53 protein-coding genes and 3 pseudogenes (1 of these 56 cut by a window edge) are annotated in these 56,824 nt (G+C 60.8%); 34 read left to right on the forward strand and 22 right to left on the reverse strand.

The genetic code is table 11. The features are described 5' to 3' along the window. The first annotated feature begins 84 nt into the window (after positions 1 to 84). The gene (gene speB, locus CVV68_RS16790) at positions 85 to 921 is read left to right on the forward strand and encodes an agmatinase (RefSeq protein ID WP_245933610.1); all 837 of its coding nucleotides are present in this window, start codon (positions 85 to 87) and stop codon (positions 919 to 921) included. Between the two features lie 838 nt (positions 922 to 1,759). Here speB and pdxR read toward each other — a convergent pair. Continuing rightward, a complete protein-coding gene (pdxR, locus tag CVV68_RS16795; RefSeq protein ID WP_110502159.1) occupies positions 1,760 to 3,241 on the reverse strand; it encodes a MocR-like pyridoxine biosynthesis transcription factor PdxR in 1,482 nt (493 codons plus the stop codon). Between the two features lie 120 nt (positions 3,242 to 3,361). On the opposite strand from pdxR, the gene CVV68_RS16800 reads away from it, so the two are divergent. From CVV68_RS16800 to CVV68_RS16810, 3 genes are read left to right on the forward strand one after another with little or no spacing between them, the layout of a single operon-like run. Then, positions 3,362 to 3,607, forward strand: a complete 246-nt coding sequence (locus tag CVV68_RS16800) for a DUF3311 domain-containing protein (protein ID WP_110502160.1) — start codon at positions 3,362 to 3,364, stop codon at positions 3,605 to 3,607. Next, complete coding sequence (locus tag CVV68_RS16805) at positions 3,604 to 5,085, forward strand: sodium:solute symporter family protein (protein WP_110502161.1); 1,482 nt, start codon at positions 3,604 to 3,606, stop codon at positions 5,083 to 5,085. The genes CVV68_RS16800 and CVV68_RS16805 overlap by 4 nt, the downstream gene beginning before the upstream one ends. Then, positions 5,086 to 6,702: an amidohydrolase gene (locus CVV68_RS16810; RefSeq protein WP_110502162.1), complete on the forward strand. Its 1,617-nt coding sequence runs from the start codon at positions 5,086 to 5,088 to the stop codon at positions 6,700 to 6,702. Positions 6,703 to 7,136: 434 nt separating this feature from the next. On the opposite strand, the gene CVV68_RS16815 is transcribed toward CVV68_RS16810, so the two are convergent. Together CVV68_RS16815 and CVV68_RS16820 are read right to left on the reverse strand one after the other, a co-directional pair. Beyond that, complete coding sequence (locus tag CVV68_RS16815; RefSeq protein WP_146238939.1) at positions 7,137 to 7,559, reverse strand: hypothetical protein; 423 nt, start codon at positions 7,557 to 7,559, stop codon at positions 7,137 to 7,139. Between the two features lie 216 nt (positions 7,560 to 7,775). Continuing rightward, complete coding sequence (locus tag CVV68_RS16820; RefSeq protein WP_110502164.1) at positions 7,776 to 7,979, reverse strand: cold-shock protein; 204 nt, start codon at positions 7,977 to 7,979, stop codon at positions 7,776 to 7,778. A 488-nt stretch (positions 7,980 to 8,467) separates the two neighbouring features. On the opposite strand from CVV68_RS16820, the pseudogene CVV68_RS16825 reads away from it, so the two are divergent. The 9 genes and pseudogenes from CVV68_RS16825 (at position 8,468) to CVV68_RS16865 (ending at position 13,930) form a co-directional block, all read left to right on the forward strand. Then, positions 8,468 to 8,890 (forward strand): annotated as a pseudogene (locus CVV68_RS16825) (YdhK family protein). A gap of 119 nt (positions 8,891 to 9,009) precedes the next feature. Continuing rightward, positions 9,010 to 9,534, forward strand: coding sequence for a DUF4396 domain-containing protein (locus CVV68_RS16830; protein ID WP_211320885.1), 525 nt, complete (start codon positions 9,010 to 9,012; stop codon positions 9,532 to 9,534). A gap of 531 nt (positions 9,535 to 10,065) precedes the next feature. Then, complete coding sequence (locus tag CVV68_RS16835; RefSeq protein WP_438502653.1) at positions 10,066 to 10,569, forward strand: Asp23/Gls24 family envelope stress response protein; 504 nt, start codon at positions 10,066 to 10,068, stop codon at positions 10,567 to 10,569. 70 nt (positions 10,570 to 10,639) lie between these two features. After that, positions 10,640 to 10,819 carry a hypothetical protein gene (locus CVV68_RS16840; RefSeq protein ID WP_110502236.1) on the forward strand — a complete coding sequence of 60 codons (180 nt, stop codon included), beginning with the start codon at positions 10,640 to 10,642 and terminating at the stop codon, positions 10,817 to 10,819. Next, on the forward strand, positions 10,816 to 11,238 hold the full coding sequence (locus CVV68_RS16845) for an Asp23/Gls24 family envelope stress response protein (protein WP_110502165.1): 423 nt from the start codon (positions 10,816 to 10,818) through the stop codon (positions 11,236 to 11,238). The genes CVV68_RS16840 and CVV68_RS16845 overlap by 4 nt, the downstream gene beginning before the upstream one ends. After that, complete coding sequence (locus tag CVV68_RS16850) at positions 11,235 to 11,822, forward strand: DUF6286 domain-containing protein (protein WP_110502166.1); 588 nt, start codon at positions 11,235 to 11,237, stop codon at positions 11,820 to 11,822. Before CVV68_RS16845 ends, CVV68_RS16850 begins: the two co-directional genes overlap by 4 nt. 48 nt (positions 11,823 to 11,870) lie before the next feature. Beyond that, positions 11,871 to 12,488: an Asp23/Gls24 family envelope stress response protein gene (locus CVV68_RS16855; protein WP_146238940.1), complete on the forward strand. Its 618-nt coding sequence runs from the start codon at positions 11,871 to 11,873 to the stop codon at positions 12,486 to 12,488. Between the two features lie 93 nt (positions 12,489 to 12,581). Next, positions 12,582 to 12,827 carry a hypothetical protein gene (locus CVV68_RS16860; protein ID WP_110502168.1) on the forward strand — a complete coding sequence of 82 codons (246 nt, stop codon included), beginning with the start codon at positions 12,582 to 12,584 and terminating at the stop codon, positions 12,825 to 12,827. 199 nt (positions 12,828 to 13,026) lie between these two features. Continuing rightward, a pseudogene (locus CVV68_RS16865) lies at positions 13,027 to 13,930 on the forward strand (IS5 family transposase). Here CVV68_RS16865 and CVV68_RS16870 read toward each other — a convergent pair. From CVV68_RS16870 to CVV68_RS24960, 10 genes and pseudogenes are all read right to left on the reverse strand, one after another. Beyond that, positions 13,927 to 15,000 (reverse strand): CAP domain-containing protein, encoded by a 1,074-nt coding sequence (locus CVV68_RS16870; protein WP_146238941.1) that lies wholly within the window; start codon positions 14,998 to 15,000, stop codon positions 13,927 to 13,929. The pseudogene CVV68_RS16865 and the gene CVV68_RS16870 overlap by 4 nt on opposite strands. Positions 15,001 to 15,807: 807 nt before the next feature. Further along, positions 15,808 to 15,972 (reverse strand): annotated as a pseudogene (locus CVV68_RS24330) (transposase); the annotation flags it as partial. A gap of 146 nt (positions 15,973 to 16,118) precedes the next feature. Further along, on the reverse strand, positions 16,119 to 16,442 hold the full coding sequence (locus CVV68_RS16885; RefSeq protein WP_110502171.1) for an ArsR/SmtB family transcription factor: 324 nt from the start codon (positions 16,440 to 16,442) through the stop codon (positions 16,119 to 16,121). A 4-nt stretch (positions 16,443 to 16,446) separates the two neighbouring features. Next, positions 16,447 to 17,586 carry a tyrosine-type recombinase/integrase gene (locus CVV68_RS16890; RefSeq protein WP_170133219.1) on the reverse strand — a complete coding sequence of 380 codons (1,140 nt, stop codon included), beginning with the start codon at positions 17,584 to 17,586 and terminating at the stop codon, positions 16,447 to 16,449. 100 nt (positions 17,587 to 17,686) lie between these two features. Beyond that, the gene (locus CVV68_RS16895; RefSeq protein WP_110502173.1) at positions 17,687 to 17,914 is read right to left on the reverse strand and encodes a helix-turn-helix domain-containing protein; all 228 of its coding nucleotides are present in this window, start codon (positions 17,912 to 17,914) and stop codon (positions 17,687 to 17,689) included. 84 nt (positions 17,915 to 17,998) lie between these two features. Further along, on the reverse strand, positions 17,999 to 19,057 hold the full coding sequence (locus CVV68_RS16900; protein WP_170133220.1) for a DUF4192 domain-containing protein: 1,059 nt from the start codon (positions 19,055 to 19,057) through the stop codon (positions 17,999 to 18,001). A 216-nt stretch (positions 19,058 to 19,273) separates the two neighbouring features. Further along, on the reverse strand, positions 19,274 to 20,275 hold the full coding sequence (locus CVV68_RS16905; protein WP_110502175.1) for an MAB_1171c family putative transporter: 1,002 nt from the start codon (positions 20,273 to 20,275) through the stop codon (positions 19,274 to 19,276). After that, positions 20,275 to 20,595: a hypothetical protein gene (locus tag CVV68_RS16910; protein WP_110502176.1), complete on the reverse strand. Its 321-nt coding sequence runs from the start codon at positions 20,593 to 20,595 to the stop codon at positions 20,275 to 20,277. The genes CVV68_RS16905 and CVV68_RS16910 overlap by 1 nt, the downstream gene beginning before the upstream one ends. A 164-nt stretch (positions 20,596 to 20,759) precedes the next feature. After that, a complete protein-coding gene (locus CVV68_RS16915) occupies positions 20,760 to 21,557 on the reverse strand; it encodes a DUF2236 domain-containing protein (protein WP_245933605.1) in 798 nt (265 codons plus the stop codon). 278 nt (positions 21,558 to 21,835) lie between these two features. After that, the gene (locus tag CVV68_RS24960; RefSeq protein WP_110502178.1) at positions 21,836 to 22,132 is read right to left on the reverse strand and encodes an ArsR family transcriptional regulator; all 297 of its coding nucleotides are present in this window, start codon (positions 22,130 to 22,132) and stop codon (positions 21,836 to 21,838) included. A gap of 149 nt (positions 22,133 to 22,281) precedes the next feature. On the opposite strand from CVV68_RS24960, the gene CVV68_RS16925 reads away from it, so the two are divergent. After that, the gene (locus tag CVV68_RS16925) at positions 22,282 to 22,599 is read left to right on the forward strand and encodes a hypothetical protein (protein WP_110502179.1); all 318 of its coding nucleotides are present in this window, start codon (positions 22,282 to 22,284) and stop codon (positions 22,597 to 22,599) included. A gap of 58 nt (positions 22,600 to 22,657) precedes the next feature. Beyond that, positions 22,658 to 23,164 (forward strand): helix-turn-helix domain-containing protein, encoded by a 507-nt coding sequence (locus CVV68_RS16930; protein WP_110502180.1) that lies wholly within the window; start codon positions 22,658 to 22,660, stop codon positions 23,162 to 23,164. On the opposite strand, the gene CVV68_RS16935 is transcribed toward CVV68_RS16930, so the two are convergent. Continuing rightward, entirely contained in the window at positions 23,118 to 23,441 is a 324-nt protein-coding gene (locus CVV68_RS16935) for an ArsR/SmtB family transcription factor (RefSeq protein ID WP_170133222.1), read from the reverse strand. The two genes, CVV68_RS16930 and CVV68_RS16935, sit on opposite strands and share 47 nt — an antisense overlap. Before the next feature lie 327 nt (positions 23,442 to 23,768). Here CVV68_RS16935 and CVV68_RS16940 point away from each other — a divergent pair, with 327 nt between their 5' ends. The 3 genes from CVV68_RS16940 to CVV68_RS24335 all read left to right on the forward strand — a co-directional run bounded on the left by CVV68_RS16940 (position 23,769) and on the right by CVV68_RS24335 (position 26,498). Further along, positions 23,769 to 24,617 (forward strand): RNA polymerase sigma factor, encoded by an 849-nt coding sequence (locus CVV68_RS16940; RefSeq protein ID WP_170133223.1) that lies wholly within the window; start codon positions 23,769 to 23,771, stop codon positions 24,615 to 24,617. Between the two features lie 190 nt (positions 24,618 to 24,807). After that, positions 24,808 to 25,371 carry a hypothetical protein gene (locus tag CVV68_RS23240; RefSeq protein ID WP_211320887.1) on the forward strand — a complete coding sequence of 188 codons (564 nt, stop codon included), beginning with the start codon at positions 24,808 to 24,810 and terminating at the stop codon, positions 25,369 to 25,371. A gap of 95 nt (positions 25,372 to 25,466) precedes the next feature. Then, complete coding sequence (locus CVV68_RS24335; protein WP_245933612.1) at positions 25,467 to 26,498, forward strand: C40 family peptidase; 1,032 nt, start codon at positions 25,467 to 25,469, stop codon at positions 26,496 to 26,498. 198 nt (positions 26,499 to 26,696) lie between these two features. On the opposite strand, the gene CVV68_RS23245 is transcribed toward CVV68_RS24335, so the two are convergent. Both CVV68_RS23245 and CVV68_RS16955 read right to left on the reverse strand, forming a co-directional pair. Then, positions 26,697 to 27,101 (reverse strand): hypothetical protein, encoded by a 405-nt coding sequence (locus CVV68_RS23245; protein WP_146238943.1) that lies wholly within the window; start codon positions 27,099 to 27,101, stop codon positions 26,697 to 26,699. Positions 27,102 to 27,425: 324 nt separating this feature from the next. Next, positions 27,426 to 27,845: a hypothetical protein gene (locus tag CVV68_RS16955; RefSeq protein ID WP_110502185.1), complete on the reverse strand. Its 420-nt coding sequence runs from the start codon at positions 27,843 to 27,845 to the stop codon at positions 27,426 to 27,428. Between the two features lie 290 nt (positions 27,846 to 28,135). Between CVV68_RS16955 and CVV68_RS16960 the strand changes: the two genes are divergently transcribed. After that, positions 28,136 to 28,426: a hypothetical protein gene (locus CVV68_RS16960; protein ID WP_110502186.1), complete on the forward strand. Its 291-nt coding sequence runs from the start codon at positions 28,136 to 28,138 to the stop codon at positions 28,424 to 28,426. Here the strand turns inward: CVV68_RS16960 and CVV68_RS23585 are convergent. Next, entirely contained in the window at positions 28,423 to 28,692 is a 270-nt protein-coding gene (locus CVV68_RS23585) for a hypothetical protein (RefSeq protein WP_170133225.1), read from the reverse strand. The two genes, CVV68_RS16960 and CVV68_RS23585, sit on opposite strands and share 4 nt — an antisense overlap. Here CVV68_RS23585 and CVV68_RS16965 point away from each other — a divergent pair. The 10 genes from CVV68_RS16965 to CVV68_RS17010 all read left to right on the forward strand — a co-directional run bounded on the left by CVV68_RS16965 (position 28,667) and on the right by CVV68_RS17010 (position 40,581). Further along, positions 28,667 to 29,905, forward strand: coding sequence for a type IV secretion system protein (locus CVV68_RS16965; protein WP_170133226.1), 1,239 nt, complete (start codon positions 28,667 to 28,669; stop codon positions 29,903 to 29,905). The two genes, CVV68_RS23585 and CVV68_RS16965, sit on opposite strands and share 26 nt — an antisense overlap. Continuing rightward, on the forward strand, positions 29,898 to 31,367 hold the full coding sequence (locus CVV68_RS16970; RefSeq protein WP_110502188.1) for an SCO6880 family protein: 1,470 nt from the start codon (positions 29,898 to 29,900) through the stop codon (positions 31,365 to 31,367). The genes CVV68_RS16965 and CVV68_RS16970 overlap by 8 nt, the downstream gene beginning before the upstream one ends. Before the next feature lie 239 nt (positions 31,368 to 31,606). Beyond that, positions 31,607 to 32,821: a putative type IV secretion/conjugal transfer ATPase gene (locus CVV68_RS16975; protein WP_110502189.1), complete on the forward strand. Its 1,215-nt coding sequence runs from the start codon at positions 31,607 to 31,609 to the stop codon at positions 32,819 to 32,821. Then, positions 32,821 to 34,629, forward strand: coding sequence for a TraM recognition domain-containing protein (locus CVV68_RS16980; protein WP_110502190.1), 1,809 nt, complete (start codon positions 32,821 to 32,823; stop codon positions 34,627 to 34,629). The genes CVV68_RS16975 and CVV68_RS16980 overlap by 1 nt, the downstream gene beginning before the upstream one ends. A gap of 12 nt (positions 34,630 to 34,641) precedes the next feature. After that, positions 34,642 to 35,133, forward strand: coding sequence for a hypothetical protein (locus tag CVV68_RS16985; RefSeq protein ID WP_110502191.1), 492 nt, complete (start codon positions 34,642 to 34,644; stop codon positions 35,131 to 35,133). Positions 35,134 to 35,221: 88 nt separating this feature from the next. After that, the gene (locus CVV68_RS16990; RefSeq protein ID WP_110502192.1) at positions 35,222 to 36,385 is read left to right on the forward strand and encodes an ArdC-like ssDNA-binding domain-containing protein; all 1,164 of its coding nucleotides are present in this window, start codon (positions 35,222 to 35,224) and stop codon (positions 36,383 to 36,385) included. 164 nt (positions 36,386 to 36,549) lie between these two features. Further along, positions 36,550 to 37,320, forward strand: coding sequence for an IclR family transcriptional regulator (locus CVV68_RS16995; RefSeq protein WP_146238944.1), 771 nt, complete (start codon positions 36,550 to 36,552; stop codon positions 37,318 to 37,320). Then, the gene (hutG, locus tag CVV68_RS17000; RefSeq protein WP_245933606.1) at positions 37,320 to 38,345 is read left to right on the forward strand and encodes a formimidoylglutamase; all 1,026 of its coding nucleotides are present in this window, start codon (positions 37,320 to 37,322) and stop codon (positions 38,343 to 38,345) included. Before CVV68_RS16995 ends, hutG begins: the two co-directional genes overlap by 1 nt. Continuing rightward, positions 38,342 to 39,850 (forward strand): ABC transporter substrate-binding protein/permease, encoded by a 1,509-nt coding sequence (locus tag CVV68_RS17005; RefSeq protein ID WP_110502195.1) that lies wholly within the window; start codon positions 38,342 to 38,344, stop codon positions 39,848 to 39,850. The genes hutG and CVV68_RS17005 overlap by 4 nt, the downstream gene beginning before the upstream one ends. After that, a complete protein-coding gene (locus tag CVV68_RS17010) occupies positions 39,850 to 40,581 on the forward strand; it encodes an amino acid ABC transporter ATP-binding protein (protein WP_110502196.1) in 732 nt (243 codons plus the stop codon). Before CVV68_RS17005 ends, CVV68_RS17010 begins: the two co-directional genes overlap by 1 nt. Before the next feature lie 74 nt (positions 40,582 to 40,655). On the opposite strand, the gene CVV68_RS17015 is transcribed toward CVV68_RS17010, so the two are convergent. The 5 genes from CVV68_RS17015 to CVV68_RS17035 form a co-directional block, all read right to left on the reverse strand. Next, positions 40,656 to 41,174, reverse strand: coding sequence for a hypothetical protein (locus CVV68_RS17015; protein WP_146238945.1), 519 nt, complete (start codon positions 41,172 to 41,174; stop codon positions 40,656 to 40,658). A gap of 29 nt (positions 41,175 to 41,203) precedes the next feature. Beyond that, entirely contained in the window at positions 41,204 to 44,740 is a 3,537-nt protein-coding gene (gene mobF, locus CVV68_RS17020; RefSeq protein ID WP_170133227.1) for a MobF family relaxase, read from the reverse strand. An 8-nt stretch (positions 44,741 to 44,748) separates the two neighbouring features. Then, positions 44,749 to 45,165 (reverse strand): hypothetical protein, encoded by a 417-nt coding sequence (locus CVV68_RS17025; RefSeq protein WP_110502199.1) that lies wholly within the window; start codon positions 45,163 to 45,165, stop codon positions 44,749 to 44,751. Between the two features lie 391 nt (positions 45,166 to 45,556). Continuing rightward, on the reverse strand, positions 45,557 to 45,793 hold the full coding sequence (locus CVV68_RS17030; RefSeq protein WP_110502200.1) for a glutaredoxin family protein: 237 nt from the start codon (positions 45,791 to 45,793) through the stop codon (positions 45,557 to 45,559). Positions 45,794 to 45,842: 49 nt separating this feature from the next. Then, positions 45,843 to 46,868, reverse strand: coding sequence for a DUF4192 domain-containing protein (locus CVV68_RS17035; RefSeq protein ID WP_110502201.1), 1,026 nt, complete (start codon positions 46,866 to 46,868; stop codon positions 45,843 to 45,845). Positions 46,869 to 47,589: 721 nt separating this feature from the next. Here CVV68_RS17035 and CVV68_RS17040 point away from each other — a divergent pair. The 5 genes from CVV68_RS17040 to CVV68_RS17060 form a co-directional block, all read left to right on the forward strand. Further along, complete coding sequence (locus tag CVV68_RS17040; protein WP_110502202.1) at positions 47,590 to 49,596, forward strand: type I restriction-modification system subunit M; 2,007 nt, start codon at positions 47,590 to 47,592, stop codon at positions 49,594 to 49,596. Beyond that, entirely contained in the window at positions 49,593 to 50,813 is a 1,221-nt protein-coding gene (locus CVV68_RS17045) for a restriction endonuclease subunit S (protein WP_110502203.1), read from the forward strand. Before CVV68_RS17040 ends, CVV68_RS17045 begins: the two co-directional genes overlap by 4 nt. A gap of 5 nt (positions 50,814 to 50,818) precedes the next feature. Further along, positions 50,819 to 54,076, forward strand: a complete 3,258-nt coding sequence (locus CVV68_RS17050; protein WP_110502204.1) for a type I restriction endonuclease subunit R — start codon at positions 50,819 to 50,821, stop codon at positions 54,074 to 54,076. Positions 54,077 to 54,190: 114 nt separating this feature from the next. Then, positions 54,191 to 56,734: an HsdM family class I SAM-dependent methyltransferase gene (locus CVV68_RS17055; protein WP_110502205.1), complete on the forward strand. Its 2,544-nt coding sequence runs from the start codon at positions 54,191 to 54,193 to the stop codon at positions 56,732 to 56,734. Further along, positions 56,731 to 56,824 carry the 5' portion of a GIY-YIG nuclease family protein gene (locus CVV68_RS17060; RefSeq protein WP_110502206.1) on the forward strand. Its footprint extends 719 nt past the window's final position, so 94 of the gene's 813 nt are visible here — the first part of the coding sequence; the start codon lies at positions 56,731 to 56,733; the stop codon falls past the right edge of the window. Before CVV68_RS17055 ends, CVV68_RS17060 begins: the two co-directional genes overlap by 4 nt.

Below are 56,824 nucleotides of genomic sequence, written 5' to 3' on the forward strand. Positions count from 1 at the left end.
CTACAATTATTGGTATAAAAGTGGCCCTTTCCCCGGGATCCAGCGAGAAACCGGGGAAAGAGCCTACGTAACTTCAGTCTAGGCATTCCCTTCGACGCCGGCACAAGTTTCCGTCCGGGTGCCCGCTTCGGCCCGAACCACATCCGCGAGGCATCCCGTCAGCTACACCCCTATCACCAGACACATGACGTCTACCCGTTCAAGGTCCACCAGGTAGTGGATGCCGGGGACCTGGGGGTCACCCCGTACAGCATCGAGGCCGCCGTAGCATCCATAGAGAAATCGGCCAGTGCATTTGCCGAACAGGGGACGCGGCTTGTCACCCTGGGCGGTGACCACACCATTGCCCTGCCGCTGCTGCGTGCTGTGGCCAAAAAGAATGGACCCGTCGGCGTGATCCACTTCGATGCGCACCTAGACACATGGGACACGCACTTCGGTGCCCCAATCTGGCATGGCTCCCCGTTCCGGCGCGCAGCCGAAGAGGGCCTCCTGGATCCTGAACGGTGTATCCATGTTGGCTTCCGTGGCGGTGTCTACGACAAGAACGAACTGGAAAGCGACGGGGTACTGGGCTTCCAGATTATCCGCGCCGACGATTACGAAGAGCAGAGCACCGCACACATTGTGGAGCGTATTCGTCATCGGGTTGCCGGCGGGCTGGTGTACATCTCCGTCGACATCGACGTGCTTGATCCGGCACACGCCCCGGCAACCGGCACCCCTGAGGTGGCCGGTCTCACCACGCGTGAACTCTTCGCCACTTTGCGCGGGCTGACGGGCATTGGGATTGCCGGCGCAGACATTGTGGAGGTGGCCCCGGCCTATGACAATGCGTCCCTGACCGGGCTTGCGGCCGCGCACACCGCATGGGAAATACTGTCCGTGATGGCCTACGACAAAGAACACCACGGCATCTGAAAATCAAGGTGGCCGTCCACCGCTACCATCGGGTAAGGGGACTGCACAAGCTTAGACGCCAGTTCCGACCAATACTTTGGTTACAGATAACACAGCTAAATGCGGGGTGTGTCGGCGTTTGAGTTACTGCCCAGTTTCGTCATATTGGTCATGTTGACAGTATCAACACATTTTCCGCCTGACCGGTTGGGACGGTGTCGAACAGGGTCGGTTTCCGCATGTTTCATCGGTTGAGCGGTATTTGCAGAGCTGCTTCCGGGTTTGACTCCCACCTCGAAAACCGTATGGCCACGGATCTGATGGATTTTAGCGGCCCTTCGGCGGTTGCTTCACGAAATTGGAGACTTTCGGATCGGCGTTCCGGATCTTACCAATGGTTTGGGAGCGTGCAGGCTATGCGCCAGAGCGCTAGAAACTCCGCATTGCCGCTCGCATCGTGAGGCCTGGGTACAAAAAGATGAGTGGGTTGCTCTGAAAATGATTGTCGAAATTCTCGTATTCTCGGGAATTTTGTTTGGATTTCATGCCTCCGACATGTCAGCCATCGCCGTAGATTTCGGTCGAAAAGATGAGTGAATCTTACGCAATCATCGACGACGACTGAGCCCTTTGGCCGCAGATATCTGCAAAAACGGGTCGGCTACGCGAACAAAGGTGCAAGCACGAAAAGTGAATGTCCACCACAGGCAGAATAGGTCGGGCGATAAGGGGCAGGCGACGACCGAGACGTCACACGTTTTGTTCCGGTCAAGTCCAGCGCCGGCTTCCACGTCCACTTGGCGGATTCTATAGGTGAGGATGGCTAAAGCGCTTATTCAGTGGGCTCGTCCACGCATGGTTACTTGCTGAATAGCGTGGCAAGTTTCAGGAGCCCAGGTTCAATCCGCTCGTTGGGAATGGATGCGAATCCTATGCGCATGTAGTTGTTTGAGGCGTGACAAGTAGCGAAATACTTTTCGCCTGAATCAAACAGTATCCCGTTTTTCTTGGCCACGACCCGCAGTTCCCGTGTGTCTATTTGGGTGGGAGCCTTGAGCCATAGGCCGGTTCCGCCAGGGGGGAGGATCTGCTCGTCGGGAAAGATCTCACGAGCAATTGCGGAGGCAGTTTGCCAGCGGGTGCCCAGGGCCCGTCTGTAGGACTGCAGCGACGTCCTGAAGTCACCGCTCTGGTAGAGCAGCGCCACTGCCCGTTGAATTTGCCCGGGCGGCTGCCTGTGCTGATAGCGCCGGGCCTTGCGCAGGATCGCTATAAGCGGCGCCGGGCCTACGAGGAATCCGATGCGGATGCCGGGCGCCAGGACCTTCGACATGGTCCCGAGATAAATGGTCCGACCGTTGGGGTCTAACGCTGCCATCGCGGGGGAGGGCTGACCTCTGTAGCGCAGTTCCGAGTCGTAGTCGTCTTCGACAATGATGAAGTTGTGGCGTGAGGCGTCCGCAATGAAATCGAGACGTCTTTTGGCCGTCAGTGTGACGTTGGTCGGGTGCTGGTGGCTGGGTGTTAGATAGATCAGTTTTGCATGTGAATAGGATTCCTGCGGTATGGCTCCTTCGCCGTCAACCGGAAGGTACCCGAGGTTGGCTCCGGCCCGGGAAAAGACGTGACGGGCGTCGAGGTACCCAGGGCTTTCCACGAGGACGGAATCGCCGGGATGCAGCAGTCTTTCGCCCAAAAGCTGAAGGCCCTGTTGGCTGCCAAGAGTGACCAACACATTGTCCGGTTCGGTAAAGATCCCCCTCGCTGGCAGGATCAGGTGACAGATGGTCTCGAGCAGCAGGGGATCGTCCATAAGCACGTCATCCAGACTGGCGTGACGGTGCTCGTCGGTGGCAAGTGAGGCTTTCAAGGCCCGCATCCAGGCTGCCGTCGGAAAGTATGCAGGGTCGTGCTGGCCGGTCACGAAGGGATATTTGAAAGTCCACCATCGAGGTTCCCTATCCAGCTCAGGCAAGGCCGGGGCAGTCGATGACGCCAGCTGGACCCAGTCGATCTCGGAACGGTTGGCGTCCACGCCAGGCGTGCTGTCGTGGTCGACGCTGATGGGGGAGATCTGGTGGTTGACGAAGTACCCCGAGCGGGACTTCGAGACAATGAAACCGTCGTCGAGCAGTCCACTATATGCAGCTTGGACTGTGGTCCTTGAAACGCCGAGAAGTTCGGCGATTTGTCGACTAGACGGGATCCTGTCGCCGGTGGGCCAGACCCCGGACGCGATAAAGCTTTCCACGGTAAGTCGAACCCGCAAATACAGGGGTGTCCCGGGTGGTGCCGGAATCAGCGCGAGGTCGTTCGGCGTTTGCTGCCGTGTTCTTGCCATGGCCCGAGCATATCAGCCCAGATCGTCTTTCTGGACTGGTAAAAGTTCAAAATACTGGACCTTGTCAATACCAAAAAAAGCCAGAATAATGTGACGCAACCTACAAAAAAGGAAGAAGCTATGATTCCCAGAACGGCGAGCGTTGTCATCGCTCTGATTACACCAGTCACGCTAGTGACACTTGGGGTGTTGCTACTTGGAGGGTCAACGGCAACCATTTTCGGCATACCGTTGATCCTTCTGTTCATGTTCGTCATGTTCCCGGTAACGAGCCTGCTGATGTGGATCAGCTGGCGTTTGTTTGACAAGGATGGGGACTACCAGCTGGACGAACTTGAGGGCGCGACCACGGAGGTGGCTCCATGACGATCGTCATGTTTGTGATTGTTTTGCTGCTCGCGGTCGCGATTGGTCTGTATTCGCGGGTTGGCGCCGGAAAGTCCACCGCCGACTTCCTGGTGGGCGGCCGGAGCTTCGGCTCGGTGGTCGTGTTCATCATGGTGGTGGGGGAGGTGTATTCTATCGGCACCATCATCGGATTCCCGGGCGGGGTTTACGCGCACGGGGTGGGATTCGCGGTGTGGTTTATGGGCTACATCCTCCTGGGTTACCCCATCGGCTACTTCCTGCTTCCACTGCTGTGGAAGGCCGGGCGCCAATATGACGCCATGACCCTTCCGGACATTTTCCGCGGACATTTCAAGTCCCGGCCGCTGGAGCTGACCGCCGCACTCGTCTGTGTCGTCTTCCTGATCCCCTGGGCCCAGCTCCAGCTGACGGGCCTGGAAGTCGCCCTTAACGGATTGGGCCTTGGCCTGACGCCGTTGGTCACGGTTCTCATTGGCGTCGGAATCTCTCTGGTGTTCGTCCTCCTCTCGGGCATCAGGGCACCGGCCTTTGTCAGCTTCCTGAAAGACTTTGCCTTGATCGCCGTCATCCTGGTCGTCGCCGGCTTCGTGCTGAACAAGGTCCCCAACGTGGCTACGATCGTCGCGAACGCAAATATTGGCTCGGTGCACACCACGATCCCCGGCGGGGCACCGATGCTTAACACCATTTCCACCTTGCTGTTCCAGACCATCGGCTTCTACATGTTCCCGTTCGTGGTCCAGGCCGTGCTCAGCGGAAAATCGCCCGTCAGCATCAGGCAGACTCAGATCGCCATGCCCTTGTACATGTTGATGTACCCCTTCATCCTGCTCACATCGTTCTTCGCCATCTCGGCGGCTCCGGGCCTGACCGGAGCAGACACCAACCTTGCCTTCATTGAGGTGGCACGCCAGCTTCTGCCCGATTGGCTGGTAGGCGTGGTCGCCGGAGGCGCGGCGCTGTGTGCAATCGTGGTCCTTGCGGCGTCAGCGCTGGTCATCGGCACGCTCTTCTCCAGAAATGTCCTGACCAACATCAGTGAAGCCAAACAAAAGCCCATGACAAAAGTGGTCATCGTTGTCTACCTGGCCATATCCATTGTGCTGACCCTGGTGGTTCCCACCATCATGGGAACCTTGATCAACACCGCGTACTATGGGCTGACCCAGCTCATTGTCCCGGTCCTGCTCATGATCTTCCCGACCCGGGTACGTCCCGGCGCCATGGCCGCGGGGCTGGCGGTGGGCGCCTTGACCGCCATCGGCATCTATCTCTCCGGAGCCACGCTGGGCGGACTCAATATCGGAGTGCCGGCGCTGGCCGCAAACCTTCTGGTGGTCGGTGTTGGCCGGCTGGTTGCACCGTCCCCCACCCCCACCCGTTCGCTGGCGGTGCGCCGACGACCCCTCCCCGCCGACGCCGGAACCCCGGCCCGCCCGACCCATCACAAAGCCCGGAAAGTGAGCGCCTCCTAGATGTCTGCCGCAGTTTTCACCAACGGAACGATACGCCTGGACGCCTGGAGCGATCCCGTGGAGGCCCTCGCCGTGGAACACGGCACGGTTCTCAAAACAGGGACCGTGGAAGAGGTTGAAGCCGCTGCCGGTCCGGCACCCCGGCGAATCAACCTCGACGGCGCCACAGTGATCCCGGGATTGATCGAGTCCCACGTCCACCCCGTGTTTTTCGGCCTCACCCGGAACTGGACTGACTGCCGCAGCCCGCTCAACGGAAGCATTGCCGACGTTCAGGCCGCACTTCGCGGGGACCTGGGCACGCTGGCCGACGGAAAGTGGCTGCGCGGCTGGGGATATGACGACACCCTTCTGGCGGAAGCTCGCCATCTCCGCCGCGAGGACCTGGATGCCGTCAGCCGCGATGTGCCCATCGTTGTCTCCCATATTTCGGGGCATTTTGTGGCCGCCAACTCCCGGGCCCTTGAACTCGCCGGCATCCATGAAGACCGGGCAGATCCGTCGGACGGCCGTTTCGTCCGAGATGAAACCGGCAAATTGACGGGATTGATGTGGGAGATGGGGGCGGTTCATGCTGTACTTGACGCCATGCCGCAGGCTTCCGCGGCAGATGTCAGGGAGGCGGCCCTCTACTCGTTGGAGGTAGCAGCTGAACGGGGCATGACCTCCATCCACGACTTAGGCGTGGGGATCATGGCCGGCGACTTGGAAATCGAAACGTGGCGCAAGCTCGCCGCAGAGTCCCGACTACCGATCCGGGTAACCGGATACGTCAGATCGGACCTCGCCCTGCGGTATTTGGAAAAGTCTCCCGACCTGTTTTCCCAGCCCGCTATGGGCAAGTACAGGGTGGCCGGCGCAAAATTTTGGTCGGATGGCTCCATCCAAGGCCTTTCAGGTGCACTCAAGGAGCCATACTCGTGCCTGGACACCGAGTGCGGCGAACTGCTGTATTCCCCCGAGGAACTGGCGGGGCTCCTGCGCCGCATTGACGACGCCGGGGGCCAGTGCGCAGTCCACGCCAATGGTGATCTGGCCATCTCCACCGTAGCCCAGGCCTTTGCCACATTGCGCGGAAGCTCGGAACAAAACGATCCGAGGCACCGGGTTGAACACCTGCAGATGGCGTCGGCCAAGGACATCGCGTCTCTGGTCGCCTCAGGCTCTGTAGCGTCCATTTTCGCCAACCATGTTTACTACTGGGGTGATCGGCACCGCGACAGATTCATTGGTGCCACACGTGCCGCCAGGATTGATCCCACCCGCGATGCGCAGGACGGCGGCCTCCACTTTGGCATGCATTCCGATTGCCCCATCACGCCGATGGACGCTCTCGCCACCTTCCGCACCTCGGTGACGCGGCTAACCAGCGGCGGCTCGGTCCTAGGCGAAGCACAAAGGCTGGACCCGCGCGCAGCCCTGCATGCATTGACCGCCGACAGTGCTTACCTGACCCACGACGAGGCCCATCTGGGCACACTGACTGCCGGCATGGATGCGGACCTGACCATTCTGGATCAGGACATCGTCGGCCTTTCAATTGAACAATCTCAGAACGTCTCAGCCGTGGCGACCGTGGTGGGGGGTGAATTCGTCTTCAACCGCGCGGGCTTCTAGCGGCCTCGATGTGTTGCCCCTCGACGTTGGTGACGGGCGGGCTGGCTGAGTGAGAAATGAGAAGGCCTCTGGGTGAGGCGGAACTTGACTTGACATCCGCCCCGCCCGGAGGACTTGTCCATGTCCGATGTTAACCCTGGTTTGGCTTCGCAAGGCATGTTGATGCGGCCCGGTGCAATGTGGACAATAGTTGGCTGTTGCGGCGAATCTCGGAGCGTTTCCAGAAGCCCGTTCCGATAACAGCCCACTGGACGGGGCAATACTGTAAACCCGACATCGCCGGCAGGGCCGAATCTTCCAGTCGACCGACGCGTTTCCCTCAACTCGCCCCTGTCCACGGCGATCGAAGGCCCAATTGTTGCCAGTAACTATGATCGAAGACGGAACAACCATCTCCAGTGTCGTGGTGGAGAATGAGGCACTGCCGGGATGTCTCATAGCGGCACGTCCAGTCGAAATCCGCAGTGGCACTTGAGCGGGCGGGTCCGAATCGAAATCGTGGGGGACGGACTGTCTTTGCTGCCCACGGGGCCGTCGAGACCTGAGATTCCCTCCTCGGTTTCCTCCATCGGTTCACCGCAATGGATGAAATATCGGCCGAAATGCAGGACTCCCGGTGCTGTTGCACCTGCGTTGAGCAGCGTGGCCACCTGCTGGACGCTGGCGTCATGGCCGTAGAAGGAGCCGCAATACATGCATGAGTACTCGAGGGAGACATGGCCGGGCAACGCAGGAACGGTGGCTTCGATGGCCTCGATGACCAAGTCATTGGCGTTACCACACATGGTGCAGATTAAAGCCGGCGGCTCGGGGTTGTCTATTTCCCCGGGAAGATTCGCAGCGGGCAACATGGTCATGAGGATTCTCCCAAATGACGTCCACAAGGGCCGGACTTACTTATCAACCTTCCGCCCCACCAAGGAGTGGAATCCCGGCACAAGGTGACTCGACCGGTTTTCCGTGCTGGGGAAGGATCAAGGTGGTTCACCGTAAAGGCAGGTTTTGAGGCCAATTTCCCGTAGCGGGCCGGCCCCCGGAAGGGGAAGGAATAATTACCGGCAGGAATGCGGCGCTCACAACGGGCGGACGTTCTCGGCCTGGGGGCCCTTGGGGCCCTGGGCGGGGTTATAGTGGACTTTTTGGTTCTCGTCCAGGGAACGGTAGCCGCCGGCGTCGATGGCGCTGTAATGGACAAAAACGTCCGCCGACCCGTCGTCGGGGGCAATGAAGCCAAAGCCCTTCTCGGCGTTGAACCACTTAACTGTGCCAGTAGCCATGACTGTGTTCCTTCACAAGACCTTGGTTCACCGCCAGATCAGTGACGGCCACGGACATCGTCGTCCATGTTCCCCAATGTACGGGGCAGGGGAACAGGTGTGCAAGGGAATCAGCGACTATTGGGGGAACACGGGTTTCCCGCACGGGGAACCATGCCATGTGGCACGCCTCCATCGTTCGGCCGCCTGTCAAAGATTGGTACGGATCAGGAAATCCAGTCGTCGGAGCGGGGCGCCGCTCATTCCATCGAAGGATGCCACCTAGACACAGATACCCCCTAGGGGTATCGTAGTGGTGTTGTCGAAGCAAAGGAGAAGGCATCTTGAAGACCTCGCTGAAAGTGCGCGTCTCGGCCATCAGTGACGCCGCCGTGGTGATCTTGAGTGGATGCGGTGCAGGGGGCGGCGGCACTGACGGGTCCTCGAGCCCATCACACCCCGTGCAGTCCACCCAAGAGTCTTCCGGTTCGGTGGCGCATGGCCATGCCATGGACGGCGGCCCCGCACAGGAGGCCGTCAAGCAGGCAGTCGACCCGCGCTACCCTGTAGGGGCCGAGGTCATTTTGAAGGCCGACCACATGCCAGGGATGATGAACGCGCCCGCCACGATCTCCGGGGCATTCCAGACGACCGCCTACGCCGTGGACTACACACCCACCGATGGCGGGCAGGCAATCAAGGACCATAAATGGGTCGTGCAGGAAGAACTCCAAGGTGCGCGGGAGCAGCGGCTGGCCGTTGGCCGCACGGCCGTCATGATGGCGGACCACATGCCCGGAATGAAGGGAGCGACGGCGACGATCTAGCAGGTGTGGGCGGGTCGCGTCTACATGGTCGACTACCAGACAGGCGGCAAGACGATGAAGAATCACAAATGGGTCATTCAGGATGAGATCCGGCTCGCCAGCTGAGCGATGTATCGAGGAGGAATTCGATGGAACACGACATATTGGGGGAGCCTGCGGGCCACGGCCACGCGCTGCCTGGGCACGAAGGGCACGAGGGAGAACCGGCAGGGCATCCTCATGATATGTCGGCCATGGCGGTCGGCGCGACGCTGCACTGCCTGACCGGGTGCTCGATCGGGGAGATCATCGGACTCCTGGTGGCGACCGCGGCGGGTTGGTCGAACCTGCCGACGACGGCCCTGTCCATCGCACTGGCCTTCGTCTTCGGGTACGCACTGTCGGCACTTCCCCTGGTCCGCGGCGGCATTGCCCTCACCGCTGCCCTGGGGCTGGTGCTCGCCGCCGATACCTTGTCCATCGTGACCATGGAAATCGTGGACAACCTGGTCGTGCTGGTCATTCCCGGCGCCATGAACGCCGGCCTGCTCAACCCCATCTTCTGGGTCTCCATGGCCATTGCCCTGACCATCGCGTTCTTCGTTGCCTGGCCGGTCAACCGGGCCCTGCTCCGTCGCGGCAAAGGACACGCCATTACCCATCACGCCCTGGGCGAGGGCGCAACAATGGACAACCGGCCACTGGTCATCGGCATCAGCGCCTTCCTGCTCGGCGGATTCATCGCCTCGATCGGGACACTGCTGGGCTGAGCGCCAAACGGGCAGCCCTCAAACGTGCTGCCGGAACAAGTGGCATGGCACTTGGTCGCGGATAAATGACGTCCCGCCGAAAGCGGCAGATTGTTGGGCGATTCCGGTCTGCCTGAGGGTTCTGATTTTGCATGTGGGTGTGAAATTCTGCCCGCTGGCCGTGTGGCGGTTGTCGGTGAAGGGTTCCACGCCGGTCACGGTGGTGCTGGTTTATCATTTGTTTGCGTGAGGAAGGATGGCGGTTTTAGCCTCTGGTGGGCTCAGCGCCGTGATCTGCTGCAGGCCTTTGATCAGAAGTTGCACCAGCTGTGGCGGGACGCGATCCGTGATGCTCCGAGTCTGTCCATCCCCTCCTGCTGGAAACCGGCCCTTACCCCCACATGTCACTACGCTTCGTTGGTTGGACGGAGTGTGGATGATCCGGTGAAAACATTTGAAAAAGAATTTTGGTTCTGCACCGTGAGGTTTTACCCGTGAGATACGCCTTAGCTATGTAAGCACGATCACGAATCCCACGAGGAGATGTTTCCCATGACAGAGGCACCCAGAACCCCCAGCAACTCCGGCGGCGTCATGGCCACCCCGGAGGAGCAGAAGCGCAACGATCCGCAAAAGCAGCCCAAGACGATGGATTCACTGCACACCGAACGTGGGGACACCACGATCGAGGAAACTGTGGTGCAAAAACTCGCTGGCATGGCCACCCGCGAGGTTCCTGGGGTGTACGCGATGGGCAGTGCGGGTCGCCGGGCCTTTAGTGCGTTGACTGAACGAATCCCCGGTTCACAGACGAATGTTAGCGGCGGTGTCAGCGTGGAAAAGGGCGAACGCCAGACTGCCATTGATGTCACCATTGTCATCGAATACGGAGTCTCCGTGGTCGAAGTCAGCCAGGGAATCCGCCGCAACGTCATCCAGTCAGTGGAACACGCCACCGGACTGGAAGTACTGGAAGTGAACATCAATGTCACCGATGTGCACCTGCCTGATGACGACCAGCAGGACCAGCAGGACCAGAAGACCGATCTTCAGTAATTACAGTGACACCGGGCAGGAATTCCCTACCCGGGAAGGAAAATAGGGTCCGGTGAGGAAAAGGATGACTATGTCTACTACACGTTGGTGCCTAACCATAGGTCTGGTGCTGGGAATTGTTTTGGGCTTCGGCGGGTGGTGGGCGCTGGTGGCCGCCGTCGTTCTTGGCTTCATCGGCCTGATTGTTGGCCGGGTTGCCGAGGGGAAGTTGGATATGCAGGCCCTGTTCGGTCGGGCATCGAGTCGATGACATCCCCAGGAGCCCACATCCGCCCGGTAACTGTGGGCGGTGCCGATGACGTGACGTTCGCCGAGATGGCGTCGCGAGGGCAAACCGTACTGGCAGATAAGGTGATCGAAAAGATTGCCGGACAGGTCGCCAGGGACGAATCCTCCGCTGGCGGTTCTTCCGGAGGCTTCCTGGGTATCGGCGCCCATGCGGACCTCTCCGCACGACCCCAAGCGACCGCTGAGCTTAGCGGCAACATCGCCACTCTTAGTGTGGAAGTCGGGATGGTGTATCCGGCGCCGCTGCGCCAGGCAACCGAGGAACTACGCCGACGGATCAGGACGCGGGTGACGGAGTTGACCGGGGTTGACGTGCGTCAGGTAGACATCAAGGTCTCATGGCTGACCACCGACACCGCCGGAGGAAGGAAAATGCTATGAGTCGGCACAACGAACGTTCAACCCGCCTGCGGCACCGGCCCAGCCGTACCGTTCCAGCACTCATCGTCAGCCTTGTCCTTCTTGCCCTTAGCGTTGCGTTGGTGTGGTTATCCATTGCACGGCTGGTCAACGGTCACTGGCCCACCCTTTTGCAGGGACCACGAGACTGGCTCAACTCGCTGGCATGGAGCGCCCCCTCCATCTGGGGAATTGGCATGGTCGCCGCCCTGGTGGGTGTGATCTTGTTACTGTGCGCCATCATTCCGGGAGGGTTCAGTGCCCTGGAAGTGCATGACTCCGGGCGCAGTTCAGGGGAACTGGCGTCACCCGTGCGGGAGCAAGAAACAGTGATGACCCGCCGTGCGGTCGCCCGCCTGGCTAAGGCACAGTGCGAACAGATAGATGGTGTCGGTTCGGCGTCGGCAACAGCAACCGCCCGGAGGGTGCATCTCAGCATCCAAACGCCCCTGCATGAACACGGTGACTTGGGTACCCGGATCACTGCCAGCGTCCGGGCCCGCTTGGAGGAAACGGGGCTAGAACCGGTCCCGCGAATCACCGCCACCGTCCATTCCCGGCGCTGAGACCATGCCCGTACCTGCACAACCCAAATTATTGAAGGAAGGATTCCGATGAGACAGACCGCAGGAACTATAAACCGCATCTGGTTGGCTATTTTGGGTGTGCTGGTCCTGATCGCTGGCATCGCCTTGCTCTTTCAGGCCGGCGGCCAGTTGCACCGCTTCCTCCAGAGCGCCCCATCAGGAACCCGTGTTGTTACCGGAGATTTGCATGCCTTCTTCGCCGCGTCGGCGGTGGTGTCCGTCCTGCTGATCGTCGGAGTCATTGCCGGGGTGCTGGGACTGCTGTGGATGATCGCCCAGATCCCGCGGAAGAATGCGGCAGGGACCTACCGCCTGCAGGGCCATGACGCCGGCGGCTTCACCGTCTGTGACCCCGCCGTCCTGGCCGGCGCAGTTGAAAACCAGGTCAACATCCTCCCCGGTGTTGTTGCCGCCTCCGCGATGCTGCGCGGCAGCGCCAATGCCCCGGACCTGACCCTGAAGGTCACGGTCAACGACAGGGCCAACATCCAGGACCTCATCCACCGTATCGATTCCACCATTTTGCTGGACCTCGCGAACGCGTTGGAAGCACCGTTACAGCGCGCCCGACTGCAAGTTGACGTCAGCGGACGAACCCAACGCACGGGAACCGTGGTGCAGTCCACGGGCACGGTAGTTGGATAGAAAGGCGGCTTGGATCGTCCTCTGAACACCCACCATCATCCATCGAACATAGCCCGGGCAGCGACGCTCGTTGTCCCGGTCAAAGGAGCAGTCATGAAAGCAAAAGTCACGTTTCTCGCTGGAATGGCCACCGGGTATGTTCTCGGTGCCAAGGCCGGTACACAACGCTACGAGGAACTCAAGCACGTTGCCGCGAAGCTATGGCGCAGCGAACCCGTGCAGGGGAGTGTGTCTGTCGTGGAGGACACGCTAGGGAAGGATGCGGCCAAGACTTCCAAAAAGGTGAAAGCCAAGGTGGCCCGCGGTCTTCGTCGCCGTGCCAAAAAAGCACGCCGGTGACAGATAGGGGACCGGTCACAGCCCCACGGATTCGGACATGCTGACTCGACCCAATGCGGGTCGCAAGAGCATTGACCACCCTGCAGATGCCCGGAATCCGTGGACGCTCGGAGCCCTGCCGCACTGGTCAATAAATGCGGCCCGTGGTAGTAGGGCGTGTCTCCCAATGATCTGACTGATGCATCGGCAGGACGGAGGAATGAACCCTCGCTACGCCGTCTTGTCCGATGCCCAGTGGAAACAAATTGCCCCACTGATGCCTGAATCCGAGGGGAAGTTGGGCCGTCCGTTCAAGGATCACCGCCTCATGGCAGAGGGAATCATCTACCGGTACCGGGCCGGCATCCCTTGGCGGGACCTGCCGCCGCATTTCGGGCCGTGGCAGACGGTCTGGAAGCGCCACCGCCGCTACAGTGGCGACGGGACCTGGGACAAGGCCCTTGCCTCCCTGCTGACCCGGGCGGATGCCGCCGGGCTGATCAATTGGGGGGGGGTCTCGGTGGATTCCACGGTCAACCGTGCCCACCAGCATGGCACCAATCTCCCTCGCCTCACAGGGGGACCTATCGAATGACAAGAATTTGCTCGTGGAGCCTGCCGATCACGCCATCGGCCGCTCCCGCGGCGGCCTGACCACCAAAATCCACGCGCTGGTGGACGGCAATCAACGCCCGCTGGTCCAGCTCCTTGGGCCGGGCCAGGGCGGGGACTCGCCCATGTTCGAGAACCTGATGGAGGCCCTGAGGGTCGAAAGGGAAGGCCGCGGACGGGCGCGCACCCGCCCGGACCGGGCGATGGCCGACAAAGCCTACTCAGCCAAAGCGATCCGCGCCTACCTGCGGGAGAGGGGCATCGAGTGTGTCATCCCGGAAAAGGAGGACCAAAAAGCAAACCGACAGCGCAAAGGCTCCGCTGGCGGCAGGCCGGTCCGCTACGACAGGGAAGCCTACAAACGCCGCAACGTGGTCGAGCGCAGCTTCAACACGCTCAAGCAATGGCAGTCCCTGGCCACCCGGTACGACAAGCTCGCCCTTACCTACCGCTCGACCGTCGTCCTGCAGGCGGTCGTCATCTGGGCATCCGCATTGGCAGACGCGCCCTAGGACATTAGACCGGCGAAAATCACGCCGACGTATCTTTCCGATCCTTCGGTATAGACGGCCACCGCAAGAGTCGTGAAGTCTGCGTCTCGGATTGCGGCGCGAGCTTTCGGATCTGTCAGCAACTCATTGATGGCGAACTCGAGTGACAGGTTCCGAGAGTAGCCGTCGTGGCTGACTGCGAACAGGACGCCCGGGACGGACGAGAAATTGGTATGAGTTTTATAGCGGGAGGCAGTGCGGGTTTGGTTCATGGTGGTGAGCTTGGCGTTTGACTTGAACCCCGGCTTTCCTGCTGCTACTCGAGCCGAATTGAAAGCCTTGATGACGGACGCCGTATCAGAGGACGAGTACGTCAACGAGCCGGGCTTCGGAGCGGCGGCTGGCGCCTTTACCGAGATGAGCAACTTCTGGGTCTTCGCAGCCGTCTTCGTGACCTTCTTGCCTCCTGACGGGTACCAGAAGTTGATCGTGTCTGTCACCGTGTAGGAGCCGGGCCCCAGCAATACACTGGTGGCGCTGGGGGTGACAACCTTGCCGCTGGCAGTCTTCACGGTCAGCCTGGTACTGGACAGGACAGCCGCGGCATCCTTGGAGTACGCAGGGAAGACGCGAACCTTGGCTGCCGAACTGGCAACGGTATAGTTGGGAATCACTTTCGGGTAAACCGATGGCGCCTTTACCGAGATGAGCAACTTCTGGGTTTTCGCAGCCGTCTTTGTGGCCTTCTTGCCTCCTGACAGGTACCAGAAGTTGATCGTGGTTGTCACAGTGTAGGAGCCGGGCCCCAGCAATACACTGGTGGCGCTGGGGGTGACAACCTTGCCGCTGGCAGTCTTCACGGTCAGCCTGGTACTGGACAAAACTGCGGTTGCCGACTTTGTGTACAGCGGCTTCGCTAGGAACTTGGCGGTGCTCGACGCGACGACGGCGTTCGGAATGGAGAGAATGGTGACAGATGGTGTGGGCGTTGCCGTCTTGGCTGCAGCAGGAGCCTGTGCAGGAGCTGTCGAAGCGATGGCCGCAGATACTCCACCGCCAGAAACGACAGCCGCGAGAACGGCGGCGGTCAAGACTTTGCCTACAAAATTCAAATGTTCCCCCAATAGTAGGTGCTTACGATACCACGTCCGCTGAGGAGGTATTCCGCGGCACCGTTACCAGCGTGTTGTGGCCGGCATGATCGGGCTCGACCTGCGATATGGCACCGCCAGCTTCAAATTCTCACCCCAATGCACTCTGCCCAGTCCGACGTCCACATTTCTTCTCGTCCTCCGAAACCTTCCTTCACTAACAATTAGTTAGGGTGTGCCTCCTGACCGGTCGTTTCGGGGTTTGACATAATTTCGGGGTGTCTTCTCGCTAAGCCAACTCCGCAAGGTCGTGGAGCGCAGCCTAGACTCCATGAAGCAATGGCGCGGACTGGCTACACGCTACGACAAGCCTGCCCCAACCCACCGGTCAGCCGCCGTCCTCCAAGCGGCCGTCATCTCGGCCACCGCATTAAGGAGACACGCCCTAGGCCCCCGCCCTGGATATTTCCGGCCGGCCTAGTCCAATGACTGAAAGAATAATTGCGAGAGTTGGCCACGCTATTTGAAACCCTCCACCTAGAACTGCATTGCTTTCGCTCGTGTTGGCTTTTGTGGGCACTCTGACTCTCAGTCGCATTTCGTCAGATTAGCCGAACTTCGATAGCCGTGGCAGAAGGTGTCCCTGGCGTATCCAGCTGACGGGCCTAATTTGATGTCCTCCATGGCCGGCTGACGGCTGGGCATTCCAGGCTTGAGGGGTGTCCGCTGGCGGTAGATGGGATCGGGTGGGTTCGTTTGTGCCAGGGCTCGGCTACCGGGCCGCGGTAGCGGAACGGGGTGTGCGAAGGCGAGTTGGAGAACGCGGACGAAGACGAGGCGCGGGCATGAGGATTTGCGGCGGTTGAAACGGAAGACGAACTCATCGCGGTATGCCTGCAAGTGCGCATTGCCGATGGCTCCTTGGTGTGTGCCCAACATCCATCGTTTGACGAACGAGATGACCCGGTGGAGCGGTGGCAGCAGTGCCCCCGGATCCTCACCACGCGCACGGGGTGCGCGTTGACTGCGAGATTTGGGAGACTTGTCGCCCGAGACTCTCCAGGCCATCATCGAGGTCCTGGATCGTGACCTTGCCCTGCATCCCGTGGCGGAGGCGGCTAACGATTCAGTAGATAGTCCCTAAGCGCCTCTACCAGTTCGTCGACGCGGTTAAGATCGACCGAATAGCGTGGCGCCCGGCCGTGCCGCTGGCCTCGGATGGTGTCGACTATGATGACCCCGGAATCTTCGAGCACGAGGAGATGTTTTGCCACGCTCGCCTCGCTGGCACTTACGGCTTCAACGATGTCCCCGCGTCTCACGGGACCATGATCATTCAAGTAGCGAATGATTTCGTTGTGCCCGCGATTACCGAAAGCCCCCGTTGCGGCTTCCACATCGGCCGTCCACGCAGGGCCCTCTGGGTGCACGATCTTTGGCATGGTCCTATTCTCCTTCCGTTGTCCACAGACTTACATCGGACGGCTCGTCAGCAGCAAATATGACGCCTGGCACTTCCTTGGGCTGTGATCGACCAAAGGCTTGCAGAACCTCGGTATTGTCCGGCGCCTGATGCGTTTTCTGGACGTAGTGCTTGCTGGTGATCTTTTCGCTTGAGTGGCCGAGCTGCGCCGTGGCAGCGGCCATGCCCTGGGTGTTGGCCAGAATGGTACCGACGGATTTCCGAAAAGTATGCGGCGTCACCCATTCGAAACCGATGGCCGTCCGTGCATCCCGCCATTGCTTACGGAAGCCGTTGGGATCACGAATCGTCCCCACACTGGAAGCGAAGACCAGCCCCAGAACATTCGATCGGGCCGTGTCGGCCTGACGCCGGCGCAGCATCTCCACAGCAAAGAGTGGCAGGAAGTACCGCTGTCTGGAATTGGCGCTCTTGGGATGGTCTTGAATGATCAGCCCGTTCTTTCCCCGAAGATTGATGATGGTCCCGTTGACAGCCACCGTTGGCTTGTCGGCATCAAGGTCGACGTCGACCCATCTGATCGCCAGCGCTTCGCCTATACGGACCCCCGTGGCCAGCATGATGTCCACAACGTCCAGGACGTCCTTTTCATGGAGTCCGTTGGGACCCCCGGTCGGTTGTTGCCACGCATGGACGTCGCGACGAAGTTTAACGGCTTCATCCAAGGTAAGGGCTCTGACCTCCTTGGTGGAGATGGGGATCCGTGCGACTTCCCTGAGTGGATTCGCGCTTAGGGCACCGTGGCGGGTGGCGAGACTCAACATGCCGGACAGGATGGTCTTGCACATCTTGGCTGTCGAATTGCCGTTTTTGGTGCGAACAGTCTTGAGGAACCTATCCAATGAATTCACAGTGGCTTCCCTGATCGTGAGGTCTCCCACGCCCGGCAGGATGTATGTGTTGATGATTTCGCGATACCTTCTACTGGTATTGGCGGCGCGGTCCAGGTCTTCAAACTCCGCCCACCAGATCTTGGAAAGTTCCAACAATTGCATGTCGGGGCTGATTTCTTCCTCATTGACAGGGACAAGAAGTGTGAGCCTGTGGATGAGGGCTGCTTCTGCTTTCGGGCCGGAGGCTCCCTGCGCTTCGTAGAGGCGCATTTTGCCGTCAAAGGAGCGGAACTTGGCGCGTGCACGCCAGATCTTAGGTTTCAGCTGGGTTCGATGTATTTTTCCCCATGTCCCCAACTGTGTCCGTTTTCTAGGCAAAGTGGTCCTCCGTGGAGGCAATCCATTCATTGAAGTCAGTGCGGCTGATGCGGAGGTGCCGGCCAATGCGATGAGCCTTCGGGCCGAGGTGCTTGACGCGCCACTGGTAGAAAGTCTGTTCCGGAATTTGCAGTTCCCTGCAGATGTCCTTCGGCGTCAACCACTCCTCAACCAAGCCGGCCTCAGCGGTGGAAGTATCGGGCTTTAGTTGCTGGGTCATCGGAATGTCCTTTGAGAGATGAATATCTTGTTATTGGTCATTCCGGGCTGGAACGACATGGCCATCGGGCGGTACTTGGAATGCCTACGCCATGCCCAAACCTTCAATATGAGGTCCGCGGTTCATGGGCGGTTGGTAGGCCGCATTGCGGTCCGTTGCCCAGGGCGCGAGGATCCCCTCGCCAATCATTTGATCGCTGAGCCGAGCAAGCCGGTAATACGGGTCGGCTTCGAGCGCGCGTTGGAAACACTCATGAGCACGGGAGCTCCTGCCTTCCCACCATTGGATGACGCCCAAGCTGGTGAGTACCGGTGCTGCGTGGGCGCCATCGGCGAGGGTATAGACGTACAACAGAACATCAGTTGCCCGGTCCACCCGGCCCCATCGTGGTGCCTGCTTCGTTTGACCGAGGAGAAGGTCTCTCAAGTCCCCACTAATGCCAGGGATGTCTGCCAAGAGCCGGTCGCGCACTGAAGTGAATTTGAAGTCAGCCAATAGCTCGGCGGCCTCGTCATCGGTCGGCATGTCGGAGCCGTTGAGCAGTTCGCACCACAGGGCCCGTGCCTCGGCGATGGCGGCGGGAGGACTCATGGCCTCGATCCTGCCGCAGTGCTTGAAGACTTCCTCGCCGACGTCGCGCCGGGCGAGGACAGGGACATTGAATCCGGGGTTCGAAGCAATGCTGGATCCACGGAACACGAGCTCGGCGTTGAGCTGACTCGCAGTGATGCGGTCCAGTGGATAGCTCCGGGGTGAATCATCAGTCATGCGCAGGTAATTGGTGAAGGTCGACTCGCCGATATACCAGCCGTCCCGGAGGGATATCTCACGTTCGGACAGCCTTCCAGTGAGGGATTCCAGGGTGGCCTCATACGGCCGGGGATCCCCATGCTGCCAGGGGGCATGTGTAAATATGCCAAAGACGACGCCGGTCGCTTCCCTGTCGACGGCGATGCACTTGACTACATCGTCAACGTATCGAGCGGCGTCATGGCCGGGTTTGGGCAGGTTGACTCGAAGGGTCGCGCCAATGCGGCGGTCATCCACGATGATGCAGACCAAACTCTCCTGGGGCCAATAGCCGAGACTGTGCCCCATCAGGGCGATGAAGTCGCCCGGAGTCTTGATGCTGAGCCGTTCCACATTTCCTCCGACCATGCGCGTACCGCGAGCCGAAGCTCTTGTTGCCTGTTCATGGTGTGAAATGCGCAAAACGACGTGAGTGGAAGTGATTTGAGGCGATGCCATCCAGGGCCGCGAGCCACTTTTGGTTTTCACGGCCGGCAGGAAGCTTGCGGTGAAACCGCCAGCCTGTGCCGCATGCAGCGCCTGATGGAGCAGCGGCGCAATTCAGCTGCTTCACGAACTACCGATGCACTGGTTCTTCCTGAGCAGCGATTCGGCCCGCTCGAGCAATGGAATGTCACCTGGGAGTAGAACGGCGATGTCGCCCGACAGCATTTCGCCGTCCCTGATTTCGATGAATCGCCGGTGCAGGTGCATCTTTGCGTGCCGCCGCAGAGGGGTAAGCAACTCAAATGACGACTGATTGATGATGATGTCCTCGCGGCGGGCTGCTGTTGCACGGAGCCAGGCTGGCCTGAGTTTGACGAGAAGCGCCCTCGCTTCCAGGCTTTGCTGCAGGTGACCAACGGGCCGCTGCATGGCGGGAAGGATTAAGCCTATCCCTATGCACATCACTGCCAGCACCTCAAGGGGCCAGTACGTGGAATCCAAAAAGGCGGTGAACGTCGTCGTCGGGTGCAAGCTGTGGCTGATGGCACCATAGAGGACGCGGTCGGTGATGGCCAGACACGAAGCAGCGCAGCCGATTGCGATCACGAGGAATCCGGCGCGGAACGCTCGGGAATGCATGTGCCTCCAAGCGCGCATGCAAGTCACCATGAGGTCCAGCCCGGCCCAGACCAGAAAGCTCGAACCGGACAGGAGGAATAACTTCATTCCGGGCTCGTCGGCGTAGGCGACTTGAAGGTTGGCGCTTGTGGTGACCGGGCGACTGAACAGAAAGCCAAGAACGGCGAAGATTCCAGTCAGGGCCAGAACCCAGCGCCCCAAGGCAAGACGTCGCCGGCAACGCGCCTGATCGGTGGAGACAGCGACGACTACGGCGCTGCGGAACTGCCAAAAGCCCAGCATCAACGTGATCAGCGTGGCAAGCTTCGCCAGATTATGGCCTCCGAGTACGGCGTCGACCACGAGGTACACGTTCGGTGAGTACAGGGTGCAGGCAACCGCGGCACAAAATGCGGCCCAGAAGACGTGTCGGCCGTGAGCATTCCTCGCGTGCGGCAGCCGGATGAGTGCGAGGGTCCAGAGAAGCGCCGCCGGAATGTACTGCATTATCCGAAAACTTCGGCAAAGGCCAAGTGTTCGGAGGCAAGTCGCTGCGTGCCCTGCATGATGCGGGTCGCCAGACGGTCGGCTAGCAACTCTGCAGCAAGCTCCCCGGGATCGGTGAAACTCCGCCGGTGAAGAACATGATGGATGGCTGACCGGTCAACGTTGGGGATCAAAGCCAAGCTGGTTTCAACGTGGAGGGTCTTGATGTTGTCGTCCAGGATCAGGTGGCCGAATTCGTGGAGGACAACCTGCTGGCGGTGCAAGGGTGAGCGGGTGGGTGCGTGCGCGATCAGGTCCCTGTCCTCGAACGCGAACCACATTCCGCATACATCCGTTCCTGGCAGTCCAGGCATTTCATCGATGTCAATTGGCCGGTGTCGCTCACCGGCTAAATAGTGCCGAAGCGTTTCCAGGGTGAGCTCCCCGGGGAGCTTGAGACGCTGATCAGCCGCAAGCGCTGCCTGGTGGGCTTTCCGGACGTCCATTAGTGACCGTGATCCACAGGACCCATGACACGAGTGGGTCCAAGGTCAGCCAGCACGTATCCGTTGGGGTAAGCCCCGGACCCAGAGCGGCCGGGGGTAAAACGAGGTTCTGCTGGGAGCGGCTTCCGCCGCGCGACCACGTTTCGCAAACTTAGCGCCGTGTTGAGCATTGCGCGGGACCAACGACGCCGGCGGGGGAGGCCGAGCGCATCGGTGAGCCTATCGTCGTCGAACATTGCACTGAGCAATGTCCGGGTGAATGGACGCACTGGTCGTGGCAAGGTGTCTTTGAGTATCTGCACCGTTGAGCCCATCAGACTTATGCCAGCTGAACTGGTCATGACGTTCGCGGCCTCATACGCGTCCAGGATCGCGGCAGCCTCGGTGAATGTTTGGGGCAGCTGGACGAGGTGCATCCGCTGGCCGAGTTCCGCGAAGAAGCGAGTCGCCGCGTCCACTTCGCTAACCGTGGGCTGACGCCACGCATGCTGCTGCGTCCAACGGATTGGCACGACAAGAAGCGTGAGCAGGACGTAGCGAAAGTCCTCCGGTGTGCCGGGGACGTATCTGTGCACCCGGTTGAGGAGTGCGATCATTTCCTGCCCGCGGAGGCTGTCGAGGCCGTTGGCGATCAGCTCGTAGATCACGATGGCGGTGTCGTAGGAACGCTTCGTGGGACGTTCTAGGATTTCGCCATTTTCCACCAGCGTTTGTGCCAGGCGGGGTACGGCGAAGTTCCGATAATAGGAGAGGAAGTTGCCGAGCTCCATGTCCTTGGCTAGGTCGAACATGACCATTTGCCGGAAGGTGCGCTCCCAGTCTCCGGGTGATGCTGATTGCTGAGCCTGCAGGCTCGCAGTGAGACTGGAATGCACCGGGCACCTCCAAAAGTGAGACCGACGGCCGGTCGACCTTCGCCGACCGGACCTTGTACTTGGGAGCTGCTTCCCATGGTAAGACTGTTTCTGCAGCTTCGAGCCCACATTGCAGAGACTAATTCCTGAAGAGATTCCTGAGGGCGCGAACATCGGTGCCACCCCGGAGACGCGTATCTAGCGATGTTCGGCCTAGTGGCCTATTCGGGACCAGCACCGAAGTCCACCAGGAGTTTTAGAAGTCCTTGGTCTACCTGACCTCGGTTGGCCGCGTATCGCCATGGACTCGCATTTGCGCGCGAACTTGTGCGGATCACGAATCCAAGACGCAGGAGTCCCCATAGTTGGTGTCTAACCCGGCCTGGCTTCAGCTTCAGGGCCTTGCAGATTGCACCGACATCCTGTGGCCCATTGGCTGCCAGCAGGTGTAGCAGCCTGGCGCTTGAGGATGTGCACAATATTCTTGACATGACGGGAGCCGCCCTTCGCTGCGCCATCAGTACGTTTTCGAGGTGGACATGTCCAACTGGTCCAATGTACGCCTATATCGCTCACGTCGGAAGAGCTGCTGCGAACTATGTACAGGTACAGGACCAGTCGCGTACTTTACAGTGGCTGATTCCCTCCCCGTGGAAGGAAATTTGCCATGCATGAGCATCCGCAGGTCAGGGCATTTCGTCAGGCCGCTGAAGTCATGAGGAGTGAACGGTATTGGCAACGAGGCGAAGACGATGACGTTGAATTTCTCCGCGCTCTTGCCGACGTCGTGGCGGAGATTTCCTACCACCTTGATGCCGTCCAGGCGCTGGACGTGGACGGACTGGCCGCCTATGTCTGTGCGGCACGACTCAAACCATGGGCAGGTAAGGTCAATGCCGAGCTGCTGCTGATGACCGCCGTGGGTTCTGCGATCGAACGGCGTATTGCGATGACGCGGACCTCGCGCAATACTGGGGTGCAGTAAGGGCGCGCAGAACCACACTGGTGCGCCGCCAGGAGATGTCCATCGGTGGGAGTCGGAATTGCCAGACAACGAGAACGAGGCGGAGTCGGCCCCATCCGCCCAGCACCTTCTCGCACGTCGACTGAATCTCCTGCTCGATGTCGCTGCTGAAGAGCGGGGTGAGCCGCTGACTTTTTTGGAGCTTAAGGAAGAACTGGCCGCCCGTGGCGTCGGACTGTCGCGGGCACGGTGGTCATACATGAAGGACGGCACTGGACACCTGGTGTCGGACCCGGAACTTCTGGCCGCGATCAGCGAGGTCTTCGGTGTCGACCCGGACTACCTGCTTGGCAGTCAGGGGCCGGAATTGCCCGAGCTCATCGACTCCCGGCTGGAGTTCCTCAAGGCACTGAGGGCTGCCAAGGTGAAGTCGTTCGCCGCCCGTGCATTGGGTGAGGTCTCGCCTGAAACGCTCAGGGTGATCACTGAATATCTGAACAAAGACATCGTCGGTCACTCGTTCGGGAAGCAGCTTCCAGCTACAGATCAAGAAGATAGCGGCGGTGGGCCGCCATCAATTCCCTGATGCGGGCTTTGTTCGTTGAGTAGCGTGGCGCCCTACCGTGCCGGTGGCCGGGTTCCACATCGGCCTTGATCACGCCGGCTTCTTCCAAGACGAGGAGGTGCTTGGCCACGCTGGGCGCTTCTGAGCTGACCGCCGCCACGATGTCACCTCGGGTTGCCGGTCCGTGGTGGGCCAAATAGCGCAGGATTTCATTGCGGGCCCTGTTGCCAAAAGTGGTAACAGCTGCCTCGATCTCCGGGGACCACTCGGCATCTTCGGGCTGGGTGATGTGTGGCATGGCACCATTCTGCCCCATAGTTGTCCACAATGGGACGAAACTATCTTGACAATAACTTAGTTCGCTCCAACAATTGAGGGAGAACTACAAGCCGAGGCAGGCAGCCAGAGTGCATGGAGGCTCGCTTCAGAGCTGGGGGAGTCCGGCTCGCTTCCGTTGAGGGACATATTCGTATGGACGGAAGCTCCAACAACGGCGCCAGTAACGACGCCGCTCGTCGATAATCACCACAGCAAGAAGCCGGTGAAGATGATGGGCCTCAAGTCCAAAGATTCAGATCAAACTAACTGCCGAAGCAGTATCGATGCATCGCTGGAATTTCTTCCGGTGCCGGACATTCCGATTGACCAGTTGATGATGGCCGTTGAAAACACTCGCCCCTACGTACGGGCCAGGCTGCTTCGGCTAGGCCGTCTCGACGACGTCGAGGATGTCATGCAGGACGTCCGCATTGCGGCCTGGGAGGGGCTGGTCAAGCAGCAATACCGTCATTTGCCCGGGACCGCCTTTGGCGGATGGGTCCAGGGCATCGCAGTTCACCTGTGTGCGGACCACGTCCGCCGCACACTGGCCCATCCGTGGCTGCCGCTGATGGCCGATCCGGACGGATCCATGGTCTCTCCCGTTGACTTTGCAACGACCGAAAGCATGGAGCGGGTTGCTGAGCACGAGTGGGCCGAAGAGATCATCACGGCAGTCCGCCAGCACGTCTCGGCCAAGAAGTGGGGCTGGGCTGTCGAGTGTCTGACGGCGCCCCGACAACGGCACGAAGCCCACCACCCGGATTGGGAGGAGCGCAAGCGCTGGGAGGCAGTGACCATTGTTCGCCAAATGGCCTTCACCGTGAAGGCCGCCCTTGAAGTGGAGCCTGCGACGCTTTGTGATCAACCGACCACCATAGCCACGGCGGTGTGTTGCCTGCCCACTCCTTTGCTGCAGGTGGTCGCCGAACGACTGGTGCTCACGGGACTTCGTGGTGCCGAGCGAACGGCCGGACTCATGGAACTCTCGGCAGAAACTGGCGCCCGTTGGAGGTACCTGGAAGGCAAGATCGGCCATGCGCGCCGGTTGTATATCGCAGCACTCGACATTCTCGAGCATGCGGCGGCAGGCCACTTTGAGGACTCGGCCGCTTCCGAGGAGTTCTGGGCCGGAAGCACGGCACTCACGTCGTAGAGACCCTCGAGAACCATGAACAGGGTGAAAGGGGCCTCCCATGTACATGATTGGCAATCTACTTCGCCGTGTGGCGGGACGCCGGCATCTCTGGCTGGCGTTGCTGGTGGGGATTGCCCTGTTCGCAATGGTTGCGGTGGTCCTGGCATCTCGATCGCCAACGAGGGCTCAGCCGGGGGAGTCGCCTACGGTGACCACAACCACGGCGACGCCACAGTCCACCCGAGTGGCCGCCGTCGTGCCTCCACCGCCACAAGCTGCACCTGTTCTGGGGGCGGGGGAACCAAGGACCACGAACTACCGCACGCTGGCGGAGGCGGCGGCGCGGGCCATCTACACGTGGGACGCGCGGTCCTCAACATACTCGGAGGTCTATGAGCGCCTGCGTTCGTGGTGGGACGTGCTGCCGGACGGATCAAATCCGCTCACTGTCATGGCCCAGGAATTCCAGGCCACGGGTGTCACGGCAGCGTCCTTTGCGTCCCTGTCCGGCATGCATGCGTTCCGAACGGCGTCGGTTTCCACGGCGGTCTGCGACGGGCAGCTGGCCCAGGTTCAGCAGAACCCTGCGCCGTGGGAAGGTCTGCACGTGTGCACCTTCACGCTGAAGGTGGCAGAGCACCAGACGGGCGGGAGCAATGCGTACACGGTGCCGGTCAGCGTCATGGTCAACTGTCCTCCGGCGGCCACGGCGCCGGCAGACCACTGCGCCATGGTTGGCTTCTATGCCTCGGCCAGCAGGATCGTGTACTGATGGCCGTCCCGGCTGTGTTGCTGGCCGTGGCCAAGCGCCGGGCGCTTCTTCGTCTCATAACCGGGGTAGTTGGGGTCTTGGTTCCGGTGCTGATCATGGTCATGTGTGGCGGATTGGCCTTGGTGGCGACGACCGCCGCCCAGGGAAGTACGACGGCGTGCCTCACCACTGCGCCGACCGGTGCGGACACGGCGGCCCCGGTCGGACCGGGGTTGTCGGTCCCCTCGGCATCGGGAGCTCCGATTGTTCTCAGCGTCGCGCAGGTTGCGGTGGCACGCGCGTACATTTCGGTAGGCAAGACCTTGGGTCTTCCGGATGCGGCCCTGGAAATTGCCATCATGATGTCCTTGCAAGAATCGGGTCTTCGGGTGCTGGCGAACCCCTCCGTTGCGGGTTCCATGGCGTACGCGCACGACGGCGCTGGCGTTGACCACGATTCGCTTGGATCCGCCCAACAGCGGTCGTCGGCTGGCTGGGGGAGTGTGGCTGAGTTGATGAACCCCGTCTACGACGCGGAGGCGTTCTTTGGTGGTTCCATGGGGCCGAATCATGGGTCGCCGGCTGGATTGCTAGACATTCATGGCTGGGACTCAATGAACAAGGGTGCTGCCGCTCAGGCGGTCCAGGCATCGGCATTTCCAGAGCTCTACGCACAGTGGGAACCGGAAGCGCACGCCGTGGTCGAAGCGCTCAAGTCTGGTGCCGGGTTGCAGAAATGCACACCCGGTGCTGGCGGCGGATCGGCGCCAGCACTGCCGGTCAACTTGAGCCTGTTGCGTCGCCATGTCATCCACTACGCCGAACAAGGCGTCGGCGGAACTTATGTCTGGGGCGGTACCGCATTCAAGGCATGGGACTGCTCGGGTTATGTTCAGTGGGTGTACGCGCGCGTTGGAATCCAGCTGCCGCGGACCGAACAATGGGCCGCCGGCAAGCCCACCTCGATGCCGCTTCCAGGCGACCTTGTTGTGCAAAATCCCGACGGACCCAATCACTGGGGTCACGTGGGGATCTACGTGGGCAGTGGGATGATGTTCAGCGCGCTCAACCCGACGGTAGGAACGTTGCTGCACCCGGTGGCATGGAACGTCAGGACCCAGTACTTCCGGATTTTACCTGCTGGCTAACTACAAGGCCGCAGTTATCAGCAGAAGATGTGGGCTAAGCCGGGCTACGACTAATTTCGTGCTGTAGCCCGGCTTTGGAATAAATAGCACTGCTGAATACTGGGTCCGGGAATGCACATGCAAACGAACCTTTGAATTCACATCTCAAAAAAATGTATCGATCCGAATTAGCTTTCCCGATGAAGGTGATTAAGCAACCTATTTGCACCGCGTTAGCAGTTCTGTTCCTGCTGCTTTGAAATCGTTCATGTCTTCTGAAAATAAGGTTTCAATCAGAAGTTTCATCTCAGGACCGGCATGCTCCCCAGCGGCCGTGACTTCGTCCCGGTCATCGCGGAGTTTTTGTATTGCGGTGGTGTCGGTTGGGTCTACTGAAGCTATCCCCGTAACATAGCGAATCAAAGGTCCGTCTTCATTCACTCCAACTAATAAGCTACATGTTGCCATTTCGGAGATGACGATTGGACTCTTCGATGTCGCAGTAGCCTCGGAGGTCGAGCTCGAGGCTACTGAAGTAGTTACCTCGCTTGCCTTGGTCGCCGAGCCGCAACCAGACAGTGTCATCGCGCACAAAATAGCCAATAGTGTGAATGTCCTTTTCATAATTCCTCTTGTTGCGTTGCTTCGATGGTTTGAGTCATGCGTGTGTTTGGCTAATTGGTGCAGTTAACGTATCTTGACGTTGCTGATTCTCTCAGCGACCGGATTTACTTCACGCAGGGAAATCGAGATATTCACATACGATTTAGTATGTAAACGTTTTGCATTCGAATTTGAATTCAAAGAGCATTTGATCGACCTGGAATGAAACTACTAGTGCAACCTTTTCGACGTTGAATTTTGGCCGCTTTTCGTGCTTGAGTATTTGTCGGGCTACTGGCCTTTGATGCTCCCAGGACGCACTGATGCCCACACTGCAGAGTTGAACTATCGAAGAGCTTTGCATGCTTGAAGATACGACTTATAGCTAGCCATTTCTGCCGAGAGCTCTTCGTACAAGCGATCTTTCTCCGCTACGCCCGACTGCAGCTTAGCTACGTTTTGCGCAGCCGCGTCCTGGACGGCGGCTTGAAATAAGGTGATCGTTCTGCCGGTGACGTTCATAACGTCGTTGGCCTTTTCGAGGGCGTCTAAACACTCTGAGGGTGTCGTAGGTACTTTAACCTCAACAGTCTTCGTGACCTCAATGACCTTTGGCTGCGTTCCTACAAAGCCTGTTCCGATGCCGAGTGCAAATATTGCGACTCCGGACGTCGCCAGTATGGCAATCTTTACGCCCTTCCTGAGCCTGGTCGGTTTCTTTGGCGAATCGGGTTGTACTGGCTTGTTGATGTCCAGAATCTCCATGGTTGGCTGTCTTCCTATTCAAAGTGCGTGGTCAGGCTCCCTCCAGCTAACACACAGAAAGATCCCCTATCGAAGGATACTGGATTGGAGAGAGTCTTTTACCCCTGAACGTTTCTGCGCAGATCTAACATTTTGATCACGATTGAAGTGAGTCGTTCCCGCAATGGGTGAGTTGCGAGAATCAGGCCTCCTGTACTTGTCACCTTCTCCTCACGTCGTTTAGCTCTCCAGCAACCATGAACAGGTGAACGCTCCCCACAGCCGTGGGAAGGCAATGATAGGAGTCCACCATGTTCCTGGCTGCGCCGGTCGATCCCGGCATCACACCCAATACAAGTTTTCCCTTCCTTGAGTCGCTGAAGGAGATCGGCGGCGGAATCCTGGTCGGCGCCTTCATCATCATCGCGATAGTCGCCATTCTGGGTGCAGCGATGCTGCTGGCCGGCAAATTGAGCCAGTCGTCGCGGCTGGCGTCCGGCGGCGGCATGATCCTGTTATGGACCGGCCCGGTTGCGGCCATCCTGGGCGGCATCAACGGCTACATCCTGTGGTCCCAAACAGCCTTCCACCTCGGCTTCTAGGCCATCACAATGCTGCCCACGGTCAAATGCTCCGCTGGCGGGTGGTGGCCACCGGGTTGCGGCCTGATATCGCAGACGCAGGACACCGCCACCCAAACCATCACCGACATGTTCGCCAGCATCCTGGCAAACATGGCTTCCTGGATGTGGTCGTTCATCTCCGGGGCCTTCGGAGTGTCAGACATCGGTCCATCGGATTGGGCAACCGTCAGTGGGATGACGAACTGGTGGATCATCGTCATGATGACGCCGCTGGTGGTTGCCATGATTCTCCAGCTCCTCGGCGGGATGATCAGCCAGCAGCCACGTCGCATCGGCCGGGCCGTGATTGCCGGCGGGATTGCCGTACCCGTTGTCTTTGGCGCCGTCAGCCTGATGCAGAAACTGACGCAGTTCACGGATTCGGCATCGAGCGCCCTGTTGGCCACTCTGGGGTCAGACCCCTACCTCGTCTTCATGCGGCTCTTCGGTTTCGAGCGCGCCCCGGCAGGTTCGGGACGGCAGTGGGACCTGACATCCATGGTGAGCCCGGGAGCGTCTGGTCCGGCCGGCCCGGTCATCGTCACGGTCGCTGCGGTGGCCCTCGTGTGGGTCATGTCGTTCATTCTCATGTGCTCGATGATCTTTAGGTCCTTCGCGCTTCTCGTGCTGGCCGCCACGGCGCCGGTTGCCATCATGTTGATGCCATGGGAGCGCACCAAGTCGTGGACGAGGCGCTGGTGTGAGACCGTCGTCGCCCTTCTCATCGCCAAGCCGCTGGCAGCCACGGTCTTGGCGGTAGCGGTCAAGCTGTTTGCGAATTCGACGTCGTTTGCGGGCCTGGCTTCGGGAGCTGTCGGCATGGCGTTGGCGTGCGCCGCGCCGCTGATGGCATTGCGCTTGGTCAGCTTTGCCGGCGGTGAGTTGGCTGCGGCCGCGCAAGTTGCTGGCGGCGGGCACGTCCTTGCGCGCGGCAGCAGTTTCGCGGCTCGGCAGGTCGGCAGGCAGATGGGCGGCAAACTGTCCCTGGCGAGCATCGGGTCCAAAGGTCCAGCCCCGATCCAGTCGTCGCCCGAGCCCAAGGTCAAGTCACCTGTGGATGTTGGCGATATCAGCCAGCAGCCTGTGAAGCACGACGCCGGCCAGGTGACTCCCAGCGCGCCGAACCGGCCGCCGGGGTCTGAAACAAAGACTTACGGCCAGCCGTACGTCAAGCGCGCCGGGACGCCGCATCGCGACCCAAGCGCACCGTCGCCCGGCGGACGCAACACCGGGACGGGGTCCGATGCGACCAAGCCTCAGGCGGAGTCAAGACTGCGAGCGCCGCAACCCCAGAGTGGATCAGCAGGGCAACGGCAGGTCCCCACGCCAGCGCAGGTCCCAACGCCAACCCCGGCGCCGCGTCCGGCATCGGGACCTCGGCCGCAGCCGCCCATCCCGCAGCCCCCGCCAGTTTCGCACCCTCAAAACACCACCTCGGAAAGGGACAACGATGTCTGAAAATACCCGCACCCTGCAGCCGGTGAAGTTCCCCCGGTATGAGCGCCACGGCCTTTTTATGGGCCTGCAGTGGTACCAGCTGGGGCTTGTGGCCGTCGGCGTTGTCGCAGCCACCGTTGCCTCCGCCACGGGAGGGCCGCCTGCCCTCATCGTCACTACGCCCCTGTGGCTTGGGCTGGTGCTTTTCGGCGTCCTGCAATATTCGAGGATTCCCTATCCGCTGTGGGCCTACGCGGCCACCGTGTTCCTGTGGCGGCAACAGACGGGGCAGACCAAATACCTTGCTAAGCCGGAGCAGCCCCAAACCAGAGGTCAGCTCGCGCTCCCGGGGGGTTTGGGGACGTTGGAGTTGAGGCAAACGAAGGCGGGGACTGCATACGTTGTCGACCGCCAGGGCCATGAGGCCGTGGCCATTCTACGCTGCAGCACCACCTCGTTCGCCCTGCTCGATGACGATGACAAGGCATACGCCGTCAAAGCGTGGTCGAGGGTGCAGACCGCCATGGCACAGCGGCAGGCCGTCGCCCGGATTGCCGTGCAGGATTACACCGTCCCGTACCCGTCCAGCGCGCTCCGGGACTTTTACGATCGCAGCAAGTCTCCCTCGCGCATTAACGAGGTCAACTGGGGCGACAAGTCCTATCTGGACCTGATTGCCGCGGCCGGCTCTGCGATGAGCCACGAACTGCTCGTCTGCCTCGTCATTGACACGGCCAGGGCGCGACGGCGGATCCGCGACGCAGGCGGGGCCGCCGCAGGTCTGGCACATGTGGTCGGCTCGGAAGTTGAGGCACTCACCACGGGGTTGAAGACCCACGGAGTCACCGTCGACGAATGGCTGCCGGAAAACAAGCTCACCGCGGTTATGCGCGGTGCCTTTGACCCCCAGGCAGTTCCGAGGCTCGCCGCTGTCGCCGCGGGTAAACATACCGAGGGCATGGTCGTTAGTGGCGGACCCATGGCTGTGGAGGAACACTGGTCCTACCTGCGCACCGATTCCGGCTTCCACCAAACCTTCTGGATCGCGGAATGGCCGCGTCAAAGTGTGTTCCCCGGATTCATGCACCCGCTGGTGTATGTGGGCGACTTCCGCCACACGGTCACGGAGGTCATCCGTGCCATCCCGACCGAACAGGCGCTCCGCGACATCCGCTCCGCCCACGAGGCCCATGACACCCGGAGACGCGTCAACGCCCGCTTCGACCGGCCACTTACCCGGGAGCAGCGGGCCGAGGAGGAGGAAGTTGCCCAGCGCGAGGATGAGATCGTCGCCGGGCATGGCGACGTCCGCCCCGCCGCCTACGTCACCATCACCGCCGAGAACCTTGATGACCTGGCCCGCTACAGGCAGGAACTTGAATCCGCGGCCGCCGGCGCCTTTGTCGAACTGCGGCTCCTTGCCGGCCAGCAATGGCCCGCCTTCGTCGCGGGCGCCCTACCCCTTGGAAGGGGACTGAAATGAGCAAGCACGCCCAGCATGTGGGCTTCACGCCCTCCGGGGAATCACGCCTTGACCGGAACGCACGACGGCGCAACAAACCTGCTCTTTCCGACTCACCGAATGCTTCGCTCTGGAACAGCTTGGTACACCCCGATGGTGAGAATTCGGTTGCGCGCTCGCAGGGGGACTGGGGGAGTCGCGACGCTGCATCGCTCCGCGGGCCGCATCGCCTCCGCCCGGCCCCACACAGGGCATCGACCATGACGTTTGCCGCGGCCTATCCGTTCCTGACGGAATCAGGGTTAGGACATGAGGGAACCTATATCGGCACGGACGTTTTCGGCTCCGGCGCATTCTCCTACGATCCATGGATTCTCTACGACAAAGGTGTGATCAGCGGTCCCTCCATCGTGGTCATCGGAACCGTGGGGACTGGTAAGTCCATGTGCGGGAAGTCTCTGGTCGCCCGGTCGGTAACGCTGGGGCGCAAGGCGGCCGTGGCGTCGGATCCGAAGGGGGAGTGGGTGCCCGTAGCCAAGGCGCTGGGCGGGAAGGTCATTTCCGTCGGACCAGGCAAGCCGGCCCGGGTGAACCCGCTGGACGCCGGTCCTAGGTCCCTGTTGCTATCTGATGAGCAGTGGCGCGCGGTCGTCCGGCAACGCCGCCGGCACCTGCTCGTCGCACTGGTGTCGCTGATGCGCCAAGGCCAGCCCATGAGCCCTGTCGAACACACCGCGCTGGACATGGCGTTGACTGAAGCCGTGGCAGCCAACAGCACACCCACGTTGCCCATGGTGCTGGACCACCTGCTCAACCCCAGCCCAGAGACAGTGGCGCTGGTCGGGCGCGACGGAGGAAACGGCGTCGGACATTCACTCCGGCGCACCGTAGCTGGCGACCTCGAAGGTATGTTCGATGCGCCGTCGACAGTTGCCTTTGACGCGGATGCACCCATCATGGTCATGGACACCTCCGCCTTGATCGGCGCATCCGAACAAGCGCTGTCGCTGGCCGCCGCCTGCGGCGCAACCTGGCTGGAGGCGGCCGTGACTAATCCCGACGGCGCGAAACGGATCGTGGTCTACGACGAGGGCTGGCGCATGCTCGCGGACCCCTACATGCTGGCCAAGATGAGTGAGCAATGGCGGCTCGCGCGCACGTACGGGATCGCCAACCTCCTGATCATGCACAAGGTGGCCGACCTCAACGAGATCGGTGACGGCACCAGCGGGCTGCGCCAAAAAGCGCTGGGCCTGCTGACGGAAGCCGACACCCGCATCATTTACCGGCAAAAGCACGACGCCATGCGCCTGACCAAGGAAGCGCTGGGTCTCACCGAGGCCGAATGCGAGCATGTCGAGAACCTGCCCAAGGGCATGGGGCTTTGGAAGGTTGGCAACCGGTCGTTCATCGTCGCCAATCGGATCACCACCGACGAACTGGAAGTGTTCGGCACCGATGAGGGGATGCGCTGATGTCCCGCCGATTGGATGACGGCAACCCGATGCTCAACGCAGCGCTGATCGCCGTCGCGCTGTATCTGGGATTTAGTTGCCTTGTCCAGGCTGCGGCCGCCACGGTTGTGCGATGGGGCTGCCACGCCGCTGCTCCCTGGACGTTCAGCCCGGCTGCAGGCATTGGATTGTTCATGGGCCGTATGGACTGGATCGTCGGTGCACCGGCTTCATGCGGTGTCGGCATTGGATCCGTGTGGATTCTTATTGGGCCTGCGATCGCAGGCCTGGTGACTCTCGTGGCGGCCGGGTACTTTTCGTGGCGGGTTTGGCGGCAGTCCGGTTCGTGGCTGCGGCTGGACATCCTGGGGCGCGATGGTGTGGCCCGGCGCGCGGAGATCGTGCGCGACTTCGGCTCAAGGGCTGTGGCCAAACGGGGGGAGTTCACGCGTCCAGGCCTTTCCAAACCGAGCGTGGAGGAAGTTTCCTGGACCGTGGGACGGTCCCGTGGCGTCACCGTCCACGTGTCCACGGAGGAATCCATGGTCATCCAGGGAGCCCCTCGATCCGGCAAGGGGCTGTACCTGATCATCAACGCCATCCTCGACGCTCCGGGCGCCGTGGTTACGACGTCGACCCGGGCGGACAACCTAGTGGTGACGATGAAGGCTCGTGCCTCCGGCGGCAGGCCGGTGACTGTCTTCGACCCACAAGGAATGTCTGGATTGCCCACGACGCTCCGGTGGTCGCCCGTTCGGGGGTGCGAGGATCCCGACATGGCCACGCGCCGGGCCCTGGTCATCACGGCCGACACCGAATTCAAGGGAGAAAACGCGGCGTGGCAAAAACGCGCAGTCATCGTCCTGCAGTGCCTGCTGCACGCCGCGGCCCTCTCTGGCGACGGCGTGCGTGCGTTCCGGCGGTGGTCCTCCAGCCCTGTCCTAGCCAAGGAGGCGTTGGAGATACTCGGTCGGCCGGAGGCCGCGCTTGGCTGGCAGGCGGACCTGATGGGTATTATCGACGACGACCCGCGCAACACCTCCAATTCCTGGATCGGCGTCAGCGCCGCCGTCGCACCCCTTTCCTCCCCGAAAGTCCTGGCGGCCCTGGACCCACACGGAGACACCGAACAGTTTGATCCGATGGAATTCATCCGCCAGCGGGGAACGCTCTATTTGATCGGCACCAAATCTGGTGCGGCTGCGGCCGGCCCGTACCTCTCGGCGTTGATCGATGACATCGACCATGCAGCCCGGGAAATGGCGTTCGTTGCCCCTGGCGGTCGGCTGGACCCGCCGCTGTCGCTGATCTTGGACGAGATCGCCAACCTCTCGCCATGGCCGGGACTTCCCGTTGTGCTGTCCGACGGCGGTGGCATCGGCATCTCCACCATCGTCGTCCTGCAATCCCTGTCACAGGCGCGATCGGGCTGGTCCATCGACGAGGCGGCCACCATCTGGGACGCCGCCATCATCAAGATCATTTTCGGCGGAGGCTCCGACGAACGCGACCTCCGCGCCTTGGCCGGGCTCATCGGCGAACGCAGCACCACGGTCAATACCCGGTCCTGGTCGTCGCAAGGCCGCCAGGACGGCGAGCAAGTTCGTGAGGCGCCGGTCATTCCCTTGCACGAGATTCGCAGGCTGCCCGTTGGAACGGCCATCATGCTGGGCCGGCGGACACGGCCGATCCTGCTGGACCTGCGGGAATGGCATAAACGCAAGGACGCAGCACAGCTTGGACTGTCCAAGGCTGAGACCGAACTCGAACTCGCCGAAGGGCACCGCCTACGCCAGGAAGCCAGCCATACGGCTGAATCAGAGGGTTGAAAGGAGAACGTGATGGACGAGGAAGACTCATTCGAATACACCGTCGGTGGGGGAGCAGAGGATGAATTTGCGGCGATGCTGTTTGGCTCCACGGAAGGGAAGCGGTCTAACCGGGTGCCCATGACCTACCGGTGGCGCGACATGGACCCGCGCACTGCCGATGCGGTCTGGAGGCACCTCGTGAAATGGGTCCAGTGGCTGGTAGACACCTACCACCTGCCAACCTCGGTGGTGCCGGATTGCTGGTGGAGGCACAGCGAGATGGTGGCGGAACTTTACGGCCTCCAGCGTGCAGAGCAGGCGTCCTACACGGAGGACGACGGCGGCTTTGGTCCCATTACTTTCCACGAGCGGTTGACGTCGAGCATTGAACGGATGCGCGGGTACACGCGCACAGCTGGATGCGTCGGACTTCAGGCGCACAGGGCCACGGTACCGCGCGTTTTACCTCCGGGCGCACCCGGTTCACCGACTTTGGGTTCGGTGCCAGGCACCCCTGACTAATTCACGCTGTTTAGGCCCGTGGCAACCATGAACATGTAGGCGGGACAAAAGAGTCCGCAAACACATTTAGTGGTGGAGGTGGCGGAAGATGAGTGCCGATTCATTGGAGTCCGACATGGTTGGCGGAATCATCCCCGGGGACCGGCAACCGGCGCCAGCGCCGAGTCACCTCGCACCGGAGGAGCGGGTAGCCGCGCTGACCCAACAACTTGTCGACCTACTTGACCAAGCCGTCAACGAACCCAGGCGGTGGCAGAAACTTCTCGATAACTCGGCCACCCTCTGGCGATACTCCGGCGGCAACGCCGCCATGCTGATGGCCCAGATGCAGGAACGCGGCAAGGAACCGCCAACCTTGGTAGCCGGCTACAAACAGTGGGAAGGCCACGGCCGCTACGTGCTCAAAGGCGAACACGCACTCTGGGTCATCGCGCCCCGGACGGCCCGAGCGGCGGCGGAAGAAGACGTTGATCGCCAGAATCCACTCTCTGTTGCTATTTCTGCTGAGACTGATATCTCCAAGCGAACCCGAATTGTTGGCTGGCGCGGCCAGGCCGTCTTCGACGTGTCCCAAACGGAGGGGGAACCACTATTGGTTCCGCGCGGGGGCGAGGAACTCGCCAAAGTATCCGTTACAGAGGGCCAAGAACTGTGGGCGTCGCTGGTAAATGTCGCTGAGCATCGTGGATTCGCCGTGGAAGTTTCCGATAGCCAACGATCGCTGGCCAGTGGGTACACAAACTTTGGGGCCCATCTCGTCAGCGTCGGAGAGTGGCTCGATACCGAAGAACGGCTTGCAGTCCTTGCCCACGAGCTAGGACACATCATGCTTCACGGGCCCGATGATCAGCTGGGCCAGCTCTACGGCAGCAGTACTGAGCATCGGGGACTGGCAGAAGTGGAAGCCGAATCAGTGGCCTACACCGTCCTGAAAGCCCACGGGATTGACCGCGGACCGCAATCATCCAGTTATTTAGCAGGATGGGCCGACGCCGTTTTGGTCGCCGAAGCCGACTCGATCCTCCAGTCAGCAGCGGGATGCAAACTGCTGTCCCGAACCGAAATTGCCAAGTCCGTCCTGGGTCGCGTGGCGTCGGCGTCCAAGTGCATCCTCGATGTAAGCGATCCGTCGGACTTGGGCGGCCGGCTTTCGACCGGCCCTTTGAATACGAAAGTGACAGTGGAACAGCGCGACGTATTTCCATTCACGGGCCCACAGTCACCGACAACGACTGGGTTTGCTTTGGACTGAGGCGACGAGGTTCGTCCATATAAGTCGATCGCCGTCTGCATATCGCACTTAGGCAGGGGATTGGATGTCCCACAGGTGGGCGAGACCCAATTATTGGCAAATGATTTCCCATAAAATGGGAAAATTGCCTCCCGCCTGTGATTACAGACACTAGTGTCGCTTTCATGATTGAATATCGAGCGGGTTCAGCCGCCGACTCTCCGGCGCAATCGGGCGTACCGTCACGAGTTCTTGAAATCCTCCTCCAGTTTGCCTCGGCCCAGGTCCTGTCCGCCGCGCAAATCGGTGTACGGACAGGCATTCCAACCAGTGCGGTGTATCGACACCTGTCCTCCTTGATCCAGGCAGGACTCGTGGCACCAGCGAATAGCCGCGGACAGTTTTCGGCAGGAGCGGCAACCCTGCAGCTGGCTGCCAACTTCCGGCAGGAATCAATCATCACGAGCCGCATTGTGGCCAGACTGCAGCAACTTTCTGATGAGACGCAGGAGTTGTCTGCCTACCTCGTCGTCAGCGGAAACCAGGCCTTGTGCGTGGAAGCCGTTGAAGGACCGCAAATGCTTAGTTGCAGCTATTCCGCCGGGCGGTCGCAGCCTCTGCACCGGGGAGCTAGTGCGCTGTCCCTTCTCGCCTACCTGTCGGATAACGAACGAACCGAAGCGATTTCAGTGCTCGGGCTGGACGCCGACGCCACCGCCTCTCTGCGCCGTGATCTTGATATCACCACCGCACGCGGCTTTGCGCTGACCCAAGGTGCCGTCGATCCTGGCGTTTGGGGAGTCAGCTTTCCGATCTTCGGCCCCGACGGGCATCTCTCCGGCACGCTCAGCACCATGGCCCCGTCCCTAAGAGCCATACGGAACGAAAAACGACTCATCTCCGCCACGAAGGCGGCCGCCCTCATACTCAACGCAGCAGAAAACGGAATGCCATGATGCCCGAACTTACACCCGCCCAGTGGAGCGGCCGCGACGACGGTCCTGAACTGGAGCACCGACGATGGCACCATGTCATCAACGCGTCAATGTCCCCGCCGGGTGGCGCCGCACGACGAACTGATCGGCAAGGCGGACTGGCTGTCATTGGCTTTCAAAGCGACGAGGGGGTGCGCCGAAACAAGGGGCGCCCGGGAGCTGCCGACGCGCCTGCCGCCATCCGCGCCGCACTGGCATCGCTTTCAGCACCGGACCAGCTCACGGCTTGCGACCTCGGCGACGTCTCAGTCGCGCAAGGGACCCTGGAAGCAGGCCAGGAACGACTTGGCCACGTGGTTGCTGCGGCGATTCAGGCGGGTCACTTGCCGATCGTGTTTGGCGGTGGCCATGAAACTGCCTTTGGCAGTTATCTGGGCCTCGTTGGCTCCGGGGCAGTTGATGGCAAAAGACTGGGCATCATCAATCTTGATGCCCACTTTGATCTGCGGGCCGATCCGATCCCGTCGTCGGGGACGCCGTTCCGGCAAATCGCAGAACTCGAGATGGCCGCAGGACGCGATTTCACCTACCGGGTGTTGGGTATCAGCGAAGCCAACAACACGCTGGAATTGTTCCGGACCGCATCGAGCCTGGGCGTGGAGCACATGCTCGACGAGGACTGCGGCAGCGCCGCCCTTCCCACCGTCATGGCGTTCGTGGACCGCTTCCTGGAAATAGTGGACACTGTCTACCTCACCATTGACCTTGACGTTCTGCCAGCTCATGTCGCTCCCGGGGTCAGTGCACCCGCCTCATTGGGTGTGCCTCTGGAGGTTATTTTGGCGATCTGCCGGCAACTGGCACGATCACCCAAGCTGGCGCACGTCGACATCGTGGAACTGAACCCGCGCTTTGACATCGACGGCCGAACCCCCCGGGCCGCGGCCCGATTGGTCCACACGATCGCCACAGAACACTCGGCACTCATGTGGGATGTGCCGACCCGACCGTCAACTTCGCCCCAACCTGGAATTGAGTCCCTGTGAAAGTTCTATTTGCCCGCCACCGCTGGTGGGTTGTCCTGCTGGCCGCCCTCATCGGTTTCACCGGCATCGCGGCTCAGGCCGCCACAGCCGCGCCCTCCACGGACCCCGGATCCTCCTCCGCCAAACTCACTGCGCTGCAGTCCGGGAACCAGACCCTGAGAGTCGGCACCGACGCCACTTTCCCGCCGTTCGAGTTCACTGACGCCAACGGGGCAAAGATGGGCTTTGACATTGACCTGATCCGGGCACTGGCGAAGAAATCTGGTATCAAGAACGTCGAATTCATCCAAATGCCTTTTGGCAACATCGTCCCTGCCTTGCAAGCGAACCAAATAGACGTGGGCGCTTCCGCCATCTACATTAGCGCCGAGCGCGCCAAGGCCATCGACTTTTCCGACGTCTACTACCCGGGCGGCCTGGGCATGTTCGTCGGCGAGGACAACACCACGGTGAAGTCGCTGGCCGACCTGGCCGGCAAGAAGGTCGCCGTGCAGGTGGGCACCAAGTCCGTGGAGTGGCTGGAGCAAAACCAGCCGAAGGCGCAGCTGGTGCAGGTGCAGACCAACGACCAGATGTTCTCCTCCGTCAAGCTGGGCCAGGCCGACGCCGTGGTCACCGGCCAGCCCGCCGGACGTTACTTCATCCACCAGCAGGGCGGCCTGAAGCAGGTGGGCGAACGGCTCACCAACGAAAACTACGGCTACGCGTTCCAAAAATCGGACACCGCCATCAAGGATGCGTTCAATGCCTCCTTGGCCACGATGAAGAAGGACGGCGGGTATGACAAGCTCACCGCCAAATGGTTTGGCGACGAGGCCACCGCCGCCAGCGGCCCCGCCAAGGCGCACGCGCTGATCAACATCTCATCTATCACCAACTCAGCCCGCCCGCTATGGAACGGCTTTGTCACCACCATGGAAATCATTGGCATGTCTCTGGTGTTGAGCCTTGCGTTCGGCATGCTGGGCGGTTTTGCCAAGCTGTCCAAAATCAGCCCGATTCGCTGGGTCGGTACGGCATATGTGTCCATCATCCGAGGCACGCCATTCATAGTGCAGCTCTTCATGATCTACTTTGGCCTCCCTCAACTTGGCGTGCAGCTGCAGCCTATGGTGGCCGGCGTACTCGCCCTAGGCTTGTATAGCGGCTCGTACGTGACGGAAATTGTCCGCGGCGCTATCCAGTCAGTAGACAAGGGACAGATGGAGGCTGCGCGATCCTGTGGCATGAGCTCCGGGGCCGCCCTCCGGCACATCATCGTCCCGCAAGCGTTCCTGCGCATGCTTCCACCACTGGGCAATGAGTTTGTATCTCTGACAAAGAACTCGGCGCTGGTGTCCTTCGTGACCATTAGCGAACTGTTCCTGGTCGGCCAAACCATCATCTCCCGCACCTTTGATGCCCTGACCGTGTACATCTTTATTGGTCTTGTCTACTACGTCATCACCAACATCATCGGCTTCATCGCAAGCACCCTCGAAAAGAAAATGGCGGTATACATCTAATGGCTCTACTTACCACCAAAGCCATCACAAAGAAGTTTGGCACCTTGGACGTACTCAAAGGTATCGACTTCACCATCGAGCCCGGCGAGGTAGTGGCCGTCATCGGCCCCAGCGGAGGCGGCAAGTCAACTTTCCTCCGCTGCTTGAACCTGTTGGAAAGGCCCACGTCTGGGCACGTCTTGTTCGACGACGAGGATTTGCTGGCTCCCAACGTCAACTTGGACCGGCTTCGCTCCCGCATGGGGATGGTCTTCCAACAGTTCAACCTCTTCCATAACCTGACGGCCTTGCGCAACGTCGTGCTGCCACAAATCAACGTGCTGGGAAAGACCAAGGCCGAGGCCGAAGCCCACGCGATGGAGCTTTTGGAAAAGGTCGGCATGACCCACCGTGCCAACGCGTACCCGAGTCAGCTCTCCGGCGGCCAAAAGCAGCGCGTCGCCATCGCCCGTGCAGTCGCCATGAGCCCGAAATTAATGCTGTTCGACGAGCCCACCAGCGCACTCGATCCCGAAGTGGTCAAGGATGTCCTTGGCGTCATGACCGACCTGGCACGCCAAGGTATGACCATGATTGTCGTGACGCACGAAATGGGTTTTGCCAGGAAAGTAGCGGATCGAGTGGTCTTTATCGACGGCGGAGTCATTGCCGCAGACATGCCCCCTGAAGAGTTCTTCGGCGAAGATAACACTAATCCCCGCGTCAGGGAGTTCCTCGACAAGGTCCTCTGACGCCCGCGGCGGACCTCACTGAACAAAGGAAGTGCGGGGCCGGTCAGGAGCAGCGGTTGTCTTCGCGTATTGGTTCAATGCCCGCTTGCCGGAGCAACAGCTCGGCAGTCGGTCTCTGCAATCCTGTACGTTGGTGGCCAAGGCTGGCCGATGTGGACCTGGTTTGGATCGGGTGTGATGAGCAGGACGGAGCCTGGCCAGTACGTGCCGCCACCGCCTTCGATCCACGCGGGCTGCCGATAGCCGAATTGGTCCCAGTTGATGGTCACCCATGCGCCCGTGGGCTGCACTTCCTGGACGCTGAGGACGGTGACTTCGGTGGTCGTGGTGCCATTCCGTTTGGCTGCTTCGAGTTCCTGCCACAGCCGTTGCGCGTTCGTGTTCCAACGGCTGGCTCGGCGGACTTTGGCGATCCAACGAAGTGCCAGCACTAGGGCCAAGACGAGAAGTATCGAAGCCACGGTCGTCATCCACGGTGACGCCGGCCAGTTCGCGACGGTCGCTGGCACCATGTACAGCGTGCACAGGCCTACCAGGACGCTCCACACGAGGAGGGGCGTTGAGACTACTTTCGGTTTGATCATAGGGTTCATGACCGCCACGCTTCCTTTCGAGATCCAGTCTAGAGCGAGGGTCCGACGGCGGTAAGTGGCCTGTGCACAATTGGTGCCGGCAGCGGCGGACGATCCCTCTCCGGAATACGTGCGTTTACGTTCGGCATGGACTCGATTCGCCGCTGAAGCTCGGCACGTTCTTGTGTCTGCTCCCATTCATAATTGGACGGATCGGGACCGAGTGGGTCGACGTGGGTTTCGATGTCCCAGCGGTCGCGGTATGCGGCGACCTCTCCGACGACAGTTGCCCAGCGTCTGGCATCGATCGTGGGTCCGACGGTGGATTCCAGTCTGCTTACCCAATGGGGCCTGTCCATCAGGGCTACCCTGGCGACGAGGGCCCGGCGGTTGATCGTGCGGGACCGTACCTGATCCAACATGTCCTGCAGGTCCAACCGCACTGTGAATAGTTGCTCGTTCAAGGTTCCCAGCGGCTCGCCGACGCCGTCGCCTGCATTCCGGCGCAACCGCGCGTGGATGACGGCCATGTGGTCCTGAGCGTCGCCTGGATGGCGCAGCGCGCCATCCAGTACCCGCTGCGCGGCACCTGTATTGATGGCAACGGCGCGGCGCCAGGCGGCGACCCCCGCACCCCAGGAGGGCGACTTCTGAAGGTGGGTGACGACGTCGGGCATCATCTTGGAGATGGCGGCCGTGAGGTGTTCGGCGGCGGCCAGCTGGGCGAGGTAGTCGTATTCGGCGGCGAGACTCAGGAGGGTGTCTGCCTTGGCGGTTTCAGCCTGACGGACTTCGTGGGCGGTGCGTTCGGCTCCTTCGGCAGAAAGGACTTCACCAAGGATTTGGCGCCAGTCGGAGATTGCGCCGGTCATGGCGGGTTCGTCGAGAACGGGGCTGGACTCGCAGACGTAGACGGTGTTGCTGTTGCGGCCGCGGGTCATGCCGACGTAAAAAAGCTCGCGGGTGAGGCAGCCTTGCGTCAGGACGATGTGGCTGGTGTCCACGGTGATGCCCTGGGAACGGTGCGCGGTGGTTGCATAGCCCAACTCGGCGGAAGTACCGAGATAAACGGCGTCAAGGTTGATGGTGGCACGGGTGTCCAGGCGACGGGCTGTGATGGTCCCGTCCCTGCGGGGTCGCTTGGTCATCCGCAGGAGGGTGCCGTTGCGCAGGTAGTCGCCATTGCTGTCGGTCAGTTTGCGGTTGTTCTTGCGGGCGATGATGATGTCGCCGCGGCCTGCGGTCAGGCCGTCGGCGAGGGCGACAGTGTGCTCGGCATCGACGATCCCCGATTCAACCAGGGCGGCGTGCGCCCGCTCGTTCAGGGTCGTCACGGTGTCGTTGTCCGGGGCGATGAGGATGGATGATCTGCCGCCGCGTTGATCGCCTGCCCATGCCGCGTAGGCATTCTCGACCATGTCCGTGAAGTCACCATGCTGGATGCGGCCGTGAGCTGCGTACAGGTCGACGGCGTCGATGTTGCCTTCCCGAAGCTGCAAAGACGCCGGACCCTCCCAATTATGAGTGAAGCGGTGGATGCTGGTCAGCTCGACGGCGTTGCCGTCCCGGTGCAGCCAGCCAAGCATGCCGCCGGCGTCGATCGCGTCGAGCTGGGCTGGATCGCCGACGAGCAGGAGTTTGGCTCCCACATCCCGGGCTTGGTGGACCAGACCTGCGAGTTGGATGGTCGAGACCATGGATGCCTCATCGACGATGATGAGCTGGTTTTCCTTGAACTGCCACAGTGACTGCTGGAGGGACAGGCTGGCAAGCTGCGGTGCCACCGCGCCGTGCCTTCCTCGCCGCGTGGACTCCAGTGCACGGAAGCGGTCGGCCCTGTTGTTGGCACCTTGTCCGAGACTTTCGTAGAGCCATTTGGCGATGTTCTCGGCAGTGATGCCGAGTTCCTTCGCCAGGACTTCGGCGCTGGCTGCCGCAGGCGCAAGTCCGACGACGCTGCCCTCACCATGGTCCTCTTCCCAGGCGGCCTTGATGGCCGCCATGGTGGTGGTCTTTCCCGACCCGGCAGGTCCAACGATGGCATCGAGTCTGTGGCCGCTGGTGAGGACGGCAAGTGCCGCTGTGAGCTGGTCCGACGCGAGCTGGTAGCCAGCCCGGTGTCGGTAGGTGGTGAGTTGTGCGGAAGTCTCAGCTGAACGCGCGGCTGGCCCTCCGTCGTCGTTCCTTGCCTGCATGATGAGTTGCTCGTTGGCGAGTGTGCTGGCGTCGGTGTAGAGGCGTGCGCCGGGGAAGTCGAAGGCGCTGCGCCCGGCGTATGCGAGATCCTCGGCGGCGTTGATCGGAAGCCGGTAGCGGACCTTGGTGAGCAGAACGGATTGGGATTCCGCGGCAGCGGTTACGGCGTCGATGATGAAGCGGCGGTCGGCGGAGGAGTGGCAGCGGATGTCGGCGCAGGTGCGTTCAGCCTCTGCGAAGAGGTTCCAGCGGTTCCAGGTGGCCCTGCGCCGGGCGACGCCGTCGCGGGTCAGGGCGGCGGCTGCGTCAACCCATGCGGGGGAGAGATCCGAGGCACGGACGGGCCGTTGCCGGGAGCGGTGGATGGTGCGTTCGACGACGGTCCCCGGGTTCTGCCCTGCGGCACATGCCCGGTTTCGCCAGCTGACCCGCAATTCATCGAGCGGTGTGGGGGATTCATCCTTGGCCTTGCGTGTGGATAGTGTGGCGATCTGGCGCAGCTTGATAATCGTTGTGGCGGTCGGCTTTCGGCCGTGTCCGTAGGTCCAGCTCTGGGTGAGCTTGTCGGTTTCGGCGTCGATGAGACGGCTGCGGTTGGAAAATTCCCTGATGAGCGCGTTGTCGACGCCGCTGAGTTCGTGGCTGGGGTTTCGTTGGGCCGTGGTGGGGGAGCGGAAGTCCGCATCGGTGCCGAGGTCGCGGCGTAGTTCGTCGAAGAGGAGCCCGTTGTAGTGTTCGCTGGCGGCGACGACAGCCTTGAACAATGCTCGTGAGTCTATGGTCGCCCATGCGCCGTCGCTACGGCGCTGAACTCGATTGGCGATGATCAGGTGGGTATGGAGTTGAGGATCGCCAGCGCGGGATTCCCAATGGTCAAACGCGGCGGTAATAGCTCCCCTCGTGCCGACGTGGACGACGCCGTTGCGTCCAGTTCGTGTATGGATCGCTTCCTGCTCAAGCCAGGTAAGGACGGTGCTGACGGCCCGATGGTGGGCGTCAAGGATTTGTTGCCGGACGTCCTTGTCGGCCAGGGCCCAGAGAACGGAGACGGATTTAGGAACACTAAAAGTCAGGTCGAAGCCGGCGACGCCGTGGCGATGTTGCTCCTCGCCGTTGCGGGCGGTAACGGTGGTCTGGCTGTGGGGCCGGCCGAGGATCGCCTGTGTATCGGGATGCTGGGCGAGGGAGAAGACAGCTTTGGCCTCTGCGGCCGTGACCGGTTGCAGTTTTTGGCGGTCGATACCCGCAAGTCCTTGGCCGAGCCAGCGTCCCTGCGGAGTGCCAGCTTTGACGTAATAGCTGGTGGCGTCGTTGATGGGTTTCATGAGGTCGGCCTGCATGGTGGTCCTAAGCAGGTATTTCAGTCCGGCGTCGGCTGTCAGCCGCGCCATGGAGACTGTCATTGTTCGGGAACGAGGGTGTTGGACCGCCAGCCTCGGCGTTGGAAGATCTCCTTCGTGGCTTTGTCGAGCGGGAGACCAAGCCGCGAGGAGAGCTCAAACAGCCTGCCGGCGATCTGCAGCAGTTCCTGGTAGTCGGCATGCTGGCCGTGGAACAGCCGGGCGTTCTCCAGTTGCAGCTCGGTGATCTGGGCCTTCAACTCCGGCATCTCGCAAGCAATGTCGACGTTGATGGTGGCCAGGTCCCGCAAACGGGTGCGAAGCTTTTCGAGTTCTTGCTCGTGCCGGTTGGTCTGGGTCTCGAGTTGGTTTCGCGCCGTTTGCCGGGCCTCGGACAGCTGCCGCTGGCACTTGTCGGTAGCAGCTTCCAAGTTGACACGGTTTTCGGTGACGGCGGCGGCCAGCTGAGTCTTCAACCGGCGTGACGCCTGCGTGTGCTTCCGGTCTTGCCACTCCCAGTCCCGGTGACGGCGTGAGCATGAGGGGGAACAATATTGCTGGGACACGCGCCCCGGTTCAAAAGCGGTCCCACATTGCCTGCAATTTTTGGTATTCATACCAGTTCATGGGGCCAGCCAACCTCAACGACGTGAGTGAACGACGTGTCCGAAACTGACGCCCAAACCTTGGATGCCAGACGTGTGAAGTATTTTTTGGTTGCGGCAGCAGCACGGTGGGGGCGGCGAATTTGCTGAGGGATTGGCTTTGGTGGCATCTGGCTGCAGTGATGGGCAAGGGAATGTTGGTGGCGCAGGGGAGTGCCGCATGAGGTTGTCATGCGGCACTGGATTTCCCATTGGGCGGTGACTATTGGATGGCGAGGCGGAGTCGTTCGATTTCGGTGGGGTTGAATCCTGACCAGTGGTGGTGGTCGATGACGACAACGATCGGCGCTTGAGAGTAGCCGAGGTCTTGGACGTATTCGAGGGCGGCGGCGTTGGTTGTCAGGTCTACGAGCTTGTAGGGGATGCCGGCGTGGTCCAGTGTGAGGCAGGTGAACTTGCATTGTTGGCAGCCCGGCTTGCTGTAGACCGTGATCCTCATGTCCCTCACCTCACTTTCTTCGGGTTTCTTGGTGGGCTCCGTGGACCTGTTAGTGGGGGTTCCGGTATGCGGTGTGTTTGTGCTGGGCCCAGCCGGACACGGCGCCGGCGCCGAGCATCTGGTCCAGCAGTCTGGCCAGATGGTAGTCGGGGTCAAATGTCAGAGCGACGTGCATGTAGTTCGCGGCAGCCGTTCCTTTGCCCTTCCACCAGCAAATGTGCCCGAGCATCGTCAACGGGGCCGCAGCATGTGTCGGGGCAGCTATCGTTAGCAGTTGTCGCAGCAGGCTTTCAGATCTGTCGATCCGGTCCCATTGCGGGGCTTCGTCTGTGGCGCCAAACAGTGTGGATCCCATGGGTTCGTTGATGCCTGGCATGTCGGCCAGGATCTGGTCGCGGAGTCCCACCTGCTGCAGGCCCGCAAGGACCTCGGCCAACTGGTCATGGGTGGGTTCGGCACCGTGGTCAATGAGCTCCATCCACAGCCGGTAGACCGCGGCCAGGCCCTTGGCCGGGTGGCTGGCCATAAATCGCATCGCTGAATCGACGGCGTCGTGGTCTGCATGGGTGGCGGTCAGCTCGGGGATGGCGGGCGTGTCGCTCGGTTCGATGAGGCTGCCTTGGTAGACCAGCTCCGCATTGAGGGTACTGGATTCAAGAGCTGCCAGCGGGATCTCCTGGCCGCAGCAGGTGGAGTTGGGGCCGTCGTACGGGACAAAGGATGTGGGGCCGACGATCCACACGTGATGGACGAGCAGCCCGGCCGCCGAGAAGTGGCACCTTAGTCCCTGGACCATGGTAGCGAAAGGCTTGGGGCCTCCCTTGCTCCATGGCTGGTGGGTGAACAAGGCCATGAGGACGGCGGTGGCGTCATGGTCGACGCCAAAGTAGTGGGCGACGCGATCGGAGTAGGCCTCGCCGACGTCCGTGGTGTCTGGCAGGTTCACTCGGAGGGTGGGGCCGAGAGTCGTCCCGTCGAGGGCGACGCAGACGAGACTTTCCTGAGGCCAGTAGCCGAGGCTATGGCCCATGTAGCTGATGACGTCGGCCGGGCTGCTGATTCTGATCGGTTCCATTGTTCTGCTCCTCTTGTGTGTTCGGTGGCTGGGTGTTCGCGGCCGCCTGCTCTGTTGGTGCCTTCTGGTAAGAGGAATCACCGCTGGGTATTAGGGGCCGGAATGCAACTTGGGGAACCGGGCACGGGGCAAAAATTGTATCGAGGAAATAAGCGACGCAGGAGCGCCGAGGAACAATTTTTGGAGGAGGGCCCGGCGCGTAGCGCCCTGGTTGCGTGGAGGGCCCGCCCAGCGATGATGGGGTACCAGAAGGCACAACGTGGTTCGGCGTGTGTTCATGTGGGTCCATCGACCGTGGTGTTTGTTTGTGCTGACCGATGAAACTACTGAGGCATTACGGCAGCGGCATCTTGCTTCAGTCTTCATACCTATTCATGGTGCCGGCGGAGCTGAACGACATGATTGGATTCACGAGGACTGCCAGGGTTTAGGTGCCGGAGCGAGGTGGGCGGGAAGAGCCAGGAGGACAGGGGCAGGCACGGTAGGTAAATTGCGTCCTGGGACTGTGGACGCGGGCCACGGTGAGGTGCCGATGCCCGTAGGGCGCTTTCACGTTACCCGAGACTCAGACGAGTTCTCTCGACTCGCTTCCCTAAAAGTGGGCATGTAGTGTCGCGGCTGAAAAATCCGATGGCGCGGATAAGATCAAGAGATATGCTCAGCGTCTTCCCAGATCAGGAAACATGCTTAGAGTCTTCCTAGATCAGGAGAACTACCCGCCGTGTCTATTTTGTCCAGTTTCGTGTGGAGTGTCGCCGACACCCTGCGCGGCCCTTATTCCGATGCCGAGTACGGGTCGGTCATCCTGCCCTTCACAGTGCTGCGCCGACTCGAGTGCGTCATGGCCCCGCACCGGGAGACGATGGCCGAGATCGTCGCCGCCCATGAGGGCGAGCAGCAGCGGCGCACGCACCTGAAGATCCGCACGCGGAGCGCGGACAGCGCCGGGCTTTCGTTCTGGACGACCAGCGACTACACGCTCAAGAAAGCACTACAGGACCCGGATAACCTGGCGGCCAACCTCATCGACTACGTCGGCGGCTTCTCCGCGAACCTCGACGTGTTTAAGTCCTTCGACTTCGAGAACATCATCCGCACGCTCGATGCGCGCGACCGCCTCGCCCAGGTAGCCCGTCACTTCGAGCAGATCGACCTGTCGCCGGACGCGGTATCCAATGCCGACATGGGCGACCTGTTCGAAAACCTCATCTACCGGTTCGCCGAGTCAGCCAATGACGGCGCAGGGCAGTTCTACACGCCCCGCGACGTGGTGCGCCTCCTAGTCGACCTGGTCTACGACGAGGATACTGACGCGCTACGCGAGCGCGGCACAGTACGCTCCATCTACGACCCCACGGTCGGCACCGGCGGCATGCTCACCGTCGCAGAAGAGCACTTGCACGATCTCAACCCCGACGCTTCGACGGCTCTGTACGGGCAGGAGATCAACCCGCGCACCTACGCCATCTGCAAGGCGGACCTGCTCATCAAGGGGCAGGACCCGGCCAACGTCCGTCAGGGAGACACGCTTGTCGTGGACAAATTTGAGGATCGGCGCTTCGACTATGTGCTGTCGAACCCTCCGTTCGGGACCGACTGGAAGGCCATCGAATCGGACGTGAAAAAAGAACACGTCCGCGGTGGACAGGGTCGCTTCGCTCCGGGTCTGCCGGCGGTCGGAGACGCGGCTATGTTATTCCTGCTGCACGTGGCCTCGAAGCTGCGCGATGTCGACGAAAATGGCCGTGGAGGCAAGGCCGGCATCGTCCTTAACGGTTCTCCGCTGTTCAACGGAGGTGCAGGGTCGGGTCCCTCGGAGATCCGGGGCCACATGCTGGAGAGCGACCTCGTCGAGGCGATCGTTGCGTTGCCGAACGAAATGTTTTACAACACCGGGATCGCCACTTACCTTTGGATCCTGTCGAACGCGAAATCCGAAGATCGGAAGGGCAAGGTCCAGCTCATCGATGCCACCGGTTTGGGCTCGAAGCTGCGCAAATCCGTCGGCTCCAAGCGAGTCGGGATCTCGGACGAGAGCCGCGAGGCGATTGTTAGGGCCTTCGCCGGGACGCAGAACGAGGACGGCAAGTCCGCTGTACCGGTAAAGGTCTTCTCCAACCGCGACTTTGCCTATTGGACCGTCACAGTCGAGCGCCCGCTCCAGCTGCGTTTCCAGTGCACGCCCGAGACGATCAGCACCGTGACTGAGCACAAGAAGCTCGGACCGATCGATGGGCTCGGCGTAGCACTCGATGCGTTCGGTGACGCGGTGTACCTCAATCGCGAAAAGTTCAACAAAGCGCTCGGCAAGCACCTAGGTGACCGGGGGCTCACTCTGACCCCTGCGCAGCGCAAGACGCTGTTACAGACAATCGGTGTCCATGACGATACGGCTGATTACTGCCGTGTCGCTTCGGGGAAGAGCAAGGATGACATCGAGCCTGACCCTGCGCTGCGCGACACCGAGAACGTACCGTTCGGCTGGGGCGGACACCCGAAGACGCACGAAGCACTCAATGAGACCGTTCAGGCGTACTTCGACGCCGAGGTCAAGCCCCACGTCGACGATGCCTGGATCGACTGGGACAAGACCAAGACAGGTTACGAGATCCCCTTCACCCGGCACTTCTACTCCTATGACCCGCCGCGGCCCATTGAGGAGATCGACACGGACCTCGAACGGGTTGTCGGCGAGATCATGGAGCTGCTCCGCGAGGTGGAGTCGTGAGTATCGCGACGTCACGATCTCGTGCGACTAGAGCTGTCGGGAATCGCTGGCTAGCCGAGATTCCCGAAAACTGGTCTAGCACCAGGCTCCGATTTGTCTGTGACGTTGCAACTGGGTCAGGCGACACTCAGGATGCCGAGCCAGACGGCGACTATGACTTCTTTGTCCGATCACCGAATCCGCTCCGTAGCACAGTGTTCACGTTCAATACCGAGGCTGTGCTTACCGCTGGTGATGGAGCCGTGGGAGAAATTTTCCACCATGTTTGTGGCAAATTCCATGCCCATCAGCGTGTTTATGTACTTACCAACTTCCGTGGTGTGATGCCACGATACTTCTACTACTACTTCTCGTCCTATTTTAGGCTCATGGCGCAGGACGGTTCGGCGCGGACAACCGTGGATTCAGTGCGGCGATGGATGCTTACGGACATGCCATTCGTTCTGCCACCTCTCGACGAACAGCGCGTCATTGCCGACTATCTTGACGGGGAGACGGCCCAGATCGACGCGCTCGTGGCCAAACAGCAGGAGTTCATTGGGCTGCTGCGGGAGCGGCGAGCAACTGTGATAACCGCGGAGTTCGACTCGAAGGTCAAAGGTCGCCTCCGGCACGCTATCAAGTTTTCGCAGACAGGGCCTTTTGGTACTCAGCTGTCGGCCAACGAGTACGTGGAAAATGGTGTTCCTGTCATAAATCCGTCCCACATTAAACGAGGGATGATGGAGCCAGATTTGGCGATCTCAGTGTCTTGCGAAAAGGCGGCCGAGCTGAGTCGACATCGCCTAGAGTTAGGCGATATTGTCCTCGGCAGAAAAGGTGAGGTTGACAAGTCGGCCCTTGTGACTAAGACGGAGGTTGGCTATATTTGCGGCTCAGATTCAATGCTCCTCCGCCCTGCCGCGGCAACAGTTCCCTCGTATTTGTGGTGGTTTTTCCAGTCGTCTGCGGCTCACAATCAGCTTGAACGATGGTCTGTCGGCTCCACGGTTGCCGGCCTTAACCAGGTGACTATTTCTAACGTGACTGTCCCTTTGCCATCAAATTCAGAGCAGCGCAGGATTGTGGAGCACCTTAACGAGCAGACCAACCGCATTGACGCACTGATTGCCAAGGGCGAGGAACATATAGCACTGGCCAAGGAACGGCGCTCGGCGCTGATAACAGCAGCAGTGACCGGACAGTTCGATGTACGCACAGCACTAAAGGGGACCTGAGGACTATGGCATCACCGGACGGCACGCGCGAAGAAGCATTTGAGACCGAGATCGGCGAGTACCTGGCCGCCCATGGATGGGAATACAGCCAGACCGACGAGGGGTACGACGCACAGCGGGCGGTCTGGCCTGAGGATATCCACTGCTGGCTTAGCGATACGCAGCCTGATGAGTACGCCAAAGTCGTGCGCGTCGGTACCAGAGCCGAGGCCATGGACCGTGAGGCGCTGCTATCTTCTCTTGTGTCCCATCTGGACACACCGATGAGCTCGGGTGGCGGCACGCTGAACGTGCTGCGGAGGAAGTTCTCTCACACTCGCGGAGCAACTGCGCACCTGAGGATGTGCCAATTCAAGCCAGCCACCACACTGAATCGCGAGGTCACGGAGCATTACCGCAAGGTGCGCCTGCGAGTGGTCCGCCAGGTGCACTTCTCCCCGAAACGTGGGGACTCCCGGTCGATCGACCTCGTGTTCTTCGTCAACGGCTTGCCGGTGGCGACCTGCGAACTCAAGTCGTTCTTCAAGCAGGAGTGGCGCAGCGCGGTGTACCAGTACCGCAAGGACCGGAGCCCTGGCGGTCAGCCGCTGCTCGGCTTCGGTACCCGTGCATTGGTGCACTTCGCGGTGGACGATGACCAGGTGCACATGACGACGAAGCTGGCCGGCGAAAAGACGTACTTCCTGCCTTTCAACCGAGGCCACGATGACTCAGGTGCGGCCGGCAACCCGGCCAACCCCGACGGTGCCGCCACGTCGTACTTGTGGGAGCAAATCCTGCAACGCGACACTTGGTTGTCCATCCTCGGTTCGCAGATTTTCCTCAAGACCGAAGCGGACGAAGACCCTGCCACCGGCAGGATCAAGCGCTCCACAACACTGGTTTTCCCGCGCTATCACCAGTGGCGAGCAGTCAACAGGCTCGTCAACGGGATCATCGAGGAGGGCCCAGGCAGCCGGTACCTCATCGAGCACTCTGCCGGGTCGGGCAAGACGAACACGATCGCCTGGACCGCGCACCGGCTCGCGCGCCTCCACGACGCCTCGAACACCAAGGTGTTCGACAAGGTCCTCATCGTCTCCGACCGCCGGGTCCTGGACGCGCAGCTTCAGCAGGCTGTCGAGCAGGTCGACGACACCGTCGGCACCGTCGCCCTCATCGACTCTACGGTCGTGCGGCGCTCTGGCGGGTCGAAGTCACGGGCGCTCTTGGACGCGCTCACCGGTTCTGCCCTCATCGTTGTCGTCACGATCCAGACTTTCCCCTATGTCAAGGGTCTGCTGGAGACAACGCTGGGCGACAAGAACTTTGCGGTAATCATCGACGAGGCGCATACCTCTCAATCGGGCAAGACTGCGGCTGACCTGAAGAAAGTCCTCACCGACGGTGGTCAGCTCACCAACGAAGAAGAGCTGGACAGCCAGGACATCGTCAACCAGGTGGTGGAAGCCGACGTCGCGCGAGAGCAGCAGATCGCCGTAGAAACAGCCGCACGGGCCGGGGCTCGAAATGTGTCTCTGCTGGCATTCACGGCGACCCCGAAAACCAAAACGAAGGTCCTTTTTGGCCGTGAGAACGACGACGGCAAGCCCATGTCGTTCGACGTCTATTCGATGCGGCAGGCGATCGAAGAGGAGTTCATCATCGACGTGCTGCGCGGCTACCAAACCTACCGGACTGCCTTCGAGATCGAGCAGCACGACGACAGCGGCATCGTCACAAGCATCACCACCGGTGGGTCCGACGCCGAGGGGTCTGAAACTGACAGGTCTGACACCGACGAGGACAGACTCGTCGATCCGAAGGTGGCGACGCGCAAGATCATGCGCTTCGCCAATCTGCACCCCACGAATGTCGGCCAGAAAGTCGAGATCATCGTCGAGCACTTCCGCGCCAACGTCGCCCACCTCCTGGACGGTCACGCCAAGGCCATGGTCGTTACCGATTCACGCCAGGCGGCGGTGCGGTACAAACTCGAGACCGACAAGTACGTGAACCAAAAAGGCTATGGCTACCAATCCATCGTCGCCTTCAGCGACAAGATCAGTGATGACGAGTACGGACTCACCGATGCGACTGAGGCGACGATGAACCCAGGGCTCGGTGCGGATCTCGCACGTGAGTTCAGTCGACCTGAGTTCCGTCTGATGCTCGTCGCCGACAAATTCCAGACGGGCTTCGACCAGCCACTATTGTGCGCCATGTACGTCGATAAGAAGCTGCCCGACGTGCACGCAGTGCAGACTCTGTCACGGCTCAACCGGACCTATCGTGCGCCTTCGGGCGAGTTAAAGAACCGCACCTTCGTGCTCGACTTCGTCAACGATCCCGCTGACATCCGCAAGTCGTTCCTTGCCTACTATCTCGAGGCGAAGGTCGAGACCTCTACTGACCCGAACCTGGTCCACCGCCTCGCGACAAAGTTGACCCAAGCTCGGATCTACACGCCAGCCGACGTCGAGAGATACGCCGAAGCGTGGTGGGCGCGGACTCAGTCCCACGCCGCATTGTCGGCGGCAGTGACGCCCGCTCGGGATGAGTTCGTCAACCGGTGGACGGACGCGGTCGAGCAGCAGGACGCACAAGCCCTCGATGAGTTGCGCACCTTCAAGAAGGACTGCGGCTCTTACGTGCGCCTGTACGACTTCATGTCCCAGGTCGTTGACTATGCCACGAGCGATCTAGAGAAGCTCGTGGAGTTCCTGCGTCAGCTCACGCGTATTTTGCCTGGCAATGATCAGGTCGGTAACGTCAACGTCTCAGGACTGGAGTTGCGCCGAGTCCGACAGATCGACCAAGGTAAAGCAGACATCGGACTGTCCGGAGACCAGGACACCCCGTCGATTCAGGGCATCACGGGCGTCGGTTCCCACGTCTCGCGGCAGGATCCGCAGCACGAGCTGCTGTCGGAGGTCGTGTCCAGGATCAATGCGCTGTTCGGCGCGGAGTTCGCCGATCCGCAGATCGAGGGCTTCGTTGTCGCGGCAGCCGGCATGGCCGAGGAAGATCCGCGCCTAGCCGACCAAATCGACCACAACGCACTTGACCAGTTCATGTCGTCCCCTGAGCTACGGGAGACGCTCACCGATGCCGCGGTGCTGAACGAGGGGGCGTTCGGCAAGCTCACCGGTGCGCTCACCGGAGAGAGCGACCGGGCCGACGAGTTCATCCGACTCATCGGCGCGTATCTCTATCAGTCGCGCCGACTTCGAATGGACGACGACGCCGATGCTGATACGCCGCGCGTGGATCCCGAGGAGTGACTGTTCGAACTCGTCCCTCCCGAAAACCGCGAGTCAATGGAAATGAAGTTGGAGTTGACGTGATTTGACGATCATTGACGAGCGAAATTATCACCTTGGGGAGGGGGCGTTGTCATGAAAAATGCGCACCCAGCTATACAAGCCGTCTATCAAGAGCCTGAGCGCCCCCCGTACTCAGACAGAGAACGCAATCGAATCGGTCTTGAGCAAACCACAAGCCCGTCATTGGCTCGTGCCCTCGCCGTTGGATGTCTCAGTCGCCTGGACCAGAGCCTTTCGTCCATCGACATCTGGGATCCCGCATCCGGTTCCGGGTATGCGGGCCATCTCCTTGTGGAGGCGTTGCGTTCCGTAGGAGTGCAGGTCCGGTATCGCGGACAGGACATAGATGCGGCAGCCGTGTCGGCCAGCCGACAACGCTTCGAGGGCATTCCCAATGTCGAGTTCGCTGTCGGGAATACACTGGAGCGGGACGAATTCAGGGATTTCTCGGCCGATCTGGTGATTGTCGATGCGCCGTGGGGTGTGAGCTGGGCGAGCTCAGCATCAGCCGTGGAATCCCGCAAGAGCGAGGGATCTTTCAGATTTGGCCTTCCGCAGCGGTCCGACAGCTCATGGCTTTTCATCTCGCTTGCGCTGGAGAAGCTGCGGCCGTCTGCGGAGGGAGGTGGAAGGGCAGCGGCCTTGGTCACCCCCAGTGCGTTGAGCGCGGGCGGTGCCACTGCCGCCTTGAGGCGACGAATCGTCGAAGCGGGCATGCTCGAGTCGGTCACGCGCCTGCCCGAAGGGCTCGCACCGAACACGTCCATCCCCTTGTATCTACTGACCTTCACCAACAAAGCCGGTGAAGCCGGACGAGGCAAGGCGATGGTCGCAGATCTGCAGACGCGGTTCACGGCCGATCGCTGGTATCGGAGGATGCTAGATTCCGCCTTCCAAGAGCTCGAGTCAGGGATGCGGACTGGAAAGCCCGGACCACGCAACAGAAGCATAGGTGTTCGGCAGTTCATCCGTAGAGACGCCCGGCTCTCACGTGCGCCCAGTAGTGGGGGCAAGCTGTCGTGGCGTGTCATGACCTACAACGACACAATGATCGACGATCGGCTCCTGGAATCCCGCTACGGTCCGGGATCCGGTGTGGTGATCGATGAGGAACCGAGCGAGATTTTCGACCTGGACCCCAGTCGCCTGTTCGTCGATGACTCCGGCGACCTGCTGAAGGACCTGGGTGCGAAAGGATGGGCGAATCGACGCCTGAGCAGTTTCCTCGCCAGTGAGCCTGAAGCGGTGAAAGATGCGGCCTGCGAAGCCCATGAGGGTCAGGTCTTCATCCCGACAGGTCGGAGTGGCAAAGTTTCCACTGAACCATCGAGCACCGAATCAGATGGCAGAGTGCTCTCGGTCCAATTCGACGGGGATGCAGTCGAACCGGAATTCCTGGCGGCATGGCTCAACTCGGAGCAGGGAATATTAAGCAGACGCAGGGCGATCGACGCCAGCAGCTCGGGCACACATGTGAAGGCGCTCAGATCTGATACAAAGTCCCTGATGCGCTGGGCCGACGAGCTCATCGTCCCTGTGCCCGAAAGAGGGAGGCAGCTTGCGTTGGCCGCGGCAGACGAGAAGCTCGGATCATTTCAAGCCGAGTTGAAGAGCCAGCGAGAAAGCATCTGGGCCTCTCCCGAAGACGCGGAGGAAGTGGTGGGCAAGATCGCGAATGCGTTCGACGACTCGCTCAACGCTTGGTTCGAACAGCTTCCCTTCCCGGTCGCTTCGGCGTTGTGGACGGCTGAAACCGCTACGTCGCTTGGTGGCCGAGTGGAGGCATATTTTCACGCCTGGGAGGCCCTCGTGACCTTTCACGCTACCGTGCTTCTATCAGCCGGACGCAGCGATCCGGGTAGAAGCGCCGAGGTCGAAGTGGCCATTCGTCAGGTGTTGCAGGATCAGCACATCGGCATTGAACGTGCCTCGTTTGGAACTTGGGTGGCCATCTTGGAGGGGACTTCCAAGTACTTACGTGGTGCCCTCGAAAGCGGTGACCCTGACGAGGTTGCCCGGATTCGAGCCACGTTTGGGGATCTCAGTGAATCCGCGATCGAGCGTTTGATTTCGAAGGATGTCGTCAAGAAATTCAAGGAGCTGAACACCAAACGAAACCGGTGGCGTGGCCACGGGGGCCATACTTCTGAGGAAGAACAGAGGGCGCAGGTCGATTCATTGATTTCAGACCTGCGGGAGCTTCGCTTGGTTCTCGGCAGCGTCTGGTCGCAGCTCCTCCTTGTCCGCGCTGGAAGCGCTAAACGCGTGCTCGGTGGGTACGTCCAGGCTGCAGAGGTTGCTGTCGGTACTCGCTCACCCTTTATCACGAGGGAATTCGAGGTGGGAGATGCCATGCTCGACGGAGAGCTGTACCTCGTTCGCGATGGATCGCAGTCTCCGCTGCGGCTGGGCCGGTTCGTGCAGCTCCGCGCGGCTCCGCCCAATGCCCAGTACACGAGTTATTTCTACAACCGCACTGAAGGGGCCAGCGTCCGCATGGTCAGCTACCAGTACGGTCCTGGAAGTGAAGTGGAGGATGATGCAGAGAGATTCCGGGAAGTTTTCGGCACGCTTTCCGCAGAGTCAGCCTATAAATTGGAGCGGGGACATCCATGACTTTGACGCTTGACTCGATCCTACGGAGCGCCGGCATCGACCCCGCATATTCTCAGGCGATCCGGCATGCCTATGTCAAGGAGCACGAGG

The organism is Arthrobacter livingstonensis (assembly GCF_003219815.1).
Classification (GTDB): domain Bacteria; phylum Actinomycetota; class Actinomycetes; order Actinomycetales; family Micrococcaceae; genus Specibacter; species Specibacter livingstonensis.

What these genes read in the sequence shown, in the direction of transcription:
- pdxR (WP_110502159.1), bottom strand. Translation starts at nt 3,241, where the DNA reads ATGGCAAGAACACGGCAGCAAACGCCGAACGACCTCGCGCTGATTCCG.
- CVV68_RS16800 (WP_110502160.1), top strand. Translation starts at nt 3,362, where the DNA reads ATGATTCCCAGAACGGCGAGCGTTGTCATCGCTCTGATTACACCAGTC.
- CVV68_RS16805 (WP_110502161.1), top strand. Translation starts at nt 3,604, where the DNA reads ATGACGATCGTCATGTTTGTGATTGTTTTGCTGCTCGCGGTCGCGATT.
- CVV68_RS16810 (WP_110502162.1), top strand. Translation starts at nt 5,086, where the DNA reads ATGTCTGCCGCAGTTTTCACCAACGGAACGATACGCCTGGACGCCTGG.
- CVV68_RS16815 (WP_146238939.1), bottom strand. Translation starts at nt 7,559, where the DNA reads ATGACCATGTTGCCCGCTGCGAATCTTCCCGGGGAAATAGACAACCCC.
- CVV68_RS16820 (WP_110502164.1), bottom strand. Translation starts at nt 7,979, where the DNA reads ATGGCTACTGGCACAGTTAAGTGGTTCAACGCCGAGAAGGGCTTTGGC.
- CVV68_RS16830 (WP_211320885.1), top strand. Translation starts at nt 9,010, where the DNA reads ATGTCGGCCATGGCGGTCGGCGCGACGCTGCACTGCCTGACCGGGTGC.
- CVV68_RS16835 (WP_438502653.1), top strand. Translation starts at nt 10,066, where the DNA reads ATGACAGAGGCACCCAGAACCCCCAGCAACTCCGGCGGCGTCATGGCC.
- CVV68_RS16840 (WP_110502236.1), top strand. Translation starts at nt 10,640, where the DNA reads ATGTCTACTACACGTTGGTGCCTAACCATAGGTCTGGTGCTGGGAATT.
- CVV68_RS16845 (WP_110502165.1), top strand. Translation starts at nt 10,816, where the DNA reads ATGACATCCCCAGGAGCCCACATCCGCCCGGTAACTGTGGGCGGTGCC.
- CVV68_RS16850 (WP_110502166.1), top strand. Translation starts at nt 11,235, where the DNA reads ATGAGTCGGCACAACGAACGTTCAACCCGCCTGCGGCACCGGCCCAGC.
- CVV68_RS16855 (WP_146238940.1), top strand. Translation starts at nt 11,871, where the DNA reads ATGAGACAGACCGCAGGAACTATAAACCGCATCTGGTTGGCTATTTTG.
- CVV68_RS16860 (WP_110502168.1), top strand. Translation starts at nt 12,582, where the DNA reads ATGAAAGCAAAAGTCACGTTTCTCGCTGGAATGGCCACCGGGTATGTT.
- CVV68_RS16885 (WP_110502171.1), bottom strand. Translation starts at nt 16,442, where the DNA reads ATGCCAAAGATCGTGCACCCAGAGGGCCCTGCGTGGACGGCCGATGTG.
- CVV68_RS16890 (WP_170133219.1), bottom strand. Translation starts at nt 17,586, where the DNA reads ATGCGCCTCTACGAAGCGCAGGGAGCCTCCGGCCCGAAAGCAGAAGCA.
- CVV68_RS16895 (WP_110502173.1), bottom strand. Translation starts at nt 17,914, where the DNA reads ATGACCCAGCAACTAAAGCCCGATACTTCCACCGCTGAGGCCGGCTTG.
- CVV68_RS16905 (WP_110502175.1), bottom strand. Translation starts at nt 20,275, where the DNA reads ATGCAGTACATTCCGGCGGCGCTTCTCTGGACCCTCGCACTCATCCGG.
- CVV68_RS16910 (WP_110502176.1), bottom strand. Translation starts at nt 20,595, where the DNA reads ATGTGGTTCGCGTTCGAGGACAGGGACCTGATCGCGCACGCACCCACC.
- CVV68_RS16915 (WP_245933605.1), bottom strand. Translation starts at nt 21,557, where the DNA reads ATGGTCATGTTCGACCTAGCCAAGGACATGGAGCTCGGCAACTTCCTC.
- CVV68_RS24960 (WP_110502178.1), bottom strand. Translation starts at nt 22,132, where the DNA reads ATGGCGCAGCGAAGGGCGGCTCCCGTCATGTCAAGAATATTGTGCACA.
- CVV68_RS16925 (WP_110502179.1), top strand. Translation starts at nt 22,282, where the DNA reads ATGCATGAGCATCCGCAGGTCAGGGCATTTCGTCAGGCCGCTGAAGTC.
- CVV68_RS16935 (WP_170133222.1), bottom strand. Translation starts at nt 23,441, where the DNA reads ATGCCACACATCACCCAGCCCGAAGATGCCGAGTGGTCCCCGGAGATC.
- CVV68_RS24335 (WP_245933612.1), top strand. Translation starts at nt 25,467, where the DNA reads ATGGTCATGTGTGGCGGATTGGCCTTGGTGGCGACGACCGCCGCCCAG.
- CVV68_RS23245 (WP_146238943.1), bottom strand. Translation starts at nt 27,101, where the DNA reads ATGAAAAGGACATTCACACTATTGGCTATTTTGTGCGCGATGACACTG.
- CVV68_RS16955 (WP_110502185.1), bottom strand. Translation starts at nt 27,845, where the DNA reads ATGGAGATTCTGGACATCAACAAGCCAGTACAACCCGATTCGCCAAAG.
- CVV68_RS16960 (WP_110502186.1), top strand. Translation starts at nt 28,136, where the DNA reads ATGTTCCTGGCTGCGCCGGTCGATCCCGGCATCACACCCAATACAAGT.
- CVV68_RS16965 (WP_170133226.1), top strand. Translation starts at nt 28,667, where the DNA reads ATGATGACGCCGCTGGTGGTTGCCATGATTCTCCAGCTCCTCGGCGGG.
- CVV68_RS23585 (WP_170133225.1), bottom strand. Translation starts at nt 28,692, where the DNA reads ATGGCAACCACCAGCGGCGTCATCATGACGATGATCCACCAGTTCGTC.
- CVV68_RS16970 (WP_110502188.1), top strand. Translation starts at nt 29,898, where the DNA reads ATGTCTGAAAATACCCGCACCCTGCAGCCGGTGAAGTTCCCCCGGTAT.
- CVV68_RS16975 (WP_110502189.1), top strand. Translation starts at nt 31,607, where the DNA reads ATGACGTTTGCCGCGGCCTATCCGTTCCTGACGGAATCAGGGTTAGGA.
- CVV68_RS16980 (WP_110502190.1), top strand. Translation starts at nt 32,821, where the DNA reads ATGTCCCGCCGATTGGATGACGGCAACCCGATGCTCAACGCAGCGCTG.
- CVV68_RS16985 (WP_110502191.1), top strand. Translation starts at nt 34,642, where the DNA reads ATGGACGAGGAAGACTCATTCGAATACACCGTCGGTGGGGGAGCAGAG.
- CVV68_RS16990 (WP_110502192.1), top strand. Translation starts at nt 35,222, where the DNA reads ATGAGTGCCGATTCATTGGAGTCCGACATGGTTGGCGGAATCATCCCC.
- CVV68_RS16995 (WP_146238944.1), top strand. Translation starts at nt 36,550, where the DNA reads ATGATTGAATATCGAGCGGGTTCAGCCGCCGACTCTCCGGCGCAATCG.
- hutG (WP_245933606.1), top strand. Translation starts at nt 37,320, where the DNA reads ATGCCCGAACTTACACCCGCCCAGTGGAGCGGCCGCGACGACGGTCCT.
- CVV68_RS17010 (WP_110502196.1), top strand. Translation starts at nt 39,850, where the DNA reads ATGGCTCTACTTACCACCAAAGCCATCACAAAGAAGTTTGGCACCTTG.
- CVV68_RS17015 (WP_146238945.1), bottom strand. Translation starts at nt 41,174, where the DNA reads ATGAACCCTATGATCAAACCGAAAGTAGTCTCAACGCCCCTCCTCGTG.
- mobF (WP_170133227.1), bottom strand. Translation starts at nt 44,740, where the DNA reads ATGGCGCGGCTGACAGCCGACGCCGGACTGAAATACCTGCTTAGGACC.
- CVV68_RS17030 (WP_110502200.1), bottom strand. Translation starts at nt 45,793, where the DNA reads ATGAGGATCACGGTCTACAGCAAGCCGGGCTGCCAACAATGCAAGTTC.
- CVV68_RS17035 (WP_110502201.1), bottom strand. Translation starts at nt 46,868, where the DNA reads ATGGAACCGATCAGAATCAGCAGCCCGGCCGACGTCATCAGCTACATG.
- CVV68_RS17050 (WP_110502204.1), top strand. Translation starts at nt 50,819, where the DNA reads ATGGCATCACCGGACGGCACGCGCGAAGAAGCATTTGAGACCGAGATC.
- CVV68_RS17055 (WP_110502205.1), top strand. Translation starts at nt 54,191, where the DNA reads ATGAAAAATGCGCACCCAGCTATACAAGCCGTCTATCAAGAGCCTGAG.